The sequence below is a fragment of the Corynebacterium phocae genome, assembly GCF_008693075.1.
GTDB classification, from domain to species: Bacteria; Actinomycetota; Actinomycetes; order Mycobacteriales; family Mycobacteriaceae; genus Corynebacterium; species Corynebacterium phocae.
Genome location: NZ_VXKJ01000030.1, coordinates 56,876 through 114,546 on the forward strand (window position 1 = coordinate 56,876; position 57,671 = coordinate 114,546).

47 protein-coding genes and 5 tRNA genes (2 of these 52 running past the window's edge) are annotated in these 57,671 nt (G+C 60.1%); 32 read left to right on the top strand and 20 right to left on the bottom strand.

The features are described from left to right. The 5 genes in view from F4V58_RS02495 to acpS are tightly spaced (at most 59 nt apart) and all read left to right on the top strand, a layout consistent with a single transcriptional unit that may run on beyond the window. Positions 1–3,177 carry the 3' end of a type I polyketide synthase gene (locus tag F4V58_RS02495; RefSeq protein ID WP_084559804.1) on the top strand. It extends 5,628 nt beyond the left edge of the window, so the window shows 3,177 of its 8,805 coding nt (coding positions 5,629–8,805); the start codon falls outside the window, past its left edge; the stop codon is at positions 3,175–3,177. A gap of 59 nt (positions 3,178–3,236) precedes the next feature. Then, positions 3,237–4,205: a substrate-binding domain-containing protein gene (locus tag F4V58_RS02500; RefSeq protein WP_075733077.1), complete on the top strand. Its 969-nt coding sequence runs from the start codon at positions 3,237–3,239 to the stop codon at positions 4,203–4,205. After that, positions 4,202–5,221: an ABC transporter permease gene (locus F4V58_RS02505; RefSeq protein WP_075733079.1), complete on the top strand. Its 1,020-nt coding sequence runs from the start codon at positions 4,202–4,204 to the stop codon at positions 5,219–5,221. Before F4V58_RS02500 ends, F4V58_RS02505 begins: the two co-directional genes overlap by 4 nt. Continuing rightward, complete coding sequence (locus F4V58_RS02510; RefSeq protein WP_075733081.1) at positions 5,203–5,970, top strand: ATP-binding cassette domain-containing protein; 768 nt, start codon at positions 5,203–5,205, stop codon at positions 5,968–5,970. Before F4V58_RS02505 ends, F4V58_RS02510 begins: the two co-directional genes overlap by 19 nt. Next, positions 5,967–6,368 carry a holo-ACP synthase AcpS gene (gene acpS / locus F4V58_RS02515; RefSeq protein ID WP_075733083.1) on the top strand — a complete coding sequence of 134 codons (402 nt, stop codon included), beginning with the start codon at positions 5,967–5,969 and terminating at the stop codon, positions 6,366–6,368. The genes F4V58_RS02510 and acpS overlap by 4 nt, the downstream gene beginning before the upstream one ends. Before the next feature lie 214 nt (positions 6,369–6,582). Here the strand turns inward: acpS and F4V58_RS02520 are convergent, their stop codons facing one another. The 3 genes from F4V58_RS02520 to bcp all read right to left on the bottom strand — a co-directional run bounded on the left by F4V58_RS02520 (position 6,583) and on the right by bcp (position 13,586). Beyond that, positions 6,583–11,838, bottom strand: coding sequence for a Rib/alpha-like domain-containing protein (locus F4V58_RS02520; protein ID WP_075733086.1), 5,256 nt, complete (start codon positions 11,836–11,838; stop codon positions 6,583–6,585). Positions 11,839–12,470: 632 nt separating this feature from the next. Then, a complete protein-coding gene (locus F4V58_RS02525) occupies positions 12,471–13,103 on the bottom strand; it encodes a TetR/AcrR family transcriptional regulator (RefSeq protein ID WP_075733088.1) in 633 nt (210 codons plus the stop codon). Between the two features lie 9 nt (positions 13,104–13,112). Continuing rightward, positions 13,113–13,586, bottom strand: a complete 474-nt coding sequence (gene bcp, locus F4V58_RS02530; RefSeq protein WP_075733090.1) for a thioredoxin-dependent thiol peroxidase — start codon at positions 13,584–13,586, stop codon at positions 13,113–13,115. Positions 13,587–13,701: 115 nt separating this feature from the next. Between bcp and F4V58_RS02535 the strand changes: the two genes are divergently transcribed. Then, the gene (locus tag F4V58_RS02535; protein ID WP_075733092.1) at positions 13,702–13,977 is read left to right on the top strand and encodes a DUF3618 domain-containing protein; all 276 of its coding nucleotides are present in this window, start codon (positions 13,702–13,704) and stop codon (positions 13,975–13,977) included. Positions 13,978–13,983: 6 nt separating this feature from the next. On the opposite strand, the gene F4V58_RS02540 is transcribed toward F4V58_RS02535, so the two are convergent. Next, entirely contained in the window at positions 13,984–14,523 is a 540-nt protein-coding gene (locus tag F4V58_RS02540) for an isochorismatase family protein (RefSeq protein WP_075733094.1), read from the bottom strand. A 27-nt stretch (positions 14,524–14,550) separates the two neighbouring features. Here F4V58_RS02540 and F4V58_RS02545 point away from each other — a divergent pair, with 27 nt between their 5' ends. Beyond that, complete coding sequence (locus F4V58_RS02545) at positions 14,551–15,825, top strand: glutaminase (RefSeq protein WP_075733096.1); 1,275 nt, start codon at positions 14,551–14,553, stop codon at positions 15,823–15,825. Here F4V58_RS02545 and F4V58_RS02550 read toward each other — a convergent pair. Further along, a complete protein-coding gene (locus F4V58_RS02550; RefSeq protein WP_075733098.1) occupies positions 15,822–16,169 on the bottom strand; it encodes a DCC1-like thiol-disulfide oxidoreductase family protein in 348 nt (115 codons plus the stop codon). The genes F4V58_RS02545 and F4V58_RS02550 overlap by 4 nt on opposite strands. 479 nt (positions 16,170–16,648) lie before the next feature. Beyond that, positions 16,649–16,721: transfer RNA gene (locus tag F4V58_RS02555), tRNA-Lys, on the bottom strand. A 247-nt stretch (positions 16,722–16,968) separates the two neighbouring features. Here F4V58_RS02555 and F4V58_RS02560 point away from each other — a divergent pair. The 4 genes from F4V58_RS02560 to F4V58_RS02575 all read left to right on the top strand — a co-directional run bounded on the left by F4V58_RS02560 (position 16,969) and on the right by F4V58_RS02575 (position 21,820). Further along, on the top strand, positions 16,969–18,174 hold the full coding sequence (locus F4V58_RS02560; protein ID WP_425429750.1) for a L,D-transpeptidase: 1,206 nt from the start codon (positions 16,969–16,971) through the stop codon (positions 18,172–18,174). Positions 18,175–18,420: 246 nt separating this feature from the next. Further along, a complete protein-coding gene (locus tag F4V58_RS02565; RefSeq protein ID WP_075733100.1) occupies positions 18,421–19,704 on the top strand; it encodes a Fic family protein in 1,284 nt (427 codons plus the stop codon). Between the two features lie 45 nt (positions 19,705–19,749). After that, positions 19,750–21,129, top strand: coding sequence for a TrkH family potassium uptake protein (locus tag F4V58_RS02570; RefSeq protein WP_075733102.1), 1,380 nt, complete (start codon positions 19,750–19,752; stop codon positions 21,127–21,129). Beyond that, on the top strand, positions 21,122–21,820 hold the full coding sequence (locus F4V58_RS02575) for a potassium channel family protein (RefSeq protein ID WP_245803017.1): 699 nt from the start codon (positions 21,122–21,124) through the stop codon (positions 21,818–21,820). The genes F4V58_RS02570 and F4V58_RS02575 overlap by 8 nt, the downstream gene beginning before the upstream one ends. Positions 21,821–21,832: 12 nt before the next feature. Here the strand turns inward: F4V58_RS02575 and F4V58_RS02580 are convergent, their stop codons facing one another. Then, the gene (locus tag F4V58_RS02580; protein WP_075733104.1) at positions 21,833–22,873 is read right to left on the bottom strand and encodes a pirin family protein; all 1,041 of its coding nucleotides are present in this window, start codon (positions 22,871–22,873) and stop codon (positions 21,833–21,835) included. 247 nt (positions 22,874–23,120) lie between these two features. Between F4V58_RS02580 and F4V58_RS02585 the strand changes: the two genes are divergently transcribed. Further along, entirely contained in the window at positions 23,121–24,722 is a 1,602-nt protein-coding gene (locus tag F4V58_RS02585; protein WP_075733106.1) for a peptide ABC transporter substrate-binding protein, read from the top strand. A gap of 210 nt (positions 24,723–24,932) precedes the next feature. Here F4V58_RS02585 and F4V58_RS02590 read toward each other — a convergent pair. Both F4V58_RS02590 and orn read right to left on the bottom strand, forming a co-directional pair. Continuing rightward, positions 24,933–25,008 (bottom strand) — tRNA-His (locus F4V58_RS02590). A 166-nt stretch (positions 25,009–25,174) separates the two neighbouring features. Further along, on the bottom strand, positions 25,175–25,825 hold the full coding sequence (orn, locus tag F4V58_RS02595) for an oligoribonuclease (protein ID WP_075736418.1): 651 nt from the start codon (positions 25,823–25,825) through the stop codon (positions 25,175–25,177). 399 nt (positions 25,826–26,224) lie between these two features. Here orn and F4V58_RS02600 point away from each other — a divergent pair, with 399 nt between their 5' ends. Continuing rightward, positions 26,225–27,733 (top strand): alanine/glycine:cation symporter family protein, encoded by a 1,509-nt coding sequence (locus tag F4V58_RS02600; RefSeq protein ID WP_075733108.1) that lies wholly within the window; start codon positions 26,225–26,227, stop codon positions 27,731–27,733. A 57-nt stretch (positions 27,734–27,790) separates the two neighbouring features. On the opposite strand, the gene cmrA is transcribed toward F4V58_RS02600, so the two are convergent. Continuing rightward, the gene (gene cmrA / locus F4V58_RS02605; protein ID WP_075733110.1) at positions 27,791–28,600 is read right to left on the bottom strand and encodes a mycolate reductase; all 810 of its coding nucleotides are present in this window, start codon (positions 28,598–28,600) and stop codon (positions 27,791–27,793) included. Positions 28,601–28,681: 81 nt separating this feature from the next. Between cmrA and F4V58_RS02610 the strand changes: the two genes are divergently transcribed. Further along, positions 28,682–28,867, top strand: coding sequence for a PspC domain-containing protein (locus F4V58_RS02610; protein WP_075733112.1), 186 nt, complete (start codon positions 28,682–28,684; stop codon positions 28,865–28,867). Positions 28,868–28,984: 117 nt separating this feature from the next. On the opposite strand, the gene F4V58_RS02615 is transcribed toward F4V58_RS02610, so the two are convergent. Together F4V58_RS02615 and F4V58_RS02620 are read right to left on the bottom strand one after the other, a co-directional pair. Continuing rightward, positions 28,985–30,412, bottom strand: coding sequence for a cutinase family protein (locus F4V58_RS02615; RefSeq protein ID WP_075733114.1), 1,428 nt, complete (start codon positions 30,410–30,412; stop codon positions 28,985–28,987). A gap of 58 nt (positions 30,413–30,470) precedes the next feature. After that, a tRNA-Arg gene (locus tag F4V58_RS02620) sits at positions 30,471–30,543 on the bottom strand. 83 nt (positions 30,544–30,626) lie between these two features. Here F4V58_RS02620 and F4V58_RS02625 point away from each other — a divergent pair. The 5 genes from F4V58_RS02625 to F4V58_RS02645 all read left to right on the top strand — a co-directional run bounded on the left by F4V58_RS02625 (position 30,627) and on the right by F4V58_RS02645 (position 36,362). Next, positions 30,627–32,684, top strand: coding sequence for a bifunctional copper resistance protein CopD/cytochrome c oxidase assembly protein (locus tag F4V58_RS02625; protein WP_075733116.1), 2,058 nt, complete (start codon positions 30,627–30,629; stop codon positions 32,682–32,684). A gap of 190 nt (positions 32,685–32,874) precedes the next feature. Next, a complete protein-coding gene (locus F4V58_RS02630; protein ID WP_075733118.1) occupies positions 32,875–33,528 on the top strand; it encodes a single-stranded DNA-binding protein in 654 nt (217 codons plus the stop codon). Between the two features lie 102 nt (positions 33,529–33,630). Further along, positions 33,631–35,301: an energy-dependent translational throttle protein EttA gene (gene ettA, locus F4V58_RS02635; RefSeq protein WP_075733120.1), complete on the top strand. Its 1,671-nt coding sequence runs from the start codon at positions 33,631–33,633 to the stop codon at positions 35,299–35,301. Between the two features lie 14 nt (positions 35,302–35,315). Then, positions 35,316–35,729 (top strand): acyl-CoA thioesterase, encoded by a 414-nt coding sequence (locus F4V58_RS02640; RefSeq protein ID WP_245803018.1) that lies wholly within the window; start codon positions 35,316–35,318, stop codon positions 35,727–35,729. Positions 35,730–35,738: 9 nt separating this feature from the next. After that, positions 35,739–36,362 (top strand): DUF8185 domain-containing protein, encoded by a 624-nt coding sequence (locus F4V58_RS02645; protein WP_075733122.1) that lies wholly within the window; start codon positions 35,739–35,741, stop codon positions 36,360–36,362. 32 nt (positions 36,363–36,394) lie between these two features. On the opposite strand, the gene chrA is transcribed toward F4V58_RS02645, so the two are convergent. Continuing rightward, on the bottom strand, positions 36,395–37,525 hold the full coding sequence (gene chrA / locus F4V58_RS02650) for a chromate efflux transporter (protein WP_245803019.1): 1,131 nt from the start codon (positions 37,523–37,525) through the stop codon (positions 36,395–36,397). Between the two features lie 82 nt (positions 37,526–37,607). Here chrA and ald point away from each other — a divergent pair, with 82 nt between their 5' ends. Then, complete coding sequence (gene ald, locus F4V58_RS02655) at positions 37,608–38,690, top strand: alanine dehydrogenase (RefSeq protein WP_075733126.1); 1,083 nt, start codon at positions 37,608–37,610, stop codon at positions 38,688–38,690. Positions 38,691–38,970: 280 nt separating this feature from the next. Here ald and F4V58_RS02660 read toward each other — a convergent pair whose 3' ends face one another. The 3 genes from F4V58_RS02660 to F4V58_RS02670 form a co-directional block, all read right to left on the bottom strand. Beyond that, positions 38,971–39,984, bottom strand: coding sequence for an HNH endonuclease signature motif containing protein (locus F4V58_RS02660; RefSeq protein WP_075733127.1), 1,014 nt, complete (start codon positions 39,982–39,984; stop codon positions 38,971–38,973). 144 nt (positions 39,985–40,128) lie between these two features. Further along, positions 40,129–40,518 carry a globin gene (locus tag F4V58_RS02665; protein WP_075733129.1) on the bottom strand — a complete coding sequence of 130 codons (390 nt, stop codon included), beginning with the start codon at positions 40,516–40,518 and terminating at the stop codon, positions 40,129–40,131. Beyond that, positions 40,508–41,503, bottom strand: coding sequence for a mechanosensitive ion channel family protein (locus F4V58_RS02670; RefSeq protein ID WP_075733131.1), 996 nt, complete (start codon positions 41,501–41,503; stop codon positions 40,508–40,510). The genes F4V58_RS02665 and F4V58_RS02670 overlap by 11 nt, the downstream gene beginning before the upstream one ends. Positions 41,504–41,560: 57 nt before the next feature. On the opposite strand from F4V58_RS02670, the gene F4V58_RS02675 reads away from it, so the two are divergent. Both F4V58_RS02675 and F4V58_RS12440 read left to right on the top strand, forming a co-directional pair. Next, complete coding sequence (locus F4V58_RS02675; protein WP_075733133.1) at positions 41,561–42,223, top strand: SDR family oxidoreductase; 663 nt, start codon at positions 41,561–41,563, stop codon at positions 42,221–42,223. 66 nt (positions 42,224–42,289) lie between these two features. After that, on the top strand, positions 42,290–43,000 hold the full coding sequence (locus F4V58_RS12440; RefSeq protein WP_075733135.1) for a GntR family transcriptional regulator: 711 nt from the start codon (positions 42,290–42,292) through the stop codon (positions 42,998–43,000). A gap of 76 nt (positions 43,001–43,076) precedes the next feature. Here F4V58_RS12440 and F4V58_RS02685 read toward each other — a convergent pair whose 3' ends face one another. Both F4V58_RS02685 and pepN read right to left on the bottom strand, forming a co-directional pair. Next, on the bottom strand, positions 43,077–43,460 hold the full coding sequence (locus tag F4V58_RS02685; RefSeq protein ID WP_075733137.1) for a hypothetical protein: 384 nt from the start codon (positions 43,458–43,460) through the stop codon (positions 43,077–43,079). Positions 43,461–43,653: 193 nt separating this feature from the next. Continuing rightward, positions 43,654–46,155 (bottom strand): aminopeptidase N, encoded by a 2,502-nt coding sequence (pepN, locus tag F4V58_RS02690; RefSeq protein ID WP_075733139.1) that lies wholly within the window; start codon positions 46,153–46,155, stop codon positions 43,654–43,656. An 88-nt stretch (positions 46,156–46,243) separates the two neighbouring features. Between pepN and F4V58_RS02695 the strand changes: the two genes are divergently transcribed. Together F4V58_RS02695 and F4V58_RS02700 are read left to right on the top strand one after the other, a co-directional pair. Next, positions 46,244–46,870, top strand: coding sequence for a mycothiol-dependent nitroreductase Rv2466c family protein (locus F4V58_RS02695; protein WP_075733141.1), 627 nt, complete (start codon positions 46,244–46,246; stop codon positions 46,868–46,870). Between the two features lie 136 nt (positions 46,871–47,006). After that, positions 47,007–47,480, top strand: a complete 474-nt coding sequence (locus tag F4V58_RS02700; RefSeq protein WP_075733143.1) for a ribose-5-phosphate isomerase — start codon at positions 47,007–47,009, stop codon at positions 47,478–47,480. Between the two features lie 238 nt (positions 47,481–47,718). Here F4V58_RS02700 and F4V58_RS02705 read toward each other — a convergent pair. Continuing rightward, positions 47,719–47,793: transfer RNA gene (locus tag F4V58_RS02705), tRNA-Gly, on the bottom strand. Positions 47,794–47,932: 139 nt separating this feature from the next. Between F4V58_RS02705 and F4V58_RS02710 the strand changes: the two genes are divergently transcribed. The 6 genes from F4V58_RS02710 (at position 47,933) to clpX (ending at position 53,456) form a co-directional block, all read left to right on the top strand. Then, the gene (locus tag F4V58_RS02710) at positions 47,933–48,805 is read left to right on the top strand and encodes a hypothetical protein (protein ID WP_075733145.1); all 873 of its coding nucleotides are present in this window, start codon (positions 47,933–47,935) and stop codon (positions 48,803–48,805) included. Between the two features lie 142 nt (positions 48,806–48,947). Further along, positions 48,948–49,021, top strand: a tRNA-Pro gene (locus tag F4V58_RS02715). Between the two features lie 91 nt (positions 49,022–49,112). Beyond that, the gene (tig, locus tag F4V58_RS02720; RefSeq protein ID WP_075733147.1) at positions 49,113–50,465 is read left to right on the top strand and encodes a trigger factor; all 1,353 of its coding nucleotides are present in this window, start codon (positions 49,113–49,115) and stop codon (positions 50,463–50,465) included. Between the two features lie 255 nt (positions 50,466–50,720). Further along, a complete protein-coding gene (locus tag F4V58_RS02725) occupies positions 50,721–51,317 on the top strand; it encodes an ATP-dependent Clp protease proteolytic subunit (protein ID WP_075733149.1) in 597 nt (198 codons plus the stop codon). Between the two features lie 35 nt (positions 51,318–51,352). After that, positions 51,353–51,976, top strand: coding sequence for an ATP-dependent Clp protease proteolytic subunit (locus F4V58_RS02730; RefSeq protein ID WP_075733151.1), 624 nt, complete (start codon positions 51,353–51,355; stop codon positions 51,974–51,976). A 187-nt stretch (positions 51,977–52,163) separates the two neighbouring features. Further along, positions 52,164–53,456 carry an ATP-dependent Clp protease ATP-binding subunit ClpX gene (gene clpX / locus F4V58_RS02735; RefSeq protein ID WP_075733153.1) on the top strand — a complete coding sequence of 431 codons (1,293 nt, stop codon included), beginning with the start codon at positions 52,164–52,166 and terminating at the stop codon, positions 53,454–53,456. A gap of 140 nt (positions 53,457–53,596) precedes the next feature. On the opposite strand, the gene F4V58_RS02740 is transcribed toward clpX, so the two are convergent. Continuing rightward, positions 53,597–54,337, bottom strand: coding sequence for a TetR/AcrR family transcriptional regulator (locus F4V58_RS02740; RefSeq protein WP_075733155.1), 741 nt, complete (start codon positions 54,335–54,337; stop codon positions 53,597–53,599). A 166-nt stretch (positions 54,338–54,503) separates the two neighbouring features. On the opposite strand from F4V58_RS02740, the gene F4V58_RS02745 reads away from it, so the two are divergent. Both F4V58_RS02745 and F4V58_RS02750 read left to right on the top strand, forming a co-directional pair. Beyond that, entirely contained in the window at positions 54,504–55,472 is a 969-nt protein-coding gene (locus F4V58_RS02745) for a malate dehydrogenase (RefSeq protein WP_075733157.1), read from the top strand. Between the two features lie 125 nt (positions 55,473–55,597). Further along, positions 55,598–57,671, top strand: the 5' portion of a protein-coding gene (locus F4V58_RS02750; protein WP_075733159.1) for a valine--tRNA ligase. It continues 689 nt past the right edge of the window; only the first 2,074 of its 2,763 coding nucleotides appear in the window; its start codon is at positions 55,598–55,600; the stop codon falls past the right edge of the window.

Here is a 57,671-nt window from a genome sequence, read left to right on the forward strand (position 1 = left end):
CAAACCCCGGCCGTGTTTGCTGAAGGAGAAGATGACCTTCACCAGCTAGTCACCGCGGAGCTGGGGTCTGACTGGCCTAAGCTGGTGGCCCCGGCATTTGACGCGGAAAAGGCGGTGCTGCTTGATGATAGGTGGGCCACGGCGCGCGAGGACGTGGTGCGCGTGGCCACCGGCGCGCTTAAGGAAACAGACGTTACCGGCGCAGGTGAGGCCGTGGCGGCTATGGCCCGGCACTTCGGGCTAGAGGACCTAGCCAACCAGGCGCTATCTGATGAGGGCCTGGATTTTGCCGGCCAGGTAGCGGTGGTCACCGGCGGCTCGCCGAACTCCATTGCCGCTGCGGTTACCGGGGAGCTGTTGCGCGGCGGTGCCACCGTCATTGCCACCACCTCGCGGCTAGACCACGAAAGGCTGGAATTCTACAAAGGCCTCTACCGCAACAACGCCCGCGGGCGCGCCGCGCTGTGGGTAGTGCCCGCCAACTTGAGCTCGTTTGCTGACCTGGATGCGCTCATAGCCTGGATTGGGCAGGAACAAACGGCAACGGTGGGGGCCTCGTCCAAGCTGGTCAAACCCGCGCTAGTGCCGGATTTGATCTTCCCGTTTGCCGCCCCGCGCGTGGCCGGTACCCTGGCGGACGCCGGCCCGGCCGCAGAAAACCAGATGCGGCTGTTGCTGTGGTCGGTAGAAAGGATCATCGGCGGCCTGAGCGCCCTGGGCACTGACACCCACGTGGGCCACCGCCTGCACGTGGTGTTGCCCGGCAGCCCCAACCGCGGCCGCTTTGGCGGGGACGGTGCCTACGGTGAGTCCAAGGCCGCGCTGGACGCGCTGGTCAACCGCTGGCACGCGGAGCAATCCGCCTGGGGTGGGCGCACTAGCCTGGTGCATGCCCACATTGGTTGGGTGCGCGGCACCGGGCTGATGGGCGGCAATGACCCCATGGTGGAGCTGGTGGAAGCGCGCGGGGTGGAGACTTTCTCCACTGCGCAGATGGCCCGCATGCTGGTGGGGCAAGGTGCGAGCGCCGAAGCCCGCGAAAAGGCCGCGCAGTCACCGGTCACGCTGGACTTTACCGGCGGGCTGGACACCGCAGAGCTGAACCTCCCGGAGTTGGCGCGCGAGGCCGCTGCTCGCGCCACCGGCGCTCCCGCCGCCCCGCGCACCGCCCAGGCGCTGCCCAACCCGCGTACCCGAATTGAGTGGACCACACCGGAGTTTTCCGGAGTCAGCGCGGGCCTTGATGACATGGTGGTCATTGTTGGCGCGGGCGAGCTAGGCCCATTGGGTTCCTCGCGCACCCGCTTCGAGGCGGAGGTTGACGGTGGGCTTTCTGCCGCCGGCGTCACCGAGCTGGCATGGTCCATGGGGCTTATTACCTTTGATGGTGAGTGGCTAGATGCCCAGGGCCAGCCGGTAGCCGAGGAAGACATCTACGAGCGCTTCCACGATGAGGTCATGGCCAACGTGGGTGTGCGCCGCTACCACGATGATTTTGGCCCGCACATGCCCATGGTGGATAACCTAGCCCCGGAGCTGACCACCATCTATCTGGAACGCGAGCTGTCTTTCGCGGTAGCAGATGAGGCCACGGCCAAATCCTTTGTAGCCGACGTGGAGGGCGCTTCCGCCCACTTTGACGGTACGGAATGGCAGGTCACCCGCCCGGCGGGCTCACCCGTGCGCGTGCCTAGGCGCGTTGCCATGTCGCGGTTTGTGGGCGGGCAGGTGCCCACCGGTTTTGATCCGAGCGTCTACGGGATCCCGGCCGATATGATTGACAACCTAGACCGGGTGGCCGTGTGGAACCTGGTGTGTACCGTGGACGCCTTCCTCTCCGCCGGTTTTAGCCCCGCGGAGCTGCTAGCTTCCGTGCACCCGGCGCGGGTGTCTTCCACCCAGGGCACCGGCATGGGTGGCATGGCCTCCTTGCGCTCCCTCTACGTGGACAAGCTGCTGGCGCAATCACGCCCCAACGACATTTTGCAAGAAGCGCTGCCCAACGTGGTGGCAGCGCACGTCATGCAGTCCTACGTGGGCGGCTACGGCCAGATGGTTCACCCGGTGGCGGCCTGTGCCACCGCCGCGGTCTCCGTGGAAGAAGGCGTGGACAAACTCCGCCTGCGCAAGGCGGACTTCGTGGTAGCAGGCGGCATTGATGACCTCTCGATTGAGGGCATTGAAGGATTTGGGGACATGGCCGCCACCGCTGACTCCGCCGCCATGGAGGCCAAGGGGATTGAACACAAATTCTTCTCCCGGGCCAATGACCGCCGGCGCGGCGGCTTCATCGAGTCCGAGGGCGGCGGCACCCTGCTGCTGGCGCGCGGCAGCCTGGCAGCGCAGCTGGGCCTACCCGTCCTGGGCGTGGTGGCTTTCGCCGAATCCTTCGCCGACGGCGCGCACACCTCCATCCCCGCACCGGGGCTGGGCGCGCTATCGGCTGCGCGCGGCGGCACCGACTCCCGCCTGGCGCAATCCCTCGCGGCACTGGGGGTTAGCCCGGATGAGGTGGCGGTGATTTCCAAGCACGACACTTCCACCAACGCCAATGACCCCAACGAGGCGGACCTGCATGAACGCGTGGCCGCCGCCCTGGGGCGCAGCGCCGGCAACCCGCTCTATGTCATCTCCCAGAAAACCCTGACCGGCCACGCCAAGGGCGGTGCCGCCGCCTTCCAGCTCGTAGGGCTCACGCAGGTGCTGCGCGCCGGGATTATCCCGCCCAACCGTGCGCTGGACTGCGTGGACCCGGCCATGGCAGAACACGCGCACCTGACGTGGCTGCGCCTGCCGCTGGACCTGCGCCACACCCCACCCAAGGCCGGGTTGGTCACCTCCCTGGGCTTTGGGCATGTCTCCGCCCTGGTGGCCGTGGTTCATCCAGGTGCGTTTTTGGCCGCGCTAGAAGCCGAAGAAGGCCAGGACGCCGCCCGCACCTGGCAGGCGCGCGCTAAGGCCCGCGAGCAGGCCGGCCTAGACCGGCTGGAAAACGCCATGCGCGGCGGCCCAGCGCTCTACCAGCGCCCGGCTGACCGCAACCTAGGCGGCAGCGGGGACGCGGTGAAAGAACGGGAAGCCGCGGTCTTGCTTGACCCGGACTCCCGCCTAGCGGGCGGCCGCCTGGAGCCGGGGGTAAAAAGCCCCGGAACAAACCCCAGCGTGCCGCGCCTTTAACGATAAAGTAGCAGGTCAGCCCATTTGTGTAGTGCCCGATAGTCGGGCACTATGCAGGGGTGAAAAAATTTGTAGCTAGTTTATCGGCTCTGGGGGTGCTGGCGCTGGCCGGTTGCTCAGCCACTGGCGGTGCGCCCCGGCCTGCCGCGGACGGGGAGCTTGCCGGCGGCGTGGACACCCCGCGTCGGACCGTGGCTTTTATCACGCACGGCGCGCCGGGGGACACCTACTGGGACCTGGTGCGCAAGGGCGCGGAGGACGCGGCCAAGAAAGATAACATTGAGCTGCGGTATTCTTCTGACCCGCAGGCACCCAACCAGGCCAACCTGGTGAAAAGCGCGGTGGACGCCGGCGTGGACGGGCTGGCGGTGACGCTGCCCAACCCGCAGGCCATTGGACCCATGGCCCAGCTGGCGGCGGACGCCGGGATACCCACCGTGGGGCTTAACTCCGGCATGGACGCCTACCAGGACTACGGGATGAGCGCGTTCTTTGGCCAGGATGAGCACGTGGCGGGAGAAAAAGCCGGGCAACGCCTGGCTGAAGAAGGCGCGGAAAAAGTTCTCTGCGTCATCCACGAGCAGGGAAACACCTCTCAAGAGGCGCGGTGCGCCGGCGTGGAGGAAGGCCTGGGCAGGCCCGTGGAGTTGCTCTACGTTAACGGCCAGGACCTCACTGCGGTGCAATCAACGTTGAGCGCCAAGTTGCAGCAGGACCGGGAGATTGATTGGGTGATGGCTTTGCAGTCCAAGGTGGCCTTGCGCGCGGTGGAGGCTAGCGCCGCCGTCAAGGTGGCTACCTTTGATACCGACGCGGAGTTGGTGACGGCCATTGGTGACGGCCGCGTTCAGTTTGCCGTTGATCAACAGCCCTACCTGCAGGGCTACTTAGCCGTCGATGCCCTCTGGCTGGCCCACCGCAACGGCGCCGCCGTAGGCGGCGGGCGCCCGGTATTTACCGGCCCCGCGCTGGTGGACAAGGACAACGTGGCGGCCATCGCCGCTGCCGCCAAGGAGGGCCTGCGGTGACATCAGATAATAGACTTTCCGCCCGCGGCCCGGTGGGGCAGTTGATCCGCCGCCCGGAGCTAGCCAGCCTGGTGGGCGCGGTCTTGGTGTTCGCCCTGTTCTTCGTGCTGGCGCCGGCGTTTCGATCCATCGATGCCGTCTCCACCGTGCTTTACGCCAGCTCCACGCTGGGCATAGTGGCCCTGGCGGTGGGCATGCTGATGATAGGTGATGAGTTCGATCTTTCCTCCGGCGTGGCCGTGACTTCCTCCGCGCTGGTGGCCACCATGCTCAATTACAACCTGCACCTCAATTCCTGGGTGGGTGCGGGGCTGGCGCTGGTGTTTAGCCTGGGCATCGGCGCGCTTAATGGCCTGCTGGTGGTGCGCACGCGGATTGCCAGCTTCCTCATCACGCTGGCCGCCTTCCTCATGCTCCAAGGGCTCAACCTGGCGGTGACCAAGCTAGTGACCGGGCAGGTGGCCACGCCCACTATCGCGGACATGGAGGGCTTTAACTCCGCCCGCGCGGTATTTGCCGGAACCGTCCACGTGGGTCCGCTGGCGCTGCGCGCCACCGTGCTGTGGTGGATAGCGTTCGTGGCCATAGCCTCCTTCCTGCTGTTTAAAACGCGCTTTGGTAACTGGGTATTCGCCGTGGGCGGGGACCAAGACGCCGCCCGCGCGGTGGGCGTGCCCGTGCGCCGCGTGAAAATCACGCTCTTTATGTTCGTGGGTTTTGCCGCCTGGTTCGTGGGTATGCACACGCTTTTTGCTTTTGACTCCATCCAGGCCGGGCAGGGCATTGGCAATGAATTTCTCTACATCATTGCCGCCGTAATTGGCGGCTGCGCGCTCAGCGGTGGGCGCGGCACCGCAGTGGGCACAGCCATTGGTGCTCTGATCTTTGGCATGACCAACCAAGGGATTGTCTACGCCGGCTGGAACCCAGACTGGTTCAAGTTCTTCCTGGGTGCCATGCTGCTCTTTGCCGTGCTTACTAATACCTCCTTCGCGAAATGGACGGCCCGAAAGTGATTGAGCTAAAAAACATCGAGCAAACCTACGGCAACTTTCAGGCTCTTTCCGGCATCAACCTCACCCTGGCAGCGGGCCAAGTGACCTGCGTCTTAGGCGATAACGGGGCCGGAAAATCCACCCTGATTAAAGTCCTGGCTGGCCTGAATCCGCCCACCGCAGGGGAGATCTTGGTGGATGGCAAGGCCGCCGCTTTTGCCAGCCCGCGGGATTCCCTCAACGCCGGGATTGCCACCGTTTATCAAGACCTGGCCGTAGTCCCCAGCATGTCCGTGTGGCGCAACTTCTTCCTAGGCCAAGAGCTCACCGGCGCGTTCGGGGTGCTGCGGGAGAATCAAATGCGGGAGGTTACGCTGCATCAGCTAGCGGAGATGGGGATTGACCTGCCCGATGTGGACATGGAGATCTCCAGCCTGTCTGGCGGGCAGCGTCAGGTAGTAGCCATTGCCCGCGCCATTTACTTCGGCGCGCGCTACATCGTGTTGGATGAGCCCACCGCCGCCCTAGGCGTCAAACAATCCAGCATGGTGCTGCGGTTTATCGACGCCGCCCGGGCGCGCGGCATGGGAGTGGTTTTTATTACCCACAACCCGCAGCACGCCTACTTGGTAGGTGATCATTTTGTGGTGCTCAACTTAGGCCGCGCCGTGCTCAATGCTCCCCGGGATGAGGTTAGTCTGGAAGAACTTACCCGTTGGATGGCCGGCGGCACGGAGCTAGATGAGTTAAAAAGGGAGTTGGGCAAGTGAGCTTTGCGGTGGGCGTGGACTTAGTACACATCCCGGGCTTTGCCGCGCAGCTAGAAGTGCCAGGCTCCCGGTTTGAAGCCGTGTTTTCCGCCCTTGAGCTGCGCGTAGCTGCGGGCAAAGGCACCCGCCGCGCGGAGCATCTGGCAGGCCGATGGGCCGCCAAAGAGGCCTTCATCAAGGCGTGGTCGCAGGCGCTTTATGGTGCGCCACCGGTGGTGGGGCCGGACGCTGTGGATTTCTCCCAGCTAGAAATCCGCCCTGACGCGTGGGGCCGGGTGGCCGTGGTACCCACGGGTGACCTGGCCCGCGCGGTAGCGGACTCCGTGGGTGCACTCTCCACCAGCTTGAGCATCAGCCACGACGGGGATTACGCCACCGCCACCGTCATCCTCTTCTAACCGCCCGCTGCTTGTTCCGGGGACCTATGCAAAGCTGCGTTTAAGCGATCTTCCCTGCGGTACTAAAGCACCCGCGCCAGAACCAGACTGGACCGGCGCACGGCGTGGAGGGCCCTTCGCAACCGGAACACTTTTATCCAAAGAAATACTAATGGCCCGCTCCGAAGGGGAGCGGGCCATCAACTATCTAGGGACATCCGGGAAAGCTAGGAGATTACTTCTGCTTTGGCTTAGCGGATGAGCCCTCAGATCCTTCCTTGTTGGCAACGGAGGAAAGACCGTCATAGTCATCCATGCAATTGCTAGCAATCTTGTCCGCGATGAGCAGGCCGATTGCGGTGAGCGCAATGCCAAATGCGGCGGTCCCAAGATCCCGGGCTGGGAAGTTTGGACCCGTGAACTTGCTTACGGCGTTGGCTAGGTCACTGTTGAAAATGCCCATCGAACGCTGAATCTGGGAGTTGACATCGCTGACCGCGCGGCTGACCTCGTACTGGAAACGCTCCAAACCAGGCAGGCGTACCTGGGTGGCAATTCCAAGCGGAATCAGCAGCAGTAGCGGAACGCCTACGCCAACTAGGGAAGCCACGCACTGTTCATTGATGGACGAAGAACCGGCTGGTGCCGGAGGAGTCTTGTCTCCACCCGGTGTCACAGTGATGATGATCTTCGTGCCGTCTTCGAGCGTGATGACGTAGTCGCCCGGTTTAGCGCCTTCGTCGAAGATGATGTCAACGCCGTTATTGCCCTCAGTGATCTGAACCGTACCTGGGGCAACTGGATTACCGTCTGGGCCAGTGATTCCGCCGTCGGCAATGGGGTTGCTGCCATCGGTATCAATGGTGATCTTGGTACCCGGCTTAACCGTAATGTTCTTATCCTCCGGTTCACGCGTCACAGTTGCGGTGACCGGGATGGACTCAGTGGAGTTATCAGGGTAGGTAACCTTCACCGGGAAGGTGTAGGAACCCGGCGTTGCGTCCTTGTTAGGCGTTACCTTGATGGCACCAGTGTTCGGATCAACCTCAAACTGTCCTGGGAAACGGTCTACACCGCTGCCAGGGGCGAAGGTGGTATCAGCTGGCAGATCCTTGCCGTTTTTATCATTAGGAGCAGGGATAACGGTGGTCTTGCCGCGTGGCGTTACCTGTGGTTTACCGTAAGTTGGGTCGTAGTCCTGTGCATTGGTGCTGCCAACACTCCGGGTCTTGGACTCAACTGTGAGCTTGGCCGTGGCCGTCTCACTCGATCCATCTGGGTACTGAACAACAACCGGGAAGTTAATCTTGGCATCTTTCGCGTCATTTGGAATAACAACCGTGATGTCACCCTTGTCATTGATGTCAATCCTGTACCCGGCCGGAATGCCATTCGGCTTGACAAACGTGGTACCTGAAGGAAGGTTAGTTTCCTTCTGCTTAAACTCTACCGTTTGGCCGGGAGCTGCCTTCTTGGGGTCGTATCCCGGCGAGTAGTTGCTGGCATCAGTGCCGTCCGGATCCGTGACATTGACCTTGATTCCCGTCACATCGGTCGAACCATCAGGGTAGGTCACCTCAACAGGAACAGTGATTTTAGTAATCGGGGCATCTACGTTCGGGGTGAAGGTTGCTGCGCCCGTGTTGGAATCAATTTCAACCGTGCCTGGGAACTGGTCAGCTCCAGCACCCGGGGCAAACGTGGTACCGGAGGGTAGTTTATCCGCGTTGTTGGGCAGTACAGGATCCGACTCCTCGCCGCGAGGGGCCTCTGCGGTCGGGTAGGTCGGGTTGTGGAGACTCGAATCCTTGTCCTCAACAGTGAACTTGGCGTTAGCCACTTCATCCGAGCCATCCGGGTAGGTGAAGCTCACCGGGATAGTGATGACGGTTCCCGGATTGGCATCCGCTGGCGAGGTGACAGTCAAATCACCGGTCGCGGAATCGACTTCAATAGACCAACCTTCTGGTGCTTTGCCAATCTCAGCAGTGGTGCCAGCAGGAAGATCCTTGTCACCAGTCTGCTCAATTTGTGTAGCTACACCAGCCTTACCCTTGGTTGGGTCATAGGACGGGGTATTTTCCGCCGCGTTATCTGGAGTCGGATTGTCGTTATCCTGCAAGTCAGGCTTACCGTTGTTGTTTTCATCGGTGATGCCGGTGTGGTTAGGATCTTCGTCGTCGGTGATGGATTCGTCGGCGTTGTTTTCGCCATCTCCGTCCCAGTCTTCTTCGCCGTCACCGGTGCCGTCACCGTCAGTATCTGGATCTTGTGGATCTAGACCCGGGGTGGCGTTTTCGTCCGCGTCGTTAACGCCGTCGCCGTCGGAGTCTTTGTCGTTGATATCCGGGGTGTTGTCACCGTCGGTGTCAGTGGTGTCGCCGGAGGTTTCATCTGACTCGTCTTTGTTTTTGATGCCGTCGCCGTCTTGATCCTCGTCACCGTCATTGGTGCCGTCACCGTCGGTGTCGGGGTTCTTTGGATCTAGGTTCGGGTCGGTTTCTTCGTCAGCGTCGGAGATTCCGTCGTTGTCATCATCGGTGTCCTCGTCATCGGGGATACCGTCGCCGTCGTTGTCGGGCTTGCCGTCCTGGAGGTCCGGTTTGCCGTTCTTAGGATCCTTGTCGGTGATACCTTCGTGGTCGGGATCTTCATCCGGGGTGATGGATTCGTCGGCGTTGGGCTTTCCGTCTTCGTCCCAGTCCTCTTGGCCGTCACCGGTGCCGTCACCGTCGGTGTCGGGGTTGGTGGGGTCTAGGCCGTCGGTGGCGTTTTCGTCTGCGTCGGAGACGCCGTCGCCGTCGGAGTCTTTGTCGTTGATGTCCGGGGTGTTGTCACCGTCGGTGTCGGTGGTGTCGCCGGAGGTTTCATCTGACTCGTCTTTGTTTTTGATGCCGTCGCCGTCTTGATCCTCGTCACCGTCATTGGTGTTGTCACCGTCGGTGTCGGGGTTCTTCGGATCTAAGTTCGGGTCGGTTTCTTCGTCGGCGTCGGAGACTCCGTCGTTGTCATCATCGGTGTCCTCGTCATCGGGGATACCGTCGTTGTCATTGTCGGGTTTGTCGCCGCCGTCAGTGTTGGGCTTGCCGTCCTGGAGGTCTGGTTTGCCGTTTTCGGGATCCTTGTCGGTGATGCCTTCGTGGTCGGGATCTTCATCTGGGGTGATGGATTCGTCGGCGTTGGGCTTTTCGTCTTCGTCCCAGTCCTCTTGGCCGTCACCGGTGCCGTCACCGTCGGTGTCGGGGTTGGTGGGGTCTAGGCCGTCGGTGGCGTTTTCATCAGCGTCGTTGACGCCGTCGCCGTCGGAGTCTTTGTCGTTGATATCCGGGGTTTTGTCACCATCGGTGTCGGTGATGCCGGTGTGGTTTTCATCCTCGTCCGGGGTGGTGGACTCGTCTTTGTTTTTGATACCGTCGCCGTCTTGATCCTCGTCGCCGTCATTGGTGTTGTCACCGTCGGTGTCGGGGTTCTTGGGATCTAGGTTCGGGTCGGTGTTTTCATCAGCGTCGGAGACGCCGTCGCCGTCGGAGTCTTTGTCGTTGATGTCCGGGGTGTTGTCACCGTCGGTGTCGGTGGTGTCGCCGGAGGTTTCATCTGACTCGTCTTTGTTTTTGATGCCGTCGCCGTCTTGATCCTCGTCGCCGTCATTGGTGCCGTCGCCGTCTGAGTCGGGGTTCTTTGGATTTAGGTTCGGGTCGGTGTTTTCATCAGCGTCGGAGATTCCGTCGTTGTCATCATCGGTGTCCTCGTCATCTGGGGTGCCGTCGCCGTCGGTGTCGAGTTTCGGAACGGTGACCTTTGCTGTGACATCTTCCTTAGAGCCGTCCGGGTAGGTTACCTCAACGGTGACTTCATAGTCTCCGTCTTTGGCGTCCTTTTTCGGTGTGACGGTGATTTCACCGGTTTTGGGATCAACCTTCACAGTTCCAGGAACATCGCTGTTCTTTTTCTCGAAGGTTGTATCCTCCGGGATATCCTTGCCGTTAGCGTCCGTGGGAGGAGCAATAACGGTCTCCTTACCCTGCGGAGCAGTAGCCTCCTTGTATTTCGGATCGAAGTTGTCTTTATCCTCCTTGATGACTATCACTGTGTGGGAATTACCTTTGGTGGTTCCCGCCAGAGCAAAGTGGACGTTGTTAAAGCTTCCCGAGGAATCGCGTTCCGGCACTGGATCAATTCCGGCGTTGTGCGTGTTCATTGGAACGTGGCCGTTGTCGTAAGGCCGCTCGTATGGATTCCAACCGTGGCCGTCTTCGAGGAATTCATCCGTTCCCCAGGGGTTGCGGAATTCTGGCACAGTCCAAGCAGAAAGGTTAGTCTTTACGCCTTCGTCGTCTTCGACCCACATATAGATGTAGTCAGCGATTTTGGGGTCCTCGAAGGAGGATTTCAAGGTGTACTCACCGGCATCATTGGTGGTTGCCTTGTAGACAGTGAAGTTCTCGGGATTCTGGCGCACGTACTCAGCCATGAGTTTATGGCGTTTTGGGAGCTTATCCCCATCATGGCGGAAGGCGTCTCTGCCTTGGTTAGTTTGTTGGCGGATCTCATTTAACTCGCGGTAAGCTTCAAGATTAGGAACTGCCTGGTAGACGGTCATCCCGGCGGCGGGGGTATCGATCCCGGAATCGAATTTCACGCCGTTGTCCGAGCTGTCGTTTTGGCCACCCCAATTGTTCTCAGACTCGGTGGAGTTCATAGTGTCAACCCACACCTTGCCGGAGTAGAAACGTACATTTCCGCTAGTGGGTTCGTCTACGATCTGGTCTCGCAGTTGCGTTGCTGCGGGAGACGCTTGGTAGACCTTGACCATGGTCTGACCCCAGGTCACCTCGTTGCCAGAATGTGGATCGGTGAAGTACTCGTGGATCTTTACCGTATTCTCGTTCTTGGGGTCAAAAACGTTTCCACCCGGGTTGGAGCGGACCAATGCCATCGGCTCGCCGATTTCCGGGTTGTTAGCAACGTTATCTTCGCCCAGCATGAATTGAATGTTGGAGGAACCAGGTGTGGTCGCAGAATTTTTAAGCGTGGGTTGACCATCTTTGAATTTGAAGGCGTAGACGTTTACATTTTCGAAATCAGATTCACGGACCATAGTTTTGTGAATTTTGGACCATGAACCGTCCGGCTTTTCATAGCGCATGTAAAGGATAGTGCCGGCTGGGACCTGGGTGTCGCGCCAGTGGGCGCGGAGGTCGGCCGCATTAACATTTGCCCGGTCGGCAAACTGAGCAGCGCCCCAGATGGAAGACTTCAAACGATTAAGTTCATCCTTGGTTGGGGTTTGACCGGCGTCGAAGGGGTCCGCGTCAATGATGTTGGCCGGATCCCACGCGTCTGCAGAAGGCATTTCGGCGTTGGCGGAGGGGATGATCTGGTTGGAGACGGCGGGCAGGCCCTGAATCCCAAGGGCCGCAGTGAGCACTGCGGCTGTGAATATAGTTCCGCGGCGTTTGCCACGGTAACGGAAGAGGGAAGGTTTTCTCATAAGACACTCCTGAGTAGGTAAATGAAAATTCCCCAAGTAGTTTACTAGAATTTCCCAGTTTTATACGGGTAGGGGTAACTGTGGGATTGGGTCCCTAGGTTGGCTATGTAATAGCCACTGGTTAATCCAACTTTTTAATATATTGATGAACAATGTGTTCGGGGGTGAGTTACATGTATATTCTCTGCGGTGCCTCTTTGGTGGTGAGGGGGCAGGTGGATGCGGGCCGGAGTGTAGCTAAGGGAAGCGGGTGGTGTGGGATTTTTGTTGTGATTGCTAAAACTGGAGAAATTGCTGGCGTGGGACCTTGGGCGTAGCACCTGCGGATATGTCGGATTGATAGTTTATGTGAGAACGAGGTTTAGTGAAAGATAATTTTGATTATGGTAGTAGGCGGCGCACCGGCCGGGGTGTACCTTTTGACTTCCTTGCGTAGGAAATGACCGTGAGGATAAAGTCCTGCCGCTAGTGGCGTGTGGATATCAATACAGGTTTAAATACTAGCTTTTTCGTTTTGCGTGATGGAATGGTTAGCGGCAGGCCGGCTGGATCTTGGTGGGGAGCTATGATGCAGGGGCGGTGGCGGGCTCCTAGTCTTAGGGTTCGCTAAGGATTTTGGGGGGCGGAGTTTGTTACGTGGTGGCCACTGCAAAAAGGTAGGCCAAGAGCATGCGTTTTACTTCTGCCACGATGGTGTCAAAATTCTCTGGCTCACCGCTGGCGGCGTAATTGAGCATGGACACTACTGAGTGGACCAAGAACCCGGATAGTTCCATGCGCTGTTCGTAGGGCATTCCGTGGGCTAGTGGGCGTAGCATCTCCGCTAGGGGCTCTAACATCTCGCGTTCCGTGGCTGCGGCCGTAGCGCGGGTGGCGGGTGTGGATTGCACGGCGTGCCACACGGCGCGGCGTGACGGGTCTTTCTGCCACATGCTGGCCAGGTGGTCGATGAACTCGTTGAGAAAATCTGGCCATTGCAGGGCGGGGACGCGGTCGGAGAACCGGCTGAGCTCCGCTAAGTTCTCAGCGGTATCCTGCCGGTCCAGTTCGCAGATTAGGACGTATTTGTTGGCAAAGAACTGGTACAAGGTGCCAATGGGCACTTCTGCCCGGCGGGAGACTTCATCAAAGGTAAAGGACTCAAATCCGGTTTCCACCAAAACTTCACGGGCCGCGCTTAGGATGCGGTCAAAGCGCGCGCGGCTGCGCGCCTGCGCGGGGCGGCGGCGCGGAACGAGGATTTCAGTCTTTTCCGTCTGGGTCATGGACTTGAATTACAGGTCGATCTCTTTGAGGATGCGGGCCACATGGCCGGTGGCGCGGACGTTGTACTTGGCTAGAGCAATGTCGCCTGCCGGGCTAATGAGGAAAGTGGAGCGGATGACTCCTTGGACTTTCTTCCCGTAGTTTAGTTTCTCCCCAAAAGCACCATAAGTCGCCATGACTTCCTTATCCGGGTCTGAGAGCAAGGTGAAATTCAGGCCGTGGTCGGCGCGGAATTTTGCCAGTTGTTCCGGAGAGTCAGGGGAGATACCCACCACGGCGGTACCCGCGTCATTGAGCTGGGCCAGGGAGTCGCGGAAGTCGCAGGCCTGCTTGGTGCATCCCGGGGTGTTGGCGCGGGGATAGAAGTACATCAACACGCGTTGACCAGCGAAATTTTCCAGGCTTACCTGGGTGCCGGTGTCATCTTTTAAGGAGAATGCTGGGGCTTGGGAGCCAACGTGCAAACGGGGTGTTTCAGACATAGTATCTAGCCTACAGGTTTAAACGTTGTGCCTAATCGCGGCATGGCTGGCTCAGGTAAGCTAATCTGGCAAGAGTAAAAGATTTAACCTGAAGACTAACTAATAGGAGTACACCGTGGCACGTAGCATGGATGACATTCAGCGCGACATTGAGCGCACCCGCCGCCAGCTGGCAGGCACCCTGGATGAGCTAGCCCACCGCACTAAGCCTGAGACTTTGGCGGAGGACGCCAAGGCGCAGGCTGTCAACAAGTTGCAGGACCAAAATGTTCAGATTGCTCTGGCGGGCGTTGCCGCAGCTGTTGTTGGCCTAGTAGTAATCAGCGTGGCTCGCTCCCGCAAGCGCAGCAAGGATCTCAAGGAATTGAAGAAGTTGCTGGCCTCCCGCTAAGCAGCGCTACTTGATTGCCGCCCCCTGAGCTTTGAGCTCAGCCAGGGCGGCCTTTGCGCGTTCGGGGTCAACTGGTGAGCAGTATTCTTCCAGTACGGTGACGGCAAAGCCCTCCCGGAGGGCGTCGGCGGCCGTTGCTTTGACGCAGTGATCGGTGGCAATCCCCACGATATCTACGCTGCCGATACCCCTTTCCCGCAGCCACTGCGCTAACCCCACGCCCTTGGCGTTGGCCCCTTCAAATCCGGAATACGCGGCCGTGTATTCGCCTTTGCGGAAGTATTCTTGGGCCGGGCCAATAGCCGGGTGCATCTGCGCGCCCTCAGAGCCCACTACGCAGTGTGGTGGCCAGGAATCCACAAAATCTGGGTCTGCGGAGAAGTGGTCCCCGGGTTCGATATGCCAATCTTGAGTGGCAACTACCGTGTCATACTTTTTCTGCAGTTCAGAGATTTTCTCCGCTACCTCATTGCCGCGGGCGGTGCCAAGCGCCCCGCCCGGGCAGAAATCTTTTTGGACATCAACTATCACCAGTGCACTGTTCATGGCCCAGATTCTATACGCTATAGGACGATGAAGACTCCAATTCCGTATTACCTGGCCCAGATCCTAGACAAAGTCCGCCCGAATGAAGGCGGAGAAGTGGCGGACTATATTCCGGAACTAGCCACAGCGGACCCAGATATTTTGGGGGTCGCGGTGTGTTCTGCCACGGGGCACGTGTACCACGCCGGTGCTGGTGAGCACCGCTTTACCATGCAATCTATCTCGAAGCCGTTTGTCTACGCGCTGGCGCTGCAGGAGTTTGGCCTAGCAGCCGTCCGTGAGGTGGTAGGCATGGAGCCGTCGGGGGAGGCCTTTAATGAGCTTTCGCTGGGCGGGGACCACCGCCCGGTCAATCCGTTGATTAACGCCGGCGCAATTGTGGTCAACCAGCTTATTGATGGGGTGGATTCCACGGTTGAGGACCGCGTGGAGACTATCCGCTCTTTCCTGTCCCGGATGGCGGGGCGCGAGCTGGAAATTGATGAGCAGGTCTGCCAGTCCGAGGTTGACACCGCAGAGCGTAATCTTTCTTTGGCGCATATGCTGCGCAGCTATGGAATTATCCAGGACACGGCACACGACGCCGTGCTGTCTTATACCAAGCAGTGCTCTATCTCCGTGGACGTGCGCGACTTGGCGGTGATGTCCGCCACCCTTGCTAACGGCGGCCAGCAACCGGTGACGGGGGAGATGATTCTCGACGCCGATGTCTGCCGGCTCACGCTCGCAGTTATGAGCTCCTGTGGCATGTACGATGGCGCGGGGCGGTGGATGGCGGAAGTAGGCATTCCGGCCAAGTCGGGTGTCTCAGGGGGACTGCTGGGTACCTTGCCGGGGCAGCTGGGCGTGGCCACGTTCTCACCGCGCCTAAACCCGGAGGGCAATAGCGTGCGCGGTGAGGAAATTTTCAAGCTGCTGTCCGCAGACATGGGACTGCACCTGATGTCCACGGAGCGCCGCTTTGGGGTGTACCCCATCCGCGAAATCGAACAGACCGCTGAGGAGGCTATCTTTTACTTGCAGGGCCACATCAACTTCACGGCGGCTGAAGCGGTGCTCTACGAGCTCCAGCAGGACAATTTCCGTGGGGCGCGCCTGGCGCTGGACTTTGAGCAGGTTACCGGGTTCAACACCATTGGCCGCCGGATGCTCAAAGAGGGCCTCCGCCGCTTCCGGGAAGCCGGCGTGGACGTAGCCGTCATTGACCCGCGCGCCCGCATGACCAATCTGGAGATGTCCGACGGCACCATGGTTCCGGTAGCGGAGCCGGATGACTACCAGATTGCTGGGGAAGGTACCTAGCTCAGGCGGCAGGTGTGGGTGCCCAGCAACCGGCTGAGGCGGGCCCTGTTGCGGGCCACCGCCCAGTAGAGCAGCCGGGGGATGACAGGCAGCCCGGCTAGCCGCCCGAGCGCCCGGGCCATCCAGCTGGCACCAGCGTCCTGCAGGCAGTGTGCGATGGCGGCGTGGCCAAAGAAGTAGTGCCCGCCGTTGGAGTAGACCGCGTGCCGGCGGATCTCTGCGGTTACCGCAGCCGGGTCACTTGGGGTGCCGCCCGTGACCTGCAGCTCCGGCCGGCACCACCGTTGCAGCACCCGCGCACTTGCTTGGCAGAAACCGCAATCGGGGTCAAAATAAAAATGCATACGCTTTAGCCTAGCGGGAAGCCTGGGACTTGTGGCGCTTTCAAAATGAGTGCTTATCTTGTTGCGACTTAGTGCCCGCCGATGGTTGTTCATTGGTAGTTAGCGCGAAGAACGTGCTCTTTGGGGCATTATCTTCCAATGAACGACTTTTTCTTAAGCGAACTTTGTGTCAGCGATGCGGATTCTGGGTGGCTATGCCAGGGCAGAAGGAGCTGAGCATTCCCCAGCGTGTCTTTTTCGGCAACAAGGGCGCCCGGATTTGGTGGTTGTCGCAGTTTCTACACCTGTGGCCGATGGTTGCGACCGGTTAAGTGCGCAGTTTCTGCCCGGCAAACCTAACCCTAAAGCTCCGGAAATCCTTGCAGCCCCCTCAAAACCTCTATCCGCCGCCGATTTATATTCAGGTAATTTTTTGGGCGGTTTGAGGGTTGAATGATAAAATTCCCCCGGTAGAAAAATCCATCTACCGGGGGAAACTGTGCGCCATCAGGGACTTGAACCCCGAACCCACTGATTAAGAGTCAGTTGCTCTGCCAATTGAGCTAATGGCGCTTATTAAATTTGTTCCTACAGCGTTTAGGGTTTAAGCCTTGGGGCCTTGTCCTTTGCTGTGCAACGAGAAATAACTATAGGCATTTTCTCCGAAACTTACAAATCGCCTGGTGGAGGCCTCTTTTTCCGCGCTGGGTGTGTTGGGATAAAGCGGAGGGGAGTGTGCGTCTGGCCTTGGGCGTTTAGGGGGTTTAAGATGATAGGTTGACTCTTACGCTTTTTAATACCCGTGATTTAAGGTTGGACTGTGGCTTTTTTGCGACATCGGTTGATTTTCCCTTCTGCTCTGCTTGCTCTAGTTACGCTATCTGCCTGCTCGGCGGCTTCTGACCTGGCTGTAGTCGGTGATAAAGAGGCGCACGCTGAGGCGGCGCAGAGCAAGGAAACAGCAACTGCGGCCAAGCCTTCGCATCCCCCGGTGGTCTCTGTTAAAGACGGCGCGCAAGACGTGGATGTGGACACCGTAGTCAAGGTGACCTCCAAGGGTGAGGGCCTGGCGGAAGTAACCATGACCAATGAGGAAGGCTATGAGGTTGAATCAGAGCTCTCCGCAGACGGCATGGAATGGGAAACGGCAGAAGTTTTGGGAATGTGGCGCACCTACACGGTTGAGGCCACCGATAAGAACGGCAAAACTACCACCTCCACGTTCACTACCATCAGCCCGCAAAGCACTACCGGGGTGGCACTTGGCCCGCTAGCTGACTCGACCGTTGGGGTGGGGCAAACCATCTCCTTTAGGTTTGCCGCCCCGGTCCAGGACCGTCAGGCCGCCCAGGACGCTATGACCGTTGAAACCACCCCGCACGTTGAAGGGGCTTTCTATTGGATTAGCCCTTATGAAATCCGCTGGCGCCCGGAGGAGTACTGGGAGCCGGGAACTAAGGTTAAAGTCTCTGCTGATATTTACGGCAAAGACCTTGGTGGCGGAATGTATGGTGACGCTGACAATGAAACGAACTTTGAGATTGGTGACCGCGTCATTGCCATCGTTGATGACAACACCAAGATGATGGAAGTGTGGAAGAACCAGCAGTTGCAGCGCACCATTCCCGTGTCTTTGGGGCGCAATGAGGCCCGCTGGGCCACGCCTAATGGCCGTTACATCATTGGTGACCAGCACGCCTCTTTGGTCATGGATTCGATGTCCTACGGTTTTGCCTACGAAGACGGTGGTTATAAGACCGAGGTTGACTACGCCACCCAGATGTCTTATTCCGGAATCTATGTCCATGCCGCCCCGTGGTCGTTGTGGGCGCAGGGGAACACGAACACCTCTCATGGTTGCATCAACGTCTCTACTGCTGATGCCCAGTGGTTCCAGCAGTTTGTTAAACGCGGAGACATCGTCTACGTCAAGAACACCGTGGGCGGCACGCTACCGGGAGACGAGGGCCTGGGGGATTGGAACATGCCTTGGGAGCAGTGGTCCAAGGGCAACGCGGACGCCTAAGCCACGCATCCACCCTGCGCGATCAGATAACCGGTATCCGATCGCAGAACCGGCTACGGCGATCGGATAACTGGTATCTGATCGCGTAGGTCCTCCGAAGGATCGGATAACCGGTATCCGATCATAAAATGCGCTAGGGTGATCAGATAACCGGTATCTGATCTTGGGGCGCGTTAAAGAGATCAGATATTCCATATCCGGGTGCCGACCTTTTGAACAAATATTGCGCAGATAGGACAGTGGAAAATGTCACGTTATGAAAGCCGTAACTGGGTGCCGGCAGATGGTTCGGGGCTGAGCCGGAGGGACAAAGAAGGTGGGGAATATCACGTATTTTTCCCTGACAAAATTTTATCCGACGATTTTAGAGATATCGGGATTACTCCGGAGGTAGCTCGGAAAGCAGCGCAAGTTGAGCGTTCGGTCGCTCGTCTTAGTAAGGAGAGCAACTCAGCTAGCTTCGAGGGAATCGCCCGCCTGTTGTTGAGGTCAGAGGCTATTTCATCCTCCAAGATCGAGGGGATCGCACCGAATGTAGACAAAGTCGTGCTAGCCGAGTTGGCGCAGACAGAGGATGTTCGGGGGTTTAAAGACAATGCCGAATCCGTGGCAAGGAATCTCCAGGTCTTGGATGGAATTGAGAGGCTATTCGCTACAGAAGATGAGATAACCCCTTCCCTGCTAGAGGACTTTCAACGGCAGTTATTGGGTGAGAATACAAACATTCCTCTGGGATACCGCAAGATTCAGAACTGGATTGGTGGCAGTGACCGCAATCCGATTGGAGCTGATTTTGTCCCGCCACCACCGGGAGCGGTAGGCGAGCTGATGGAAGATCTATGCGCTTATCTCGATGGGGCCTGGCATGGGGTCTTGATTCAGGCTGCAATCGTCCACGCGCAGTTCGAAACAACCCATCCATTCGCGGATGGAAATGGCAGGGTAGGAAGGGCCTTGATTCATGGCGTTATCCAGCGCCGGAACCTGACCGCAGGCATGGTTTTGCCCATCAGTGTGGTTCTGGGAACACAGTCACGCAGCTACATTGCCGGCCTCGAAGCCTTCCGAGCAGGCAACCTCACTGCCTGGCTGGAGGTATTTCTTGACGCAGCAGCCCAAGCCGTTGCGCAGGCAGAAGCGATCTCTGAAGATTTGAAATCGGTTACTGGCAAGTGGGCGGAAAGGATGGAAGAGTACCGGAAAGCGGAGGGAAGGTCCAAGGCTTTGCGCTCTGATTCCGTTGCAGCCCGGTTGCTTTTGGGCTTGGCAGCGCACCCCATTGTTACGGTCGCGGCCGTGCAGAAGCTCTACGGGGTGAGCCCGGCTAGGGCGCGCGAGGCGTTGGAGAAACTCACAGCGGCGGGAATTGTCCGGGAGAAAATCGTGGGCAAGGGGCCCATCAAGGGCTACTACGCTGATGACGTCTTAGACCTCATTTCTCACGCAGACAGGCAGCTTGCCAGCAGTCAGTTCGACACGCGTTTGGCACCGCCGCCCGGCCGGGCAGCGCCTGCTTTAAAGCAAGAGTAGGCCAATTTCTGCACCAAGACCCGCAGCGGACTATGGTATTGCTTCATGCACAAACGGAAAGTCCGCCGGGCCATAAAGCCCGCGCGGTTGGTGGCACTGGGTTTTGCCGCCATCATCGTGGCCGGGACCTTGGGGCTGATGAGCCCCCTGGCCACCAATTCTGGGCACGGCACGCCGTTTCTGGCGGCGTTGTTCACGGCGACATCGGCAGTGACTATGACTGGCCTGGCCGTGGTGGACACGCCCGTGCATTACAGCGTGGTGGGGCAGGGGATTATCGCCGCCCTCATCCAGGTGGGCGGGTTTGGCATCATGGCCATGGCCTCCTTGGTAGGCATGGTTATCACCGGCCGGCTGGGCCTGCGAACCATGGTGAACACGGCCGCGGAAGGCCGCGCGCTAGCTACCGGGGAAGTCCGCCGGACGCTCATGGCCACGCTAAAGGTCACCGCCGTGGTGGAGATTGCCACCGCCGTCGTGCTAGCCGTGCGCCACCACCAGGGCTACGGGGACTCCGTGGCCGGGGCTGCCTGGTTTGGCGTCTTTCACTCCATTTCCGCCTTTAACAACGCGGGCTTTGCCCTCCAATCAGACAGCCTGACCAGCTTTGTGGGTGACGTGTGGATTATCGCGCCAATTTCTTGCGCCATCATCATTGGCGGGCTGGGGTTTCCGCTGTTGGCGGAGCTATTTAGGCGCGTGAAGCTGCAAAACCGGCTCCACCGCGGCAAAGAACTGGTGGCCCGGCCAGCGCCGCTGAGCGTCACGGCGCGCACCACCCTGTTTGCCACCCCGGTGCTTTTGTTGGTGATGTTCCTGGCCGTGTGCCTATGGGAATGGAACGGCGCGCTAGCCCACCTGCACGGGCCGGATAAACTGCTGGCGGCTGTATTCCAGGCCGTGACGCCGCGTACCGCCGGGTTTAACTCCGTGGACTTCGGGGAGTTTCACCCCGCTACCTTGCTGGTAACAGATATGATGATGTTCACCGGGGCCGGTTCCGCCGGCACGGCAGGGGGCGTGAAAATTACTACTTTAGCGGTGCTGCTAGCGGCCATGCTGGCGGAATTTCGCGGTGAGCGGTGGACCTCCATAGCCAAGCGGCGGATAGAACCGGCGGTGGTACGCCAGGCCCTGACCGTGTTCGCTTTCAGCTGCTTTGCCGTGGCCATTGGCGTGTTGGCAGTGATGACGCTGGACCCGCACTTTGCCACGGATAGGATAATCTTTGAGGTGGTCAGCGCCTTTGGCACCACGGGCCTATCCACCGGGATTACCGCCAACTTGAGTGCGGGATCCCAGGGCGTGCTCATCATGTTGATGTTCTTGGGCCGGCTTGGCCCTATCACCCTTGTTGCTTCTTTAACCTCGATCTATAGCGCTCGGGGTTATGAATACCCAGTAGAAAGGCCGTTCATTGGTTAACTTCTTTCCCCACCGCCTGCACGCCAAACGCAGCATAGACATGTCCCCGGTGGTCATCCTAGGTTTGGGGCGCTTTGGCATGGCCCTGGCGGAAGAGCTGGTGCTCTATGGCGTGGAGGTCATGGCCGTGGACACGGAGGAGCGCCGGGTCAACGCTGCCTCCCGGACACTGGCGCACTGCGTGGTAGCTGACTCCGTGGATATTGAGGTCCTGCGCAAACTGGGCGTGGATGAGGTTCAGCGCGCGGTGGTGGCCATTGGGTCAAACCTAGAAGCCTCCATTTTGAGCGCTTCTAACCTGGTGGAGCTGGGCGTGCCCAATATCTGGGCCAAGGCGGACTCGGACGCCCACGCCCGGATCCTGGAGCAGATTGGTGCCCACCACGTGGTGCGCCCGGAGCGTGACACCGCGCGCCGGGTGGCGCACCTGCTGGACGGGAGCTTCCAGGACTACGCCGAGTTTGATGAACACCACGGGGTTATCAAGATGGTGCCGCCACGTAGCGTGTCTAGGCACCACAACCCGAATGATTTCCTCTACAACGAATACGGGGTCTACGTCACCTCGTGCCGGATCCCTGGCAAGGGCTGGCTGCCGGCCGCTAAGTGCGATATTTCCGCCGCGGACTTAGCGCTTTTTGCCGGTGATCCCGCCAAGCTGGAAGCCTTTGCCAAGGCGGCTGGAAACTAGTCCGGGGGCGCGCTAGCGGCCTTGTCCCGCGCGGGCTACGGGGTCGGGGTTCTTGCGGGGCTTGATGCTGGCGTTGGGCAGCTCTGGTGAGGGCAGTCGCACGGGGCTGTCAGGAGTGCGCCCGATGTAGCCCAGGACTTTCCCAAACCGTGGGGAGTGGGCTTCCCAGTCGGCGCGGGCTTGCTCGATATCCTGGTAGCTGCGGCCCACAAAGTTCCACCACATCACAATTTCTTCCCCGAAGGGAGTCCCGCCAATGACCAGCATGCGCGCCGGGGTGTCACCGGGGTTGTGGAGGTGGATAGATTTCTCCGCTACCCCCAGGTAGGCAATTTCGGTGCGATTGACGCCGATGCCCTCTACCTCCAGCGTTCCCTCATCCAACAGGATTCCATGTTCGAAGTCCGGGTTCACCGCAAGGTTCAGGGAGCTGCCGGGGTTGAGGTTGATTTCAGCGCCCACGACGGGGGTGTAGGTCTTGACGGGGGATTTCTGGCCCAGGAGTTGGCCTAGGAATACCAGTGCGCTGCCGCCGCTGCTGCCGCTGTCGCTGGGAAATTCGTGGCGCTGTGGGCGGTAGTTTTCAAAGTTGCGTCCGCCGTGGCGGGCGGGGTCTGGTTGGGCTAGCCAGAGTTGGACACCGTGGAGAACTGTGGTGTCTTGCGTGGATACCTCCGAGTGGCAAATGCCGTTGCCGGCGGTCATGAGGTTGACCTCCCCGGGAAGAACCACGGCGTGGAACCCGGCGGCGTCGTGGTGGGTGATTGCCCCCTCGAACAGCCAGGACACGGTCTGTAACCCAATGTGGGGGTGTGGGGCTACGTCCATGCCGCCGGTGGTAGCTACGTTATCTGGGCCGTAATGGTCTACGAAGCACCAAGCTCCTATCATGGAGCGCTGGCGCTGGGGGAGCGTGCGTTTAACCGTCATGGCCCGGGGCCCGCCTAGGGGGACGTCGCGGGAGGTGAGGATTTCTACTTTGGCGCCGTTGTGGCAGCTGGCGGCACGCGGCCGGAGGTTGGTTTCTTGGGGGTTTTCTTCAGGGTTAGACATGGGGGTGTCTTTCAGTAGCAGTGTTTAAACTTCAAGGTTTAAATAATCATAGGCTGAGCGCGAGCGCTTTTGCATGTTTTATGCGTATCTATTAAAAGGAATTTCCGCGTCGATTTCCCTTAATACCTATCAACCTGCCAAAATAGTGGGGGTGGATTCGTAGATTTTAGGTGCACTCACACAGTAATCTAAAAATGCGAGCCTGATCACAGGAAGTTCAGTTTTTACTATGAGAGGATTCAAAATTATGTACGCAAAGAAGTCTTTGGTGCTGCTGACTGCAGCTGCCACTTCTGTTTCCCTCGTAGCTTGTAGCTCCGACTCCGACTCTGACGGCGCAGCCGGCGGCAAGTCCGAGGGTGGCACAAACTACGTAACGGTTAACGGTAGTGAGCCACAGAACCCGCTTATCCCGGCCAACACCAATGAAACCGGCGGCGGGCGCATTGTAGATTCCATCTACTCCGGCCTGGCTTACTACGACAGCGAAGGAAACGTCCACAACGAGCTGGCCGAATCCATCGACGCCAATGAGGACAACACCAAGTTCACCGTGAAGCTCAAGGACTCCAAGTTCTCCGACGGCTCCCCGGTTACCGCCAACAACTTCGTTGACGCCTGGAACTACGCCGTGGCCAATGATTTCCGCAACGCCTTCTTCTTCGAGCCCATCAAGGGCTACGAGGAAGGCGTGGAGTCCATGGAGGGCCTGGAGGTCATTGATGACAAGACCTTCACCATCGAGCTGGCGCAGCCCGAGGCTGACTTCCCGCTGCGTCTAGGCTACTCCGCGTACTTCCCACTGCCAGCTGAGGCCCTCGAGGACCCGGACGCATTCGGTGAGAACCCGGTCTCCAACGGCCCTTACATCCTCAAAGAGTGGAACCACAACCAGGACGCACTCCTGGTACCCAACCCGGAGTACACGGGTGAGCGGATGCCAGAAAATGACGGCATCAAGGTGGTATTCTACGCCTCCCAGGACGCAGCCTACGCCGACCTTTTGGCCGGCAACCTGGACGTTCTAGACGCCGTTCCGGACTCCGCATTCTCCGTCTACGAGTCCGATCTGGGCGACCGCGCGGTCAACCAGGCTGCAGCCGTGTTCCAGTCCTTCACCATCCCGCAGAACCTGGAGCACTTCGAGGGCGAAGAAGGCCAGCTGCGCCGCGCCGCCATCTCCCACGCCATCGACCGTGAGGAAATCACCGAGACCATCTTCCAGGGCACCCGTACCCCGGCCTCTGACTTCACCTCCCCGGTTGTTTCCGGATGGTCTGACAGCATTGAAGGCAATGACGTCTTGAAGTTCGACCCAGAAAAGGCCAAGGAACTCTGGGCCAAGGCTGATGAGATCAGCCCATGGTCCGGCACCTTTGCCATTGCCTACAACTCCGACGGCGGCCACCAGAGCTGGGTTGAGGCTGTAACCAACCAGCTGAAGAACAACCTGGGCATTGACGCCGAGGGCGCACCTTACCCTGACTTCAAGTCCATGCGTGATGAGATCACCAACCGCACCATCACCACCGCGTTCCGCTCCGGCTGGCAGGCAGATTACCCATCCCAGGGCAACTTCCTGGCGCCGCTGTACGCAACCGGCGCTTCCTCCAATGACGGCGATTACTCGAACCCTGAGTTCGATGCCATGCTGAAGGACGCAGCTAGCGCGGATTCCTCTGAAGCGGCGACCAAGATCTACAACGACTCCCAGAAGATCCTGTTCGAGGACCTTCCGGCTATCCCGATCTGGTACTCCAACGTCTCCGGCGGCTACTCCGAAAACGTTGACAACGTAGTCTTTGGCTGGAACTCTCAGCCTATCTACCACGAGATCACTAAGTCCTAGGGCTCCTGGCTAGCCGCGGTTGTTTGCAAGCACCCCGCTGGTAGAAACGCTGCTGCGGGGTACTGCTTAGGGCCGTTGAAAGTAGCCAGACTCCCGCCGGAATCTTATCCGGCGGGAGTCTGGCTGTTCGTGGAGCGCGGTTTGAAAAAGACCCTTTCCGGTTCCCGGGCACTAAGCCATAGGAACGTTGGAAAGGGTCTTTATCTACTTTGGGGTGGCTGACGGGGCTCGAACCCGCGACAACCAGGATCACAACCTGGTGCTCTACCAGCTGAACTACAGCCACCATTGCCGCTTTGAAAGCAGCGATGATTAGAATAACCTACGTTGGCCAATTTGCAAAAACGCCTGGTGGAGGCCCCGGCTTTGAGCTTGTTAGCAAACCGCACCCGTGCCTAAGCTGCCCAGGAGTTGCAGATCCGGCTGCGGGGGGGGGAGGGGTGCTTGAGCAGTTAGCTTCCGGGGAGAAGGTCTTGGTACGCCGTGGTTACGTCTTCCTGGGTGCTTTGTGCCTGCTCGGACGTTGGCCCTTCGCCAGGGGTGAATACCGCGCGGCGGTAGTAGTCCAGCTCGCGGATGGATTCGATGATATCGGCGAGCGCGCGGTGAGACATGCCCTTTTCGGGCTGGTGGTAGTAGGCCTTGGGAAACCAACGCCGCGAGAGCTCTTTGACGGTGGAGACGTCAATCATCCGGTAGTGAAGTGCGGCATTAAGCCGGGGCATATGCGCGCGGATGAAGGAGCGGTCGGTGGCAATAGAATTGCCCGCCAGGGGGGCGGGGTGCTCCGGGGAGCAATGTTGCGCAATCAGCGCCAGGACGGCGTCCTCTGCCTCTGCGAGGCTAACGGTGGAGGCTCTGATGGCCTCGGTTAGGCCGCTGGAGTCGTGCATCTGCGTCACAAAGCTATCCATGCGGGAGAGCTCTTCTTCGGTCGCGTGGACTACCAGGTCAATTCCCTCACCAATGATCCCCAGGTTGCCATCGGTAATTATCGCGGCTACTTCCACGATTGCATGCTCGTCCGGGTTGAGCCCCGTCATCTCCAGGTCGATCCAGACAATCCGGTCGTGCTTTGCCGGGATTACGTGCGCTGCAGCCATGTCAGGCGCTGCGGCCATGTCAGGCGTCGCGGTGCTTTCGTGCGCTGCAGCCATGTCAGGCGTCGCGGTGCTTTCGTGCGCTGCGGCCGGCTCGGGTGGGCAAGTGTGGTTGGTGGCGGTGTCATTTGAGGTCATGCCTCATCATTGTAGTACCCGGCCGGGGTGGCGCTGCGTGCCCCCAAAAGTGGCGGAAAGTGGAAAAAATTTTGCGGGCGCAGGTCAGTGGGTTTTATGGACGTACCCAGCTATTTCTGTCGTTCAACCGAATTTGGGGTCTGTGTCCCACCGAAAAAAGTTAGTGATTCGATTCACAAGGCCTGCGCCAGTAGGGCATGATATATAGCAATCATTCTAACCCAACTTGAGTTCCATCTCTCTCCTTAAGAAAGGCCCCAAACCATGACAGGATTTATCGATGCCCTCAACGGCATCATCTGGTCCCCGCCCCTGGTGTTCCTGTGCTTGGCCGCTGGTGTGTATTTCACCGTCGCCACGAGGTTCCTGCAGATCCGCTGCATTCCCGACATGATCGCCCAGCTGCGAAATGGTGAAAGCTCCGATAACGGCGTGTCCTCCTTCCAGTCGCTGATGATCTCCCTGGCCGGGCGTGTGGGCGTCGGCAACATCGCCGGCGTGTCCACCGCCATCGCCTTCGGCGGCCCCGGCGCCGTGTTCTGGATGTGGACCGTGGCCCTGCTGGGTTCTTCCACCTCGTTCATCGAATGTACGCTGGCGCAGATTTACAAAGAGCAAGACGTGGATACCGGCGAATACCGCGGTGGCCCTGCCTACTACATTGAGAAGGCCTACAAGCACACCAAGGCTGCTCCCTTCATGCTGGGCTACGGCATTGTGTTCGCTGTCTCCATGATTTTGGCAACCAGCTACTTCCTGCCCGGCATCCAGGCCAACGGCGTATCCGCTGCCATGGAAAACGCCTGGGGAATCGACGTAGTGTGGAGCACCCTGGTGCTAGCTGTCATCCTTGCCATCATCGTTATCGGCGGTGTCAAGCGCATTGCAAACTTTGCCTCCCTGGTGGTCCCGGTCATGGCAGTTATCTACATCATCATCGCGCTGATCATCTTCTTCGCTAACTTCTCCGAAATCCCCCGCGTATTTGGCCTCATCTTTGGCTCCGCCTTCAACTTGAACTCCGCACTGTCCGGCATGCTGGGTGCCGCCATCATGTGGGGCGTTATGCGTGGTATCTACTCCAACGAAGCCGGGCAGGGCACCGGCCCGCAGTCCGCAGCTGCCGCTGAGGTTTCTCACCCAGCCAAGCAGGGCTTTGTCCAGGCCTTCGCCGTCTACATCGATACCCTGTTCATCTGTACCGCAACCGCCTTCATCGTTATCTCCACAGACATGTACCGCGTGTTCGAGGGCGGCTCTGAAGACGGCGTCGTCCGGTACCAGGGCGCGCTTCCTTCCGACGTGGCAGTTGGTCCTGGCTTTGTTCAGGCGGGCATGGACACCCTCTTCCACGGCCTGGGTTCTTCCTTCGTGGCCGTGGCCATTGCCTTCTTCGCCTTCACCACCGTCTTGGCCTACTACTACATGGCAGAGACCAACCTGGCCTACTTCAACCGCTGGATGAAGTCGCGCACCGCACGCCGTGGCGTGGTTTGGGCACTGCGCGTGCTGATCATCGTCTCCGTCATTGTTGGCGGCACCACCTCTCCGGGTGCTGCGTGGGCACTGGGCGATATCGGCGTGGGCGCCACCGCCTGGCTCAACATCATTGCCATTCTCTTCCTGCAGGTGCCAGCTCTCAAGGCTCTGCGTGACTACGAGTCGCAAAAGGGTGTGGGAATGGACCCACAGTTTGACCCAATCAAGCTGGGCATCAAGAACGCTGACTTCTGGGAGCGCCGTACCGCTTCTTTGCGGGCGCAGGTTAAGTAACCAGCTATAAAAAATTCCCCGGTCACCTTAAACGCTAGGTGGCCGGGGATTTTTGCGCTATCCCATCTTGGCGTAGAAACTGCCTATCAGCGGCGCGGTGAGCGCGGTGGGAAGGACCAGCCCGGCCAGGTTCATGGCCTTGCCCAAGGGCCCTGGTACTACGCGGCGCTGGTTGCGCTCCATGGCCTCCAGGGTTTCCTTAGAGCAGGATTCATAGGTGGTCCAGAAGAAATCCGGAACAACCTTATCCACAATGCTTTGTTCCTCTTCCGGCACCACGGCCTCCCGTACGGGGCCCGGGGCAAGGAGAGTGCAGCTAATCCCGCTGCGTTTGAGCTCGTAGTGCAGGGCCTCGGTGAAGGCGTTGACGCCGGCCTTGGTGAACACGTAGGTGGCGTTGTTGGGGATGGGCACATTCCCGGCCGCGGAGCCCACGTTGCAGATGGCGCCTTTGCGCCGGGGCAGCATCTGCTCCAGCGCCGCGCGGGTTAGGCGGTGTACGGCCTCCGCGTTGAGCGCGAACTGGTTGGTTTCGTAGTCCCAGTCCTGGTCCATGAATTTGCCAAAGCTAGCAATGCCGGCGGAGTTGATGATGATGGAGATTTCGCGCCCCGCCATGTGCTCAATGAGCCGGTCAACGTCCGCCGGTTTGGACAGGTCCGCAGCAAACACTTCCGATACCGCCCCCAGCTCCCGCAGCTGCGCCGCCACGGTTTCTAGCACTTCCTCCCGGCGTGCGACCAAGATGGTGTTGTAGCCACGCTTGGCAAGGTCAAAAGCCATGGCTTTACCGATTCCTTGGGAAGCGCCGGTAATGAGTGCGAAGGAGTTATCGCTGGGAGCCGGAAGCCCCTTAGTTTTTGCCATTGTGGTGATCCTTTCGCGGTCGGGGTGGTTATTTCTTCAAAGCCTAGCCCACTGGCCCGGCGGGAGGGCATAATGGTGGGCATGACTAACCGATTAACTCGTTCTTCTTCCGACTCCATGATTGCCGGCGTGTGTGGTGGTATTGCCCACTACGCGGGAATTGACCCCACGATAGTCCGCGTGGCTTTCGTGGCAGCCACTGTGATGGGATTTTCCGGCCTCTTCGCCTACATCATCTTGGCAATAGTTATGCCCAAGGATCAGTAGCGCGCCTCAAGCTGCGGCTGCGCCGGGGCTGTTAGTTGGGTGTTTCTACCGGGGTTCGTGGTTGGCGTTATCAGCGCTGGCATACCGAAGGTGGGTGGGGCACCGCAGGGCGCCGGCTTAGAAGGTGGTTTCACGGCGCTGGCCGGCCAGGACCCCGGCGGTAACTTCTTCTAACCAGGAATCCGCGTAGGCGGAACCTAAGCGGCCATTAACGTAGAAGCCGTGGCGGAAGTACGTCATGTGCGCGTAGCCAAATTTGCCCGCCACCTCGAAGGTTTCATCGCGTGGGAAATCAGCGGTGGCGTGTTGCAAGACCGCGCGCACCCACTCCTGGCGGGCTTGTTCCGGCGTAGTTAGCTGCGGCGCCAGGTGCAGGTGGAATAGCTGCCAGTACAAACTCTCTGCCGCTGCAAAGGCCCGGATGCCCTCAACTACCACGCCGCCCCAGTTTCCCACGTGGGGCTCCGCTGCGGTAGCGGCCTCCACGAGGTACTTGTTCGAGGCCCCTTCGTAGGCCAGCTCGGGTAGGGCGTTGACAATGGCGCGCCCCAGCAGCGTGGCCACATCCCCGTTTTTGGTTAGCACCGCGTGGAACCCCAGAATCTCCTCCACGCTGGCAATGAGAGCGGGCAGCTGGAGCAGCCCGTAGCCGTTGCGGCGCAGCTGTTCTTCCGATACCCCGCCGTTGCTCAGGGCCGCTATCAGTTGGCCGCTGGTGGAGTCCACCGGACCCGTCCACTCCACCCGGTTGGCGTAGCCTGCCACGTCCTGGATGACACTGCCGGTGGGGGTGGAACATGCCATGTCCCGGCTATCGCAGAGGGAAAGCACTTTGCCCCGGAGGTTGTGGAAACTCCCAGGCCGTGCGCCTGTCATGCCGCTGCGGCCGGGAAGAACCCCCGTTCCGCCGCCGTTGATAATCTCCCCGCCTGCGGCCATCACTCCGGGCGGGACGGGGCCGTAGAGGACCGTTGGTTGCGGCGGAGTGGCTGGTGCGGGTGCGCCGGTTTCCGATCTGCCCGGGTCCGCCACCACCACGACTGCCGCGACGTTGTCCGGAGCCACCCCGGAGACTTCCCCGGCGGAGACCCGTGCCGCCAGGTCCCCGGCCACGGCGGCGCCCTGGGAGTACCCGATGAGGACAAACTTGGTGTCCGGGCACCAGTGCGCCACGGTTTCCAATTCCCGCTGGCCCGCCTCCACACCAAGCAGTACCGACTCGCCGTAGGTGTGGCCCTCATTGCCCAGACTGGTGGGGGAGAAGGCAGATACCCGGCCCAAGGAAGCGGGGTAAGGGATATTCATGGCGCCCACCGCGTTGGCGCCGAACTTCTCCTGCAGGCGCTCGCCCGGGTTCCACAGATCAAAGAGCAAGTGCGCCGGTAGATCGTGTGACGCGGAGCTAGAAAAGCCCGTTCCGGCGGCCTGGACTACGTGAACCGGGTGGCACGCGCGGGGCAGCACCGCCTGTGCCTGGGCCGGTGGGGCAACAAAAGGCAGTGCGCAGACCAGCGCGACCAGGCGGGCAACGGTGGAACTTGACACAATCCTTCTCCGAAATCCCTGGCCTTCTAACACAAGCAAAACCACTGCTTGACCTGTGTGCCCCCAGCAGGACTCGAACCCGCGACACATGGGGTAGAAACCCACTGCTCTATCCGCTGAGCTATGGAGGCTTTCCGCGCACCAATGAAACTGCGCGACGGGTAAATATATTACACGTTTGGAGATTACATTCACCTACCCGGAGGGAAGTAGAATGCGGGTCATGTCCTCTACGCGCCTTCCCGCCGCCACGCCAGCCCCCTCTACCAGCAGCGCCGCGCGCGGTAGCACCGGAATTTTCATCGGCTTAGGCGTACTGGCGGGGTGTGTGGCTGCCTTCATCTCCTGGTTCTTCCTCCAAGACTCACTGGCCGCGCTGGGAATCCCAGACCCCGGGCGCCTCACAACGGTGGGCCTGCCGTTTATCCGCGCAGCCGCCTGGATGGCGGTAGCAGCCTGCGTGGGATCCTTTTTTGTCTCGGCGTTCCTGATTAGCCCTGGCGCGGGCGGGGATGAACTCATAGGCGCCCCTCTCACCGTTGACGGGCATATCGCCGCCCGCGCCGGGGCCATATCCGCCCTGGCGGTAGCCCTGCTGGCGCTGGTGGAAATACCGCTGGTCTTTTCAGATATCACCGGCAGCCCAGTCAGCGAGGTCCTCAGCCCGGAGCTGATGGCCGTAGCCTTTAACCAGATTGCCACCGCGAAGGCTTGGGCGGTGACGGCGCTGATGGCGCTGGCGGTGGGCATCGGCGGCTTAATCGCACGGAAGTGGGCCGCCCAACCGCTGCTGTTTTTGGGCGCGCTCACCCTGATTGTGCCCCTAGGAATGGAGGGGCACTCCGCGGCCGGCGGGGACCACGACTACGGGACAAACTCCTTCCTCATCCACCTCATTTTCATGGTCATCTGGGTAGGCGGCCTGCTGGGCCTGCTGGCGCACGCGCGGCGGCTGGGCCCGGACCTAACGCGGGCCGTGCGGCGCTATTCCCTGGTGGCGCTAGTAAGCGTGGTGGCAATGTCCATCTCTGGCGTCCTCAACGCCTCCCTGCGCCTAGAATTCAGCGACTGGCTGACCACCCGCTACGGCCTGATTATCGTGGCCAAGGTAGTGCTCACGCTGGTGCTGGCGCTGCTAGGATTTGCCCACCGCCAGCTGACCATTCCGCAGCTAGAGCGCCAACCCGGGCTGTTTAGGCGCGTGGCGCTGGTAGAGCTAGCCGTCATGGCCGCCACCGTGGGCGTAGCCGGCACCATGGGGCGCACCCCGCCGCCACCGCCGCGCGACCCCAACTTGAATGCCATGCAGCTGCTCCTGGGCTACGAGCTGGACGTGGCGCCCACCGCCTGGAACATCTGGACCATGTTCCGCTTTGACATCCTCTGGGGCACGCTGGGGCTGGTCCTGGCGGGGCTGTACGGCTACGCCCTCCACCGCGTGCGCCAGCGCGGGCTGTCCTGGCCGCTGGTGCGCACCGCCTGGTGGATGGCCGGGTCCTTGGGCCTTGTTGTGGTGATGTCCACCGGCATTGGCCTCTACATGCCGGCTTTGTACTCCATGCACATGCTGGGACATATGGTGCTATCCATGGTCATCCCGCTATTCCTGGTCCTGGGCGCGCCGCTCACACTTGCCATGGAGGCGTTCGCACCGGCGGATGAGCCCGGCATTCACGAATGGGCGGTGGCTATTACCAAGTCGCGCACCGTGGCGTTTATTACCCACCCGGTAGTCAACGTCACGCAGTTCGTATTCTTCTTCTACGCCATGTACATGTCCTACTCATTCTACGAATACGCCATCTCTGAGCACGCCGGCCACGTGGTGATGAACTGCGTGTTCCTGGCCTCCGGGTACTTCTACTTCTGGGAACTAGTGGGCCCGGATCCGCTGCCTAACCGCCGGCCCACCGCCATCCGGCTGTTCTTGCTGTTTATCTCCATGCCCGTCCACCTCTACGCCGGGGTTTACCTCATGCAGCTAGGGCCCATCCTGGGGGAGGGTTTCTACTCCGCCCTGGGGCTGCCGTGGGCACCCGATTTACACGTGGACCAGAAAGTGGGCGGCGGCATAGCCTGGGGCTTTGGTCAGTTCCCGCTGGTCATTGTCTTCGGATACCTCTTTGTAGAGTGGCTGCGCGAAGACCGCTCCACCGCCCGCCGCATGGACGCCAAAGCGGACCTGGACGGGGACCAAGACCTGGAGGACTACAACGCCATGCTGGCCGCGCTCAACGGTGAAGATGACAGCCGCCACTTTCGCGGAAGGTAGCCAAACCTGTGGATAACTAGCCCAGCGGGGCCGAAAAGCGGCTTGCAGCGCGCCAAACCCAGCCTTAAGGGCAAAGTTATCCACAGGCCAGGTCTTAGCCCTTGGCAGGCGCTAATTCCTTGTGCATGATGAGTGCCAGTGGGGGAGTTCCCCATGTTAGGTACTAAAAATCTGTAAAGGAATTAAAAATATGTCACAACTACCGGTAACTATTGTTGGAAACCTGGCCGCGGACCCGCTGCTGCGGAAGCTGCCCGGGGGAAGTTTGAAAGGAAGCCTGCGGGTGGCGTCTTCGCGCCGCTGGGCCAAGACGGACGCTGAAGGCAACGTTGAATGGAATGAAACCGACCTGCTGTTCATTGATGTTGAGGCGTGGGGGGACCTGGCCGCGCACATGCGCCAGTCTTTAAAGAAAGGCATGCCAGTCATTGTGGTGGGTTCGCTCAACATCTCCCAGTACGAGGACAAAGAAGGCAAGAAGTGTTCCCGCACCGTGCTCCGCGCTACCTCGGTGGGGCTTGACCTTAACCGCTACATCATCGCCTCCCGGCGGATGGACCGTAACAATATCCCCGAAGGAATGGAGCTGCCCGCTGATAATGAGGTGGCCATTGATGAGGACTTCACGGGCGCGGAGAACGGGGAGGCCCCACACGGCGGGGACCAGGGCGCCGGGGGTGGTGCGGGCGCTGCTGAGGCGGCCGGAAAGGCAGACGACACCGCAACTGACACGGCGGCTGACTCCCAGGCGGCGCGTGCTGACTCCCAGGCGGCGCGTGCCGAAACCCGCGCGGCGCGCAAAAAGCAGCCGGTAGCGGCAGGCCAGGGCGCACCGCCTTTCTAGATACTTATCTAGATAAACGCCCCGCGGTGCGAGTCTGAGCTGTGAATCGGGTAGTCTTTGTGGTGATTTTAAATACCTAAAACAATCACGCAAAGGGGAATCATGGCCGAGTTCATCTACACGATGAAAAACGTGCGTAAAGCTATTGGTGACAAAGTTATTTTGGACAATGTCACCATGGCTTTCTACCCGGGCGCCAAAATTGGTGTCGTGGGCCCAAACGGTGCAGGTAAATCCTCCATTCTGAAGATTATGGCAGGAATGGACCAGCCCTCCAACGGTGAGGCGTTCCTGGACCCGGGCGCAAGCGTGGGAATCCTGCTGCAGGAGCCCCCGCTCAATGAAGAAAAGACCGTCCGCGAAAACGTGGAAGAGGGTCTAGGGGAAATCTTTGAAAAGAAGCAGCGCTTCGAAGAAATCGCCGAGGAAATGGCCACCAACTACACCGATGAGTTGATGGATGAAATGGGCAAGCTGCAAGAAGCCCTAGACGCCGCCGACGCCTGGGAGGTTGACTCCAAGATCGAGCAGGCCATGGAGGCACTGCGCTGCCCGCCGTCCGATGCCCCCGTGACCAACCTCTCCGGTGGTGAGCGCCGCCGCGTGGCCCTGGCCAAGCTGCTGTTGTCCGAGCCGGACCTGCTGCTGCTCGACGAGCCCACCAACCACCTGGACGCGGAATCCGTCCTGTGGCTAGAAAAGCACCTGGCTGACTACCCTGGTGCCGTGCTGGCCGTGACCCACGACCGTTACTTCCTGGACCACGTTGCCGGCTGGATCTGTGAGGTGGACCGCGGAAAGCTCTACCCCTACGAGGGCAACTACTCCACCTACCTGGAGAAGAAAGCCGAGCGCCTGGAAGTCTCCGGACAAAAGGACAAGAAACTCCAGCGCCGCCTGAAAGAGGAACTGGCGTGGGTGCGCTCCGGTGCCAAGGCCCGCCAGGCCAAGAACAAGGCCCGTCTGCAGCGCTACGAGGAAATGGCTGCGGAAGCAGAGCAGCACAAGAAGCTGGACTTCGAGGAAATCCAGATTCCTACCCCGCCGCGCCTGGGTAACAAGGTCGTAGAAGTTGAAGACCTCACCAAGGGCTTTGACGGCCGCACCCTGATTAAGGACTTGACGTTCACGCTGCCGCGCAACGGCATCGTGGGTGTGATTGGCCCCAACGGCGTGGGTAAGACCACGCTGTTTAAGACCATCGTGGGCCTGGAGGAGCCGGATTCCGGCACCGTCACCGTGGGTGACACGGTCAAGCTGTCCTACGTGGACCAAAACCGCGAGAACATTGACCCTGAAGCCACCGTGTGGGAGGTCGTCTCCGGCGGCCTGGACTACATCCACGTCGGCCAGAACGAAATGCCTTCGCGCGCCTACCTGTCCGCCTTTGGCTTCAAGGGCCCGGACCAGCAAAAGCCCTCCAAGGTCCTTTCCGGTGGTGAGCGCAACCGCCTGAACTTGGCGCTGACGCTGAAAGAGGGCGGCAACCTCATCCTCCTCGACGAGCCCACCAACGACCTGGACGTGGAGACCCTAGGCTCCCTGGAAAACGCCCTGTCCAAGTTCCCCGGCTGCGCCGTGGTCATCTCCCACGACCGCTGGTTCCTAGACCGGACTTGTACCCACATCCTGGCCTGGGAAGGCAACGTGGAAGAAGGCAAGTGGTTCTGGTTCGAAGGTAACTTCGGTGACTATGAAAAGAACAAGGTTGAGCGCCTAGGCGAAGACGCCGCGCGCCCATCCCGCGTCACCCACCGCCGCCTAACCCGCTAATTAAGGAGCCTGTTGTGTCTGATAACGTGCACTCAATGTTCGTGCCCATCAGGTGGTCCGACTTTGACCGCTACGGCCACCTGATGAACGCCAACTACATTGAGCTGGCCCAGGAAGCCCGCATGCAGTTCGCGCGCGACCACATCTTCCCGGAATTCCCACTGTTTGCGGCCTACGTCCGCCACCTGGATATTGACTACTCCGCGCCGATTAAGCCGGAAGGTATCCGCGAGTTGGAGATTGACACGTGGACCACCAAGGTGGGAAACACCTCTTTCACCACTCACCAGGAAATCCGCGCCCCGCGCGGCCCGGTGGCCTGTGAGGTCAACTGCGTGCAGGTAGCGGTGGACCTTGACTCCGGCATGCCGCGCTCACTCACCGAGCGGGAAAAAGAAATCCTCACCAGCATGCTGGTTGAGGACTAGGACCCAAGGGTGAGTGAGACATTCCAGCTCTCCGCCGGAGCCACGGGCCTACAGGCCTTGCTCTCGCGCACGGTGGGCCTAGACGCCCAAGCGGTTGCCCGCCTGCGGCAGCACGACCAGGGCACGGTGGAAGTCTTTGTGACCACGCCGTTTGAGGTCGTGGCCGCGCGCCGGGTGGGCGGAACCGTCAGCCGCGATGGCGCCGTGGTGTCTGCGGCGGCCCTGCTGGAAGCCGTGGCCGCTGGCCGGGAGTTTTCCGGGCCCGCCATGGACTTCTCCTGGCCGGGCGCGTTGCCCCCGGCTTCCGGGTTTACCCTCCTAGACCAGCTTCCGGTCACGGTGGTTCGCGAACTTTCCGATGCCGGGCAATCCCTGGCACGGCAGTTCTCCGGCCCGGCCGGCCCTCCCAAGTCTTTGATGGAGCAAAAGGTGCTCACGGTTGCCGGCGGCGGCCAGGAGGTAGACATTCCCATGCGGATGATCTTCGCCTGCACCAGCCTGGGTTTAATCCCCGGGTTCGCGGCGCCTCTGGATATCCCGCGCCATTTGCGGGTTTCCGCGCTTGGCCGGTGGGTGCGCGTGGACGCGCCCTATGGGAGTGTTTATCACTCCACGCGGCTGTCTTTGTTCTAAGGCAGCGCCGGCGTTTAGAGCAGCCCCGGCGTTTAGAGCAGCGCCAGTCCCAAGGCCGCCGCGCCCAGCGCCACGGTCCACGGGGGAGCCTTGAACACCAGCGCCGCGAACGCACCCACCGCGATGGCGGTCTGACCCGCACCGGTAACGCCGTGGGTGATAATGGGGTCCCACAGCGCATGGGCCAGCAGCCCTACTACTGCGGCGTTCACGCCAGCGAAGGCACCGCGCACGCGCGGATTGGCGCGAAAGATTCCCCAAAAGTACAGCCCCGCCAGCGTGAGCAGCGCGCCCGGCAGGAAGATACACAGCGTGCCCAGCACCGCGCCGCCGATACCGCCGTCCACCGCGCCCACGTACGTAGCGAAGGTAAACAGCGGGCCCGGCATGGCCTGCGCCAGGGAGTACCCGGAGAGGAAATCAGCCTGGCTGACCCAGCCGCTGGCCACGAATTTCTCCTCCAACAGCGGGAGGACAACATGCCCGCCTCCAAAAACCAGCGCCCCCGATTCATAGAAGGCGCTGGCGCGTTCGAATACCCTCACCCCGCTGAGGGCAGCTAGCCGGAGGACCACCAGGAGCCCGAAGAATAGAATGGCGCTTCCCCAGCCCAGCGCAGGGGGTACGGTGCGCAGCGGGGGAGCCTGCGCCAGTGTCCCGGTGGGGCGCAGGAGTAGTGCGCCGGCCGCGGCGGCAAGGAGTATCGGCAGCAGTTGCGGCAACCAGAACAGCGAAGCGAACGTTGCCACGGCAAAAGCAGCCGTCACCGGACCGGTGATGAGCTTGTGCGCCATCCCCACAACGGCGTGGGCCACAACACCTGCGGCGGCGGCCAGGAGGCCGTGCACCCAACCAGCGTCAGCCAGCGTTCCGAGACTGAGCCCAAATACCCCCATTATGAGGGCAGAAGGTGCGGTAAACCATAGCCACGAGTACGCCATACCGGTTAACCCCGCCCGGTCATAGCCAATGGCCATGCCCACCTTGGAGCTACCCGGGCCGGGCGTGAATTGGGCGAGTGACACCAGGTCCGCGTAGGTATTATCGGTCATCCACCTGCGGCGTTGCACCACCTCGGTCCGGAAATAACTGAGGTGGGCGGCGGGGCCACCGAAGGAGGTCCACCCCAGGGGGCCAAACGCGCGGCGAATTTCTGCAAGCATGTTTTTACACATTAGCCGTGCCGGGGCCTTATGTCCTGTGGCAAACTTGGTGCAAACAACTACGACTCTAGGAGGATTTGGAATGCGAATCGGAATACCAGCAGAGGTAATGAACAACGAAAATCGTGTCTCGCTGACCCCACAGGGGGCCGCACTGCTGGTGCGCGACGGCCACGAGGTCCTGGTCCAGAAGGGGGCCGGCCAGGGTGCCGGTTTTGCCGATGACAAGTATGCGCAGGCCGGTGCCACCCTGGTGGACTCCGCGGCCCAGGCGTGGGGTGCCGAGTTGGTCATCAAGGTCAAGGAGCCACAGCAGGCGGAGTACCAGTTCCTGCGCGAAGACCTGATTCTATTCACCTACCTGCACCTGGCAGCAGATGCCGCGCTGACTAAGGAGCTCATCTCCTCTGGAACCACCGCCATTGCCTATGAGACGGTGACCGACGCGCGCGGCACGCTTCCGCTGCTCACCCCCATGTCGCAGGTGGCCGGGCGTCTGGCAGTGCTGGAAGGAGCGCACCACATGATGAGCGTCAACGGCGGCAGCGGCAAGCTGCTGTCTGGTGTGCCCGGAACTCATCCGGCTCGAGTTGTGGTGCTGGGCGGCGGCCAGGTGGGCGCGTCTGCGGTGGCTATGGCTCACGGTTTGCGCGGTGAGGTCACGGTCTTGGACCTGGATTCGGCCGTGTTGCAGCGCTTCGACGACATCTACCATGGCGGCGTGCGCACCATCATCTCTGACCCACTGTCCATTGAAGAGGAACTCCTGGAGGCCGACCTGGTTATTGGCGCTGTTCTGGTCCCCGGGGCCGCCGCACCGAAGCTGGTTAAAGAGGACCTGGTCAAAAGGCTCAAGCCCGGGACGGTGCTGGTGGACGTTGCTATTGACCAGGGCGGGTGCTTTGAGAACTCCCGCAAGACCAGCCATGATAACCCCACCTTTGAGGTCCACGACACCCTGTTTTACTGTGTAGCCAACATGCCGGGTGCGGTGGCCAATACCTCAACTCGCGCGCTAAGTTCTGCTACGTTGCCCTACGCCCGGGCCATTGCTAACGGCACGCTGGAGGAAGCTTTTGCACGGTTCCCCGGTCTTGAGCCTGGCCTTATGACTCGCGGCGGGGAGCTTCTCAGCGAGCCGGTGCGCGCGGCCCACGGCTTGTAGGAAACCCGAACTTCGGGGGCGGGCGGTCTTCGGGCCGGTGCCAACTGGAGTGCCCCGGTCGTTGGCCACCCCGCGCGGGGCGGCTGCGGGCATGGCGAAGGCGCGCCGCTGCCGCCTTGGTGGGGACCAAGGCTGCGGGCGCTGCTGGAATTTCGGCTTTCGCCGGGGTCTAACGGGCGGTGCCCACCGGCCGGGTCTCAGTAAGCTGTGCCGGCCAACCGGGTTTGGTGGGCTGTGCCGGCCAACTGGGTTTGGTGGGCTGTGCCGGCCAACCGGGTTCCTAGCAGGCGGTGCCCACCGGCTGGGGCTTGCCGCCGTCGGGCGGAATCCATCCCAGCTTCCCGTTGACCCGCACGGCCCTGCCGTGCCCGGGTTTCCCGTTTTGCGAGTTGCAATACTGGCACAGCCACGCCAAGTTGCGCGAGTTCGTCCACCCGCCGTTGCGCCATTCCTTGATGTGGTGCAGCTGGCATTCATCGGCAGGCCGGCGGCAGCCGGGGTTGACGCAGGTGGTGGACTCAGCCGTGGCCATCACTCGCTGCGCGTAGTTGCCAAACCTGCTCTCCCGGAACAGCTGCAGCGGGCCTTGGTTATCAAAGACCGCCACGAAGCCCTTCTCGGCGCAGTAACGCTCCAAGAGCCCGGCGATGTCAACTTCAGCACCGTTGCCGCAGCGAACCTTGGCGTCTACGTCCGCGCCGGACAGTCCCGCCAGGAGGTCATCCAAGTGGATTACGCCGAGGGTGTTGATTCCAAAGCCCCCGCCGCCGCTTTTAACATTGTCGATGAATTTGGCTACCTGTTGCGCGCCGTCCAGGTCCTGCGCAGTGTTTTCTGCGATGAAGGTCCGCATGTCTTCAATCTGGGCGGCGGTGCCCGTTAGTTTCAGCGTGGACTTCCCGCACGCGTGCCGGCTGACCGAGATACCTGACTCCACGTCTTTTGGGGCCACATGTTGGTCCACGAATTCCTGCGCCGTGCGTTTCAATTGGCGCGCCGGCACGGAGGTGAGTAACACCCGCAGCTCCCACTGCAACTTCCGCGATGGCAGACGCTTGGCGTAAGTCTCGATCAGCTTTAGCTCAGCAAAGGTGTGATGGTTGTTGCTGGCCAGCGCCTGTTGGACGCTATATGACGTGGAGCTGCAGTAGACGTCACAGAGGTGGAGGATAGTTTTTGCTTCAGCATAGGGGACTTGGAAGTCCAGGAGGTCGCTCAGCGTGAGCCCGCGGGCGTCGTAGATAAACGACATCCCGTCGCGCTGAGCGCCGAAAGCTTGCTGTATAAGGTTCATGCCACGCAGAGTAAACACCCGAACATATTTTCGCAAGGGGGTAAACGCCGGCAATGCAGGAACACTGGCCGGCCCTTCCGGGGCGACCAGTGTAAATTTATATTCGAACGCGTATTCGCAACGGGGCGGCGGGGGTAATTCCGCCTAGTCTGGCATGTTGATGAGCATGGCCGCGACGCGCTCAAAGTGGTCGCGCAGCATGTGCCGGTAGACCGGCGGGATGGTTTCCTCCTCAATGAGGGCCAGCGAGTTTTCCATCAGTTCCACCCAGCGGATGGCCGCCGCCCGGTCGATGGGGAAGGGGTGGTGGCGCATACGCAGCCGCGGGTGGCCGCGCCGCTCCTGATATTCGGTGGGACCACCCCAGTACTGCATAAGGAACCATTTGAGGCGGTTTGCGGCCCCCTCCATGTCATCGGCCGGGTACATGGGGCCCAAGATGTCATCACCTGGGACCTGGGCGTAGAACCCGGACACCAGGCGGTCAAAGGTGGGTTCGCCGCCAATGGCTGCGTATACGGAATTATCGTTCATCAGACTTGATACCAATGCCCTTCGGGTAGGGGGCGGAAATGCCCTTGTCCTTCATATCGTTCCATACGAAGCCGTGGACAAAGCGCTGCACGTCCCATTGGCGCCCGGGAAGGGTCTTGATGCTTACGCGGAAGCTGGCGTGATCGGTTTCGAAGACGGAGATTCCCTGAAACTTGGGGTCATCGAGGATGAGCCCACGGACCTCGTCGTGTTGGATGGCCGAAGTGACGGAGTCGTGGAGGAAGGCCTCTGCCTTGTCCGCGTCGTTGCTCAGGCTCAGCGGGATCTGCAGGCGGGCGATAGCAAAGTCGTTGGAGTGGTTGGCTACCTTCAAGATCTCACCGTTGCGGACGTACCACAAGGCACCGTCAATATCGCGCACGGTGGTGATTCGCAGCGTGATGTCTTCCACGTCGCCAAAGACGCCGTTGCCCAGGTCAACCACGTCACCTATCCCGTACTGGTCTTCAATGAGCATGAAGATTCCGCTGAGGAAATCTTTGACCAGGGATTGCGCACCGAAGCCTAGCGCCACGCCCACCACGCCGGCGGAGGCAATTAGCGGTGCCACGTTGACGTCTAGTTGGGACAAGATGGCAACCAGGGCCCAGGCCCAGACAAAAATTGCGGAGGCGGAGGAGGCCACGCTGGCTAGCGTTTGGATGCGGGCCACGCGACGGCTCTCCCGCGCCTTGGCCTGCAGGGCTACTTCCGCACTGTAGTCGCGGGCCGGTCGCTCAGCGGAGGAGGGTTTGAGCGGTTTGGTGAGGGAGCGGCGGATCCCGTCAGCGCGTGAGGCCTTAGCCGCAGCTTTGCGGATAATCCGGCGCAGCAACCAGTGGGCTATCAGTGCAATGAGCACGATGAGCGCTATGGATATCGGGCGTTCGATTAGCCACGTTTGGGTCCAGTCGGACTGCCACCAGTTGTTGACGTGGTTTACGGCTTCCTGTGGATTGGGGATTTCATTGTTTGTAGTAGTCATCGCCCCGCGATTGTACCGGGGAATACCATTTTCCGTCATCCGGTTATGCTGGAATACATGAAATCTAAAATTGCAGTTGTCACCGGTGCTACCGGTGGTATGGGAACAGAAATTGTTGACAACCTTTCCACAGATCATCATGTTTATGCGTTGTCGCGCAGCGCCAGTGGGCACTTTGCGGACAACCCGAATGTCACCGCTGTTGACGTGGATTTGGTGGAGGCCCTGGATGGCGGATATCCGCTCCCAAACCTTGAAAAAGTTGATGTTTTGGTACACGCGGCGGCCGGGGCGGAAAAGTTTTCTGTGGAATCTGCGGGCATCGAAGATTGGCGTTTTTATATGGACCTCAACGTCCACGCCCCGGCCGTGTTGACCGCCACGTTGCTGCCCGCGTTGCGCGCGGCTGGCGGAACGGTCATCTTTATCAACTCCGGTGCCGGGCGCCACTCTTACGCTGATAACGTGGTCTACGCCAGCACCAAGCACGCCCTGTACGCCGTGGCGGATTCCCTGCGGTTGGCGGAGGAAGAAATTCGCGTCTCTACCGTTGCCCCCGGCCCCACGGATACCCCCATGCTAGCGGGTTTAATGGATTATAAAAAAGATGAAGTTATAGCCCCCGTTGAGGTCGCTAATGCCATCCGATATGTGGTAGACGCTGGGAAGAGTGCCCAAATTACGGAGGTGCACGTTCGCCCCCGCGTGGAATTGAAATAGAAATTCATTTAAAACTTTGGGTGGACTTACTGTGCAAGTCTAGAGCTGGCAACCTAAAGTAGTAGTGTGACTTCAAACTCTCTCAATACTCACGCCTATCTTAAAATTTCTGATGATTTGCGTAGTCGGATCGAATCGGGCCTTCTCAAACCCGGTGACAAGTTCCCTACGGAACGCCAGCTAGTCGAGGAATTCGACGTAGCCCGCATGACAATCCGTCACGCTCTAGGAATTCTTGAAGATGATGGCCTCATTGACCGCCGCCGCGGCCGCTCCGGAGGAACCTTTGTTAGGGTGATTCCCCCCGTGGTCCAGCTAGGAGCCCCCATCAGTATCGAGCGGCAGCTTGAACAAGATGGGCACAGAGCTTCAACGCGCCAGGTAAGCGTTGAAACGCGCGACGTACCTGGCCGCCTTGCTCCGCTGCTGGGACTTGAACGCGGGTCCCAGGTGTGGTTCCTGCGAAGGCTGCGCCTCTACGATGGTGAGGTTGTAAGCCTCATGCGGCACTACCTCCCGGTGGAAAGATACCCGGACATCGCGGACTTGGACTTGGACGGCCCGCTGTACAAGTCCATCATCACTAAGCATGAGTCCGTGGTTCCCGTGATGCCAACCGGCATCCAGCAGGAGCTTTTGGGCGTGACGCGAACCCAGCCCTTGGTGCGGCTTGGCCGCATTATTTACAACCCCGCCGGTGAGCCCATTGACTACGTAGAGGAATTTGTCCATACGGATAAGATGAGCCTGCAAATCTGGGCCGACGTAGAAGTCTAGGCGCTTGTCCTGCGGGGAGTCCCTAGAGGACAACGTTTGGTCCTTAGAGAATTCCCCGGAGGGCAGCGTTTGGCGGCTAGCGCGGGCCAAGGCCTAACAGCGCGCGCAGTTCGGAAGGTAGCGCGTGCGCGTAGTAGGGCAGTATCGTAGCGACCAGTGCCACCAACGACACCACAGTGGCAACAACCGCAAAGCCAACGGTCAATTCCTTCTCCTTACCCCTGGAGGAGTCCTCCCTGCCCGAGCTGGAGTCACTGTCATTGGGCGCTTTGGGCTGCGGCAGGCGTAAAAACCCCAGCGCCCGTAGTGTCGGTTGAGCAACAGCCCGGTTGTGCGAAATCTGGCTGTGCGAAATCTGGCCGGGCCCAACCGGGACGGGCAGGGCCGCAGCGGTTGGTGCGCTGATAAGGCCGGCGGAAAGTACAGCCGCAGCCGCAAGGGTACGGATATGGTTAAACATAATGAAGATCTTTCTTCTCTTAAAAGTGGTAATCGGGCCCACCCCGGGCCAGATAGAGGGAAGAGTCTTATCAACGCTGCAACGCCCCCCGCGCGGCAACTACTCATCAAGATACCCTAAAACGAACACCGGCCGGGGAAATTTCCTGCAATTCCCCGGCCGGTGAACCCGCCGTCTTACCCCCGTGGGGCGCCTAGGCGGCGTCGAAGGTACGGTTGCGGAGCGCGCGGGCCGTGTGGTCACGCTCCTCAGTTACCGCGCGGCGCAGGCCGCTGGGGATATCCCGGGCCAAGAAGGCCTCGGCGCGGTCCAGGTTTTCCTGGGTAACATCCCAGGTGGGGAATAGCCCGCCCACGGTGGTCAGCGCGACCTCGTTGGAACCGGTATCCCAAAGCTTTTCCGCTACGTCGAAGAACTCCGCGGAGGGCAGCAGTTTTTCCGCGCCGGTGAAGGTAAGCCCCGCCAGCTTGGAGGTCAGGTCCCGGTTGCCCAGCCCGCCGGCCACGATTTCTTCCCACACGGCGCGCTTGGCGCCGGGCTCGTTGATGGCGGCCAGCGCCTTGAGCGAAGCCTGGTAGCCGGTGGCGGTGTTGTCGCGCTCAAGTTCGGCCGCAACGGCCGCCTGGGGGTCGGTGACGGAGGCATCGGCAATTAGTGCGGTGAGCATCCGCCAGCGCAGGTTGGCATCGGAGGTTTCGGCCAGCTTTTCGTTCAAGAATTCGTACGTTGCCGGCGTGAGTTTGATCTCCGTCATGGCGCGCTGGTAGATGATGGCGCGCTCCGGATCAGCGGACTTGGCCCCGCTGAGCAGGCAGTCAGCCAGCTGGGTGTCCTCCTGCGCCCACTCCGGGTCGGCGAACCGGGTTTGGGCGGTGACGGCCTGTGAAATCAGCCGCTCTAACACCGCGAGCTCCGTTTCAGCCTGCGCGCCGCGGGCAACGAGTCCCACGAAGTCACGCGCGCGCATGGAGGCCCCGCGCGTCATCTCCCAAGCCGCTGACCAGCACAAGGTGCGTGCCATGGGGTCTGAAAAGTCCGCGATGTGCTTTTTGACAAAATCCAGGCTCTCAGCATCAAATTCCAGGAGCGCGTAGGTGAGGTCATCGTCGTTAACAATCACCAGATCAGCTTCAATGCCGTTCATTTCATCTACCTCGGTCAGCTCCCCGCTGATATCCACCTCCACGCGGTGGGTGCGGACAACTTTGCCGTCCACCAGGCTATAAGCGCCGATGGCTATACGGTGGGTGCGCAGGGTGTCACCGGACTGAACTACGCTGAAGTCCTGGATTTTGCCTTCGTCGCGCACGAAGTCCGGCCGCAGCGTGTTGACCCCGGTGGTCTTTAGCCACTGGTTGGCCCAAAAACTCAAGTCGCGTCCCGATGCCTCCTCCAAGTGCCGCAGCAAGTCAGCAAAGGTGGCATTGCCCCAAGCGTGCTCGGTGAAGTGCCGGCGAACACCCGCCAGGAATTCCTCGCGGCCCACGTAGGCCTGCAGCTGCTTTAGCGCCGAGGCCCCCTTGGCGTAGGTGATGCCGTCAAAGTTTTGCTCCACAGTTTCAATATCGGAGGCGTCCGTGGAAATGGGGTGGGTGGTGGGCAGCTGGTCTTGGCGGTAAGCCCCGGCCTTTTCCGTGTTAGCAAAGGTTACCCACGCGGTGTCGTACTCGGTTTCTTCTGCCTGGGAGATTGCCGCAGCCCAGGTGGCAAAGGACTCGTTGAGCCACAAATCATCCCACCACTGCATGGTCACCAGGTCACCGAACCACATGTGGGCTAGCTCGTGCAGCACGGTATCCGCGCGGAGCTCATACTGGTAGTGGGTGGCCTTGGACGTGAAGACGTATTCATCGCGGATGGTCACGCAACCGGCGTTTTCCATGGCACCGGCGTTGAACTCCGGGACAAAGATTTGGTCATACTTGCCAAAGGGGTAGGCAAATCCAAAGTTGCGGTGGTACCAGTCAAAGCCCTGTTTGGTCTCGGTGAACAGCCTCTCACTATCGAGGGCATCGGCAAGTGACGCGCGGCAGTAGATGCCCAGGGGAACTTCCAGCTTCTGTGCCGGCTTGCCCTCCGGGTGCGCGGTAAGTTCCCCCGTCCAGGTGTCTTCCACGCCCACGTACGGGCCGGCGCACAGCGCCACCAGGTAGGTAGATAGCTGGTAGTCAATCTCCGCGGTCCAGGTGTTGCCGGAGCGCGTGACGGGGGAGTTGGTTATCACGGTCCAGTTTTCCGGGGTAGTAAAGCGCAGCGAGTACGTGGCTTTGAGATCCGGCTGGTCAAAGCAGGCGAAAACGCGCTTGGCGTCCGCGGTTTGAAACTGGGTGTAGAGGTAAGTTTCTCCATCTGCGGGATCGGTAAAGCGGTGCAGGCCCTCGCCGGTGCGGGAGTAGGAAATTGCGGCTTCTACCTCAAGCGTGTGGCTGCCTTCTGAAAGCGAGTGCAGGGGGATTCCGGCCTTGGCGGAGTAGTAGCTCACCGGTAGTGCTTCGCCGTCCAGGCGGGCGCTGCGCAGCTCATCGGCCCGCAAATCAATGAAGGTGGACCCTTTCTTTTTCACTTCAAATTCAACCACCGTCCGGGAGTTAAACTTTTCTTCTCCGGTGAGGTCTAGGTCAATTGTGTAGTGGTTGACCTGCAACATCTCGCTGCGCTGCTGCGCCTCGGTACGGGTGAGATTGATCGAGCTCATGGAAAGTTCCTCCTTGAATTGACGTCATGGTTCTGCAAACCACAGTAGTCTGGTGGCACCAATTGCCCCAGATTTTAAGGAGATCAAGATGGAAACCGTGCAATTTTGGTTTGACTGCACTTGCCCGTTTGCGTGGGTTACTTCCCGGTGGATCAAGGAAGTGGAAAAGGTTCGTGATATCCGGGTGGAATTTAGGCCCATGTCCCTTTCCGTCCTCAACGAAGGCCGTGACTTGCCCGCTGACTATCTCCAGGCCATGGAGGCCGCGTGGGGGCCCGCCCGCGTTGCCGCCAAAATCTTCAGCCAGCAGCCGGAGAAGATTGACGCGTATTACACCGCCATGGGCAACCTCATCCACGGTGGGGGAGAAGGCGGCAAGAAGGGGTCTGGTGCCTATAAAGAGGTCATCGCCAAGGCCCTGGAAACCGCCGGCTTGCCAGCCTCTTTCGCGGAGGCAGCCGGCACCACTGAAATGGATGAGCAACTGCGGGCCTGCCACCAGGAAGCCATTGACCTGGTGGGCGATGACGTGGGAACCCCAGTCATCAAGCTGGGTGACACGGCTTTCTTTGGCCCCGTTATCACCCGCGTTCCGGAAGGTGAGGAGGCCGGGGAGCTCTTTGACGCCTCGCTCCGTCTAGCCCGCTACCCCTACTTCTTTGAGCTAAAACGCAGCCGCACGGAAAGCCCGCAGGTGTCAGGCCGCCAGTTCTAGCCCCCGCTTCCGGTAACAGCCTTGCCCGGTTTGCCGGGGTGAACTCTGGCGGGGCGGTTAAACCCTCAACATCGCCGCAAAATTCAGCGGCCGTTGAGGGTTCTTTTTGCCCGTTGAGACGGTAGACTCTCAAAACATGCGTGTATATCTAGGAGCGGACCATGCTGGGTTCGAAATGAAAAACGTCGTTGCACAGCACCTGACTGACAAGGGACATGAGGTGATTGACTGCGGTGCCCACACTTACGACGCTGCGGATGATTACCCGGCTTTTTGTATCGCGGCGGCTCAGCGCACCGTGGATGACCCAGGTTCCCTAGGCATCGTTCTGGGCGGCTCCGGCAACGGTGAGCAAATTGCCGCGAACAAGGTCAAGGGCGCACGCTGTGCGCTGGCGTGGTCGCCTGAAACCGCACGCCTGGCCCGTGAACACAACAACGCCCAGCTCATTGGCCTTGGCGGGCGTATGCACTCTGAGGAAGAGGCGCTGGCCATTGTGGACGCCTTCTTGGACCAGGAATGGTCCCGCGAGCCCCGCCACCAAAACCGTATTGACATCATTGGGGATTATGAGCGCACTGGCATAGCGCCGGAAGTCCCAGAGGTTTAAAAAACTAACAACGCCGCAATGCCGGTCTTTCAAGGGCTGGTGTTGCGGCTTCTTGCATTTCATTGGAAGATAAAGCCCTAGCGGGCACGTTTTTCACGTTAGCTACCAATGAACAGCCACTAGTTTCCAAAGATTCCTTGAAACTGAGACTCGGACGCGCAAACCAACAACCCTCCTGTCCAAGAACGCGGTTCTCAGTCAGGAGGGGCGAATGTCAACTATCTTTTAGTTGTTAAGTTGGAGGGAATGACGGGAATCGAACCCGCGTCTTCAGCTTGGAAAGCTGAGGTATTAGCCATTATACGACATTCCCATAGCCTCTAAGGCGGTGCCTTGAAGGTACGCCGGTAATCATAACCCACAACCCGGCTCAAGCAAAAACTGGGAACTAGGGGCGGGTTTGGGGCGTTGAATAGGGGAGGAAATAACCCCGAATAACTATCTGGAGCGCAATGACTACTCTTCTTCTGATCGCCGCCGCAGTAGGCGGAACCGTATTCTTTCTTTCCCGGCAAGGGTCCAAGAACGAAGAAAAGCGTGAGGCGGCCTCCTTTGATGACGCAATCGCGGACGCGCGCCGTTGGACCGAACGCCTGGGCGGGCAGGTAATGAACGTCTCTGGCACGGACACCGCCTCCACCCAGGCTATGGCGGACGCCTCGGAGCGCTTCACCGCGGCTAATTCCGCCCTGGCGCGGGCGGAGACGGTAGCGCAGGCGCGGCTGGCGCGGGAATCTGCGCTGGAAGGTATGCATTACGTAGCCGCCGCGCGCGAAATCATGGGTCTGCCCGCGGGGCCAGAGTTGCCGCCGCTGGAGGGTCAGCGTGAGGCTGGCAAGGTAACTGAGCGCCGTACGGTGGAGGTTGGTGAGGGGCAAACTCTAACTGCCTCTCCTTACGCCTCGGCGGACACGCCCAACTACTACCCGGGTGGCAAAGTTGCCGGGCGCCCCGTGCCGGCTGGTTGGTATTCGCGCCCATGGTGGGCTGATGCCCTTACTACCGGCGTGTGGATGATGGGCTATTCGATGATGTTTAGCTCCTTGTTCCACGGCATGTCCGGCGTCGGTTATTCCGCAGCGGACGCAGAAACTGGGGCGTGGGGTGGCGCGGAAGGCGCTGCTGGCGGTGACGCCGGTGCCGGTGAGCTGGGGGCCGGTGACTCGGGCGCGGTTGACTCGGGTGCGGTTGACTCGGGTGCGGTTGACTCGGGTGCGGTTGACGCGGGTGCGGCCGACGCGGGCGCCGGGGAAGGCGGATTCTTTGGAGGCGAAGGCCTCTTCGGCGGAGACGGCGGCGGTTTCTTCGATGGTTTCGACTTCTAGAAATTCCCAAAGCGGTCCGGAGTGATTGGCTAAAACGCACCCCTGAGCAGGCTTTTTATGGCATGCCTGGGGCGCGATTGGGTAGTTTGGCAATCGTGCAGTAGGATTATCCGATGTACGCACCGTGAAGGTGTCCTACATACGGGGCGTGGCGCAGCTTGGTAGCGCACCTGCTTTGGGAGCAGGGGGTCGCAGGTTCAAATCCTGTCGCCCCGACGTATTGGGGGCCTGAGAAAATTTTTCTCAGGCCCCTTTAGTACACTTATGACCTGAAAGCACACATTCTAAAAACTCAGGAGAGTCAAACGTGAATACCAATGTTGAGAAGCTGAGCGAAACCCGCGTTAAGCTGACCGTTAACGTTCCATTCTCGGAGCTAGACAAGGAAATCGAGCAGGCTTACGTAGCGATTGCGCAGCAGGTCAACATTCCAGGATTCCGCCGTGGAAAGGCACCGCGTCAGCTCATTGATGCCCGCCTGGGCCGTGGCGCTATCTTGGAGCAGGTTGTCAATGACATGCTGCCTAGCCGCTATGAGCAGGCTGTAATGGAAAATGATCTCAAGGTTGTGGGCCAGCCTGAGATTGATATCACCAAGGTTGAGGACAAAGACTTTGTCGAGTTCACCGCTGAGATGGATATCCGTCCAGAGATTGAGGTCCCTGACTTCGCTGATATTTCCGTCACCGTTCCGGCCATTGCCGTTGATGACAAGGCCGTGGATGAAGAGCTAGAGAAGCTCGCAGCCCGCTTCAGTGAAACCAAAGACACCAAGCGCAAGATGAAGACTGGCGACCTAGCTATCATCGACATCGTTGCTGAGGTTGACGGCAAGAAGGTCGAAGAGGCTTCCACTGAGGGGCTGTCCTACCAAATCGGTGATGACAACCTCATCAAGGGCCTGGACACCGCACTGCGCGGTCTTAAGACCGGTGAGGACAATGAGTTCACCACCGAAATGCTTACCGGTGAGCACAAGGGCAAGGAAGCCACCATCAAGGTGCACGTTGTGCAGACCAAGGAGCGCAAGCTGCCTGAGCTGGATGATGAATTCGCGCAGATGGCTTCCGAGTTTGACACTATCGCCGAGCTCCGTGAGGACACCAAGGCCCAGGTAGAGGAGAATAAGAAGGCGGAGCAGGCTGCCGCCATCCGCGATGAGGTCTTGAAGGCCGCCCTGGAGAAGGTTTCCTTCGGCCTGCCGCAGTCCATCGTTGATGAGCAGGTTCACAACCAGCTCCACCAGATCCTGGGCCAGCTGGCTCACGATGAAAAGGCTTTCGCGCAGCTGCTTGAGGCTCAGGGCACCAACCGTGAGGAATTCGACAAGGAAACTCGCGCTAACGCTGAGGACAACGTGCGTACCCAGATGTTCCTGGACGCCGTTGCTGACAAGGAACAGCCGGAAGTATCCCAGCAGGAGCTGATGGATCACGTCATGTTCACCGCCTCTTCCTACGGCATGGACCCCAACCACTTCATCCAGCAAATCCAGTCCAACGGCCAGATGGGCAACCTGTTTGCCGATGTTCGCCGTGGCAAGGCTCTGGCAGTGTCCATCTGCCGCGTTGAGGCCAAGGATGAAAACGGTAACGTTATCGACGTTGACCAGTACTTCGGTGAGATTGAAGAAGAAGCTGACACCGATAGCGAAGATTAATCTTTGACCGAAACTGACCCTGTAGCTAAAACAACGCTATAGGGTCTTTTCGCGCCGCGGACCCCACAGCCCCGCTAGGCGCAGCGCCAAAAACGCTACGCAGCCCAAAAACGCTATTAGCGAACAGACCCACTTTGGCCCTTTAAACTACCGGCTAACGCGGTAGGGTGGTGCCCATAGTTCCGTGGCGTGGTCCCCCTTATTGACCGCCGTACACGGGCCGGAGAAAAATTTTTACAAGGAGAATGATTTTTAATGTCTGACATTCAGATGAGCAACCCGGGTTCCGGAATGAACTTGGGGGACAGCGTCTACGACCGCCTATTGAGCGAGCGCATTATTTTCCTAGGAACCGAGGTCAACGACGAAATCGCTAACAAGATCTGCGCCCAGATCCTGTTGCTTTCCGCGGAAGACCCCACGCGCGATATCTCCCTGTACATCAACTCCCCGGGTGGCTCGGTCACCGCGGGCATGGCAATTTATGACACCATGACGTACTCGCCGTGTGACGTAGCCACCTACGGCATGGGCCTGGCCGCTTCCATGGGTCAGTTCCTGCTGGGCGGCGGCACTAAGGGCAAGCGCTTTGCCCTCCCACACGCCCGCATTATGATGCACCAGCCTTCGGCCGGTGTGGGCGGCACGGCCGCTGATATTGCCATCCAGGCGGAACAGTTTGCCTCCACTAAGCGGGAGATGGCTGAGCTTATCGCGGAGCACACCGGGCAGACTTTTGAGCAGATCACCAAAGACTCTGACCGCGACCGCTGGTTCACTGCTCAGCAGGCCAAGGAATACGGGATCGTGGACCACGTCATCGAATCCGTCAACGGCCCCATTAGCAACTAACGCGAACTACACAATCTCAAGGAGAAAAACCTTCTATGTCTAATTCCCAGATGCCTTCTTCGCGCTACGTGCTGCCTTCCTTCATCGAGGAATCCGCGCAGGGCCGCAAGGAAACCAACCCCTATTCCAAGCTCTTTGAAGAGCGGATCATCTTCCTGGGCACCCAAGTGGATGACACCTCCGCCAATGACATCATGGCGCAGCTGCTGGTCTTAGAATCCCAGGATCCGGACCGCGACATCACCATGTACATCAACTCCCCGGGCGGCTCCTTCACCGCGCTGATGGCCATCTACGACACCATGCAGTACGTGCGGCCTGACGTGCAGACTGTCTGCCTGGGCCAGGCGGCATCGGCAGCAGCTGTGTTGCTGGCGGCGGGTGCTAAGGGCAAGCGGGCGGCGTTGCCCAACTCCCGTATCCTCATCCACCAGCCCCGCACCCAGGGCACGCAGGGCCAGGTTTCCGACCTGGAAATTGAGGCCAATGAAATTGAGCGCATGCGCCGCCTCATGGAAACCACCCTGGCGGAGCATTCCGGCAAGTCCGCAGACCAGATTCGCAAGGACACCGACCGCGATAAAATCCTTACGGCTGAGGAAGCTGTGGAGTACGGCTTGATTGACACCGTCTTCGATTACCGCAAGCTCAACCGCTAAAGCTACGTTTCGCACTGAGGCCGCACCACAACTTTAGGGTGCGGCCATTTGCACGCCTAAAATACCGCTGCTTGCGCAACGCGCGGGGAAGTATATTGGGTGCCGGTGCGTTGTTTTACTAGAGTGGAAGATCCACCGCGCGGATTTAATCCAGCGCGGGAAACAATACCTATGAGGGAAGGTTCCATTGGCACACATGCAAGAAAGCGCCGACCTGCTGAAATGTTCATTTTGCGGGAAGAGCCAGAAACAGGTGAAAAAGCTCATTGCCGGTGGCGGGGTTTACATCTGCGACGAGTGCATTGAGCTGTGCAATGAAATTATTGAGGAAGAGCTGGGTAAGGGCGCTGATTCCGCGCATGAGGTAGAAGACTCCCGCCTGCCCCGGCCTTCGGAAATCTCCGCCTTCCTGGATGCCTACGTGATTGGGCAGTCCCGCGCCAAGCGCGCCTTGGCGGTGGCCGTGTATAACCATTACAAGCGCATGAAGGTTGATGAAGGCCAGGCCTCTGGCCGCCCGCGCCGCCCTGGTGAGGAAGAGCCGGTAGAGATTGCCAAGTCCAACATCTTGATGCTGGGTCCTACCGGTTCCGGCAAGACGTACCTGGCCCAGACGCTAGCGCGCATGCTGGACGTGCCCTTTGCCATCGCGGACGCCACCAGCCTCACCGAGGCCGGCTACGTGGGCGAAGACGTGGAAAACATCCTGTTGAAGCTGCTGCAGTCCGCGGATTTTGACGTGGAGCGCGCCCAGCGCGGCATCATCTACGTTGATGAGGTGGACAAGATTTCCCGCAAATCCGAAAACCCCTCAATTACGCGCGATGTCTCCGGTGAGGGCGTGCAGCAAGCCCTGCTCAAGATTTTGGAGGGCACCGTAGCCGCCATTCCACCGCAGGGCGGGCGCAAGCACCCCAACCAGGAGTTTATCCAGCTAGATACCTCCAACGTCTTGTTTATTGTGGCGGGTGCCTTTGCCGGCCTGGAAAAGGTAGTGGCAGACCGCGTGGGCAAGAAAGGCGTGGGCTTTGGTGCCCAGCTAGAAAGCAAGAAGGAGCGCGAAAGCGCCGATATCCTTGGCCAGGTGAGGCCCGAGGACCTGGTCAAGTTTGGCCTGATCCCCGAATTCATTGGCCGCCTGCCCGTGGTCACGGTTGTTGATGAGCTGGGAGCAGATGACTTGGTGCGCGTGCTGACCGAGCCTAAGAACTCCCTTGTCCGCCAGTACCAGTCCCTCTTTGAGATGGACGGCGCGCAGCTGGACTTCACGCCAGACGCGTTGGCGGAGATTGCCGCCCTAGCCCTAGAGCGCAAAACCGGAGCCCGTGGCCTGCGCGCGATTATGGAGGAGCTACTGGTGCCCATCATGTTTGACCTGCCGGACAGGGAAGACATTGATACCGTGCGCATCTCGGCCGGGGTGGTGCGCGGCACGGAGGACCCCGAATACGTGCTGCTTAACACGGAACGGTCCGCCTAAACAGGCCCCGGCCCACCTTAGCGTTGAAGAATCTTGTGCGCCGGGCGGGTTCGGGGTTTTAGCCGAGTACCCGCCAGTAAAGGTCTGGGGAAGTCCGGGTGCCGCGCCCGGCCTGGAAACCGGGGGCGGGCTGCCGCCGTTTAGTCGTCGTAAGGGCTGGCCTCAGTGCCGTAGATATCTGCGGCGGCTTCGGTTTCTGAGTCATCTGGCTCCGCCGTGAGGTAGGAGGATTTGCCGGAGTCCGGGATATTGGAGGTCAAAAATGCCAGGACGGTGTCAACGGCCAAGCGGTGCATGCCCTCAGTGTTTACCTCGTTGGTCATGTCCACGCCCAAGATGTTGAGCATCATTTCCCGGTTGGTAGTGCGGTACATGGACAAGGAAGCGATGATGGTGAAAATGTCATTGGCGGAGATGCCGGGGCGGAAGGCCCCGGAGTCATGGCCGCGCATGAGCAGCTTGTCCAGGTGGAGCGTGATGTCGGAGAGGTCCGCTACCGCGGAGCGGGTGGTGGTATCTAGGGACTGGATGACGGACTCTTGGGTGAGCATGCGCACGGCTTCGGGTTCGGCTACAAAGTTGCGGTAGATGATATCCACCAGCACCCGCACGCCCTCGACCGGGACGGTGGAGTTGACCTTGAGTTCACTGAGCTTAGGTGCCAGGCGGCGGGCGGCCGCTCCCAACGCTTGTTGATAAAGGCCTTGTTTGTCTCCAAAACGGTAATGGATCATGCGCTTGGACATGCCGGATTCGCGCGCAATGGTTTCTAGCTTGGTGTCTGCGTAGCCGCGCTGGGCGAAGTGATTGATGGCAACCCTGACTACGCGGTCTACGGTGGCTTGTTCACCTACGGTTTCTGCGCGGGTTAGGGGTGACATCTCATCTTCCTCCGGTGGTGTAGTTCTTCGGTTTGTCTTTCACTATCGTGCCCCAAAAGTGAGGTTTTTGACACTGTTTGCCCTAATTGCGGGTAAACCGCTGTCCAATCGGGGGTAATGGGGCACACTGGGATAGGTACCTATTTCCTTTTGAAAGGACTATTTCATGGCAAATTCAGTAAAGGTTGCCGTTACGGGCGCCTCCGGAAACATTGGCTACGCGCTGCTCTTTAGGATCGCTGCGGGTGACGTTTTTGGCAAGGACACCCCGGTTGAGATCAACCTGATTGATATTGAGCCTTCATTGCAGGCCGCCAAGGGCACCGCGATGGAGCTTTCCGATGCCGCCTTCCCGCTGGTGCGTTCCTTGAACGTGACTACCGACCTGGAGGAGGGCTTCAAAGACGTCGATGCCGCCTTCCTGGTGGGCTCCCGCCCGCGCACTAAGGGCATGGAGCGCGCCGACCTCCTGGAAGCCAACGGGGCCATCTTCACCGATCAGGGCAAGGCGCTCAATAAAGTGGCCAGCCGCGACGTCAAGGTCTTGGTGGTGGGCAACCCCGCCAACACCAACGCGCTCATTGCTGCCAACAACGCCCCGGACCTAGACCCTTCGCAGTTCACTGCCATGCTGCGCCTGGACCACAACCGGGCGCTGAGCCAGTTGGCTAAAAAGACCGGTAAGCACAGCACTGATTTTTCCCGGGTGGTTGTCTGGGGCAACCACTCCGCCTCCCAGTTCCCGGATCTCACCTTCGCTGAGTCCGACGGCCAGCCGGTGGAGGTGGACCAGGACTGGTACACCGAGGAGTTCATCCCGCGCGTGGCCAAGCGGGGCGCGGAAATCATTGAGGTCCGCGGTTCTTCCTCTGCGGCTTCGGCGGCAGCTGCGGCCGTTGACCACATGCACGACTGGTTCCATGGCACCGAGGACTGGCGTACCGCCGGCGTGGTTTCCGATGGCTCTTACGGCGTGGACGCCGGCCTGGTTGCTGGTATGCCCACCGTGGCCCGGGACGGCAAGTGGGAGATTGTCCAGGGGCTAGAACTCAACGACTTCCAGCGCGAGCGCATTGCCGCCTCGGTGGCTGAGCTCCGCGAGGAAAAGGAAGCCGTCAAAGACCTGTTGGGCTAGGCTAGCCACCCCAGCCAGCCACCCAGCAGCCAAACCCAGGCTAGCCCCGGCTCCCGGCAACGCCCATGCCCGCCACCACGCGGGCATGGGCTCTTTGTTTGACGCGGAAGGTAGAATTGTTGACCATGACTGAGGATAATGCGAGCAGCACAAGTACCGAACAGACCGGGCAGCTAGTAGGCACCAACCGCGCGGATCTCCTTCCCAAGGCGTGGGAGCCCCAGGCGGTGGAAAAGGACCTGTATGAGGGCTGGATTTCCTCCGGGTACTTTAACCCGGACTCCAATCCGGAGGGCAAGCCTTTTTCCATTGTGTTGCCCCCGCCCAACGTGACCGGCCAGCTGCACATGGGCCACGCGCTAGACCACACGCTCATTGACTCCATTATCCGCCGCAAGCGTATGCAGGGCTATTCAACCTTGTGGGTCACTGGTACCGACCACGCCGGTATTGCCACCCAAACCAAGGTGGAGGCGCGCCTGAAGGAAACTGAGGGCAAGACCCGCTGGGACTACGACCGGGAGGAGTTTATCTCCAAGGTCTGGGAGTGGAAGGAAGAATACGGCGGCACTATCCAAAACCAGATGCGCGCTATTGGTGACTCCGTGGACTGGTCGCGCGAGCGCTTCACGCTGGATGAGGGCCTCTCGCGGGCCGTGCAGACCATCTTTAAGCAGCTTTTTGACGCGGGCATGATTTACCAGGCCCATCGCCTGGTTAACTGGTCCCCGGTGCTAGAGACCGCGGTGTCTGACATTGAGGTGGTCTACAAAGACGTTGAGGGTGAGTTGGTGTCTATCCGCTACGGCTCGCTCAGTGATGATGAACCGCACTTGGTGGTGGCCACCACCCGCGTGGAAACCATGCTGGGGGACGTGGCCATTGCGGTACACCCGGAGGATGAGCGCTACGCCCACTTGATTGGCCAAGAGTTTGACCACCCGTTCCGCGATGACCTGAAGCTGAAGGTGATTGCTGATGATTACGTGGATAAAGAGTTTGGCACCGGCGCGGTCAAGATTACGCCCGCGCATGACCCCAATGACTACCAGATGGGCCTGCGCCACGGCCTGGACATGCCCACCATCATGGACTCCACCGGGCACATTGCCGGCACGGGTACCCAGTTTGATGGCCTAACGCGCGAGCAGGCCCGGGTGGATATCCGGGAGGCTCTGCGGGAGCAGGGCCGGATTATCAAAGAAGTCCGCCCTTACGTACACTCCGTGGGCCATTCGGAGCGCTCCGGGGAGCCGGTGGAACCGCGCCTGTCCAAGCAGTGGTTCGTGGACGTGAAGTCTTTGGCTGCGGACTCCGCCGCCGCTATCCGCCAGGGGGACACCACCATCCACCCCGCGGCGCTAGAACCGCGCTACTTTGACTGGGTGGATGACATGCACGACTGGTGTATTTCCCGTCAGCTGTGGTGGGGCCACCGCATCCCCATCTGGTACGGCCCCGCGGACCCAGAAAACCCAGACGCCGAGCGCGACGTCATCTGCGTGGGCCCGGATGAGACCGCGCCGGAGGGCTACACCCAGGACCCGGACGTGCTGGATACCTGGTTCTCCTCTGCGCTGTGGCCATTTTCCACGCTCGGCTGGCCGGACAAGACCCCGGATTTGGAGAAGTTCTATCCCACCAACGTGCTGGTCACGGCCTATGACATCCTGTTTTTCTGGGTGGCCCGCATGATGATGTTTGGCACCTTTGCCTCCAAGCAGACCCCGGAACTGTTGGGCGCTGGCACGGATGAGCGCCCGCAGGTGCCTTTCGCAGATATCTACCTGCACGGCCTGGTGCGCGATGAGCAGGGCCGCAAGATGTCCAAGTCCTTGGGCAACGGTATTGACCCCATGGACTGGGTGCGCGACTTTGGCGCGGACGCCCTGCGCTTTGCGCTGGCGCGTGGCGCTAACCCGGGCGTGGACTTGCCGCTGGGGCCTGACGCGGCGGCATCGGCACGCAATTTTGCCACCAAGCTCTACAACGGCACCAAGTTCGCGCTGATGAACGGCGCTGGGGTAGCACCCCTGCCGCCGCGCGACGAGCTCACGGACGCGGACCGCTGGATCCTGGACCGCTGCGAACAGGTCCGCCAGCGCGTGGACGCGTACTTGGACGGCTACCAGTTTGCCAAGGCCAACGAGCTGCTCTACCACTTTGCGTGGGACGAGCTTTTTGACTGGTACATTGAGA

Bases quoted from the DNA above. Each gene is read 5' to 3' on its own strand.
- F4V58_RS02510 (WP_075733081.1), top strand. From the start codon at position 5,203: ATGGACGGCCCGAAAGTGATTGAGCTAAAAAACATCGAGCAAACCTAC.
- F4V58_RS02520 (WP_075733086.1), bottom strand. From the start codon at position 11,838: ATGAGAAAACCTTCCCTCTTCCGTTACCGTGGCAAACGCCGCGGAACT.
- F4V58_RS02525 (WP_075733088.1), bottom strand. From the start codon at position 13,103: ATGACCCAGACGGAAAAGACTGAAATCCTCGTTCCGCGCCGCCGCCCC.
- bcp (WP_075733090.1), bottom strand. From the start codon at position 13,586: ATGTCTGAAACACCCCGTTTGCACGTTGGCTCCCAAGCCCCAGCATTC.
- F4V58_RS02540 (WP_075733094.1), bottom strand. From the start codon at position 14,523: ATGAACAGTGCACTGGTGATAGTTGATGTCCAAAAAGATTTCTGCCCG.
- F4V58_RS02545 (WP_075733096.1), top strand. From the start codon at position 14,551: ATGAAGACTCCAATTCCGTATTACCTGGCCCAGATCCTAGACAAAGTC.
- F4V58_RS02550 (WP_075733098.1), bottom strand. From the start codon at position 16,169: ATGCATTTTTATTTTGACCCCGATTGCGGTTTCTGCCAAGCAAGTGCG.
- F4V58_RS02565 (WP_075733100.1), top strand. From the start codon at position 18,421: ATGTCACGTTATGAAAGCCGTAACTGGGTGCCGGCAGATGGTTCGGGG.
- F4V58_RS02570 (WP_075733102.1), top strand. From the start codon at position 19,750: ATGCACAAACGGAAAGTCCGCCGGGCCATAAAGCCCGCGCGGTTGGTG.
- F4V58_RS02580 (WP_075733104.1), bottom strand. From the start codon at position 22,873: ATGTCTAACCCTGAAGAAAACCCCCAAGAAACCAACCTCCGGCCGCGT.
- F4V58_RS02585 (WP_075733106.1), top strand. From the start codon at position 23,121: ATGTACGCAAAGAAGTCTTTGGTGCTGCTGACTGCAGCTGCCACTTCT.
- orn (WP_075736418.1), bottom strand. From the start codon at position 25,825: ATGGCTGCAGCGCACGTAATCCCGGCAAAGCACGACCGGATTGTCTGG.
- F4V58_RS02600 (WP_075733108.1), top strand. From the start codon at position 26,225: ATGACAGGATTTATCGATGCCCTCAACGGCATCATCTGGTCCCCGCCC.
- cmrA (WP_075733110.1), bottom strand. From the start codon at position 28,600: ATGGCAAAAACTAAGGGGCTTCCGGCTCCCAGCGATAACTCCTTCGCA.
- F4V58_RS02610 (WP_075733112.1), top strand. From the start codon at position 28,682: ATGACTAACCGATTAACTCGTTCTTCTTCCGACTCCATGATTGCCGGC.
- F4V58_RS02625 (WP_075733116.1), top strand. From the start codon at position 30,627: ATGCGGGTCATGTCCTCTACGCGCCTTCCCGCCGCCACGCCAGCCCCC.
- F4V58_RS02630 (WP_075733118.1), top strand. From the start codon at position 32,875: ATGTCACAACTACCGGTAACTATTGTTGGAAACCTGGCCGCGGACCCG.
- ettA (WP_075733120.1), top strand. From the start codon at position 33,631: ATGGCCGAGTTCATCTACACGATGAAAAACGTGCGTAAAGCTATTGGT.
- chrA (WP_245803019.1), bottom strand. From the start codon at position 37,525: ATGCTTGCAGAAATTCGCCGCGCGTTTGGCCCCCTGGGGTGGACCTCC.
- ald (WP_075733126.1), top strand. From the start codon at position 37,608: ATGCGAATCGGAATACCAGCAGAGGTAATGAACAACGAAAATCGTGTC.
- F4V58_RS02660 (WP_075733127.1), bottom strand. From the start codon at position 39,984: ATGAACCTTATACAGCAAGCTTTCGGCGCTCAGCGCGACGGGATGTCG.
- F4V58_RS02665 (WP_075733129.1), bottom strand. From the start codon at position 40,518: ATGAACGATAATTCCGTATACGCAGCCATTGGCGGCGAACCCACCTTT.
- F4V58_RS02670 (WP_075733131.1), bottom strand. From the start codon at position 41,503: ATGACTACTACAAACAATGAAATCCCCAATCCACAGGAAGCCGTAAAC.
- F4V58_RS02675 (WP_075733133.1), top strand. From the start codon at position 41,561: ATGAAATCTAAAATTGCAGTTGTCACCGGTGCTACCGGTGGTATGGGA.
- F4V58_RS02685 (WP_075733137.1), bottom strand. From the start codon at position 43,460: ATGTTTAACCATATCCGTACCCTTGCGGCTGCGGCTGTACTTTCCGCC.
- pepN (WP_075733139.1), bottom strand. From the start codon at position 46,155: ATGAGCTCGATCAATCTCACCCGTACCGAGGCGCAGCAGCGCAGCGAG.
- F4V58_RS02695 (WP_075733141.1), top strand. From the start codon at position 46,244: ATGGAAACCGTGCAATTTTGGTTTGACTGCACTTGCCCGTTTGCGTGG.
- F4V58_RS02700 (WP_075733143.1), top strand. From the start codon at position 47,007: ATGCGTGTATATCTAGGAGCGGACCATGCTGGGTTCGAAATGAAAAAC.
- F4V58_RS02710 (WP_075733145.1), top strand. From the start codon at position 47,933: ATGACTACTCTTCTTCTGATCGCCGCCGCAGTAGGCGGAACCGTATTC.
- F4V58_RS02725 (WP_075733149.1), top strand. From the start codon at position 50,721: ATGTCTGACATTCAGATGAGCAACCCGGGTTCCGGAATGAACTTGGGG.
- F4V58_RS02730 (WP_075733151.1), top strand. From the start codon at position 51,353: ATGTCTAATTCCCAGATGCCTTCTTCGCGCTACGTGCTGCCTTCCTTC.
- F4V58_RS02740 (WP_075733155.1), bottom strand. From the start codon at position 54,337: ATGTCACCCCTAACCCGCGCAGAAACCGTAGGTGAACAAGCCACCGTA.
- F4V58_RS02745 (WP_075733157.1), top strand. From the start codon at position 54,504: ATGGCAAATTCAGTAAAGGTTGCCGTTACGGGCGCCTCCGGAAACATT.